A 57,671-nucleotide genomic window follows, 5' to 3' on the forward strand; every position below is an offset into this window, starting at 1 on the left:
GGCTCAGGAGCAGCCGCTACCTGTGCCGCCTCTTCCGGCGGAATCAGGTCGTGCTCGTTCGTTTCCTGAAGTTTTCTCTTGCTAGTTGTCATTGTTCAAATAGCTCGTAAAAGCAGGATGACGCAGGTTGCTGCGCTAATACCGGCCACGTTGGCCGCCAGATCGCGCCAGCTGAAATTGCGGCCAGGCACCAGCTTTTGCAAGACTTCGATCATCCAACCGCCAGCCGCCAGACCAAGCAGCCAATATTGCAATTGTCCCCATGTCGGCGCCAGGGGCGCTGCCAGTACGGTCAGGCCGGCAAAAGCCAGGAAGTGCAGCAGCTTGTCGTTCGGCAGGGGCGGCAGCCAGCCTGCCGGCAGCAGGCAGCCGACAGACACAGCGGCCAGCGCCAATAAAAAGACAAACAGTTCCCAACCCATGATGCTCAACTTCGAAAAATAATGCAGAACCGCGAGGTCAGAAATTGTCCCAGCGCATACTCAGCTGAAGCGCATGGCTATTGTATTGGAACAACGAGATATTTTCGCGGTCGCGCACGACACGGCCTTCGAGATGAAGACTCACATTGGGACGGAAATACCACTGTACGGCAGCGCGGGCGCTTGTCGTATTTTGACGACGCGCCACTTCGATCAGGCCCGGTGAGTAGATATTGTCGCTTTGCCAGTGCTGGTGCGTCAGTCCGGCCTCTGCATACCAGCCGGAACCAAGCAGAGTATACCATTGCACGCTGCCGAACCAGCCCTTGCGGTCGCCACCCGGTCGTTCTTCGGCGCCATGATCGTGCAGTCCGCTGCCGGTAATTTGCACCTGATCGTGCTTCCCGCGGTAGGTGAACAGGGTGCTCAGTTCCAGCGTGGTGGCGTTGTAGGCGGTACGCGTTGGATAAGTCACGTGGCTGATATTGCCGGCAAATGCGAAGTCCCAGCCTGGCGGCATCGACATCGGCGGCGAGGCGCGCACCTGCAGCTGCTCCTGGCGCTGGTATAGCTTCTTATCCAGTTCGGCGGCGCCGAATGCGGCGGTGGCGCGCGTGCGCCAGCGGCCGATGTTCATCGAATGCTCGACACCCATCAGCATGGTGGCGGTATCCTGCTCGTGTATGTGATCGTTACGGCGCACATAGCCTTGCACAATGCCCAGCGTGCCGTAGCTATTCAATGGGCGCACGTAGGAGCCGGTGAGCACGCTGTAGCTGTCCGCCTTGGGCAGGAATTCCGGCGACAGTTCCAGGTCGGTCTGATTACTGCCGGTGCCGATCGTGAAATTCGAATCGCTGGCGCCCTGATTGACGTTCGAGTCGCGGCCGCGGCCTGCGCTCACTAGCCAGGACGCGGGGCGAATCGTGCGCACCTTGCAGCCCGCGGCGCGGTGCGAGGCAATTACCTCCGTGATGCCTGGTGGAGGATCGAAGCGTTCCTCCACGGTCTTGAACAGGCGCTCGGCTTCGGTGGCGTTGCCCAGCTCGCAGTATGTGATGGCGAGTTCCAGGAAGGCGCCGGCGTGGCGCGGCTCCTGTTCGATAAAACGCTCCAGCAAAACGGCTGCATCTTCCAGGCGTCCCTCGGCGACGGCTTGCAGGCCAGCGCGATACAGCTCCTCCTGTTTAACGGGGGCGTATGTGGGCGCTGCCGGGGCAGGGTCGGCTGCAACCGCTTCAAGCGCTGCGTCGGGTGGCGACGCGTGGACCGAGCTTGCCAGCAGCAGCGCGGTGAGCCAGGGCAAGTGGCGCTTCATCATGCCTGCGGCTCCAATGTATAGACGCGAATCGTTTTTTCCTTCCCGCGCAGATGGCGTTCGCCCAGAGGCAGAAAGCGATGGCGGCGCGAGTTCGCAACCGTTCCTTCGCCAATGATGACATCATAGGGATAGTCGCGCGCGGCCTGTTCCAGACGGGAAGCGGTGTTAACACTGTCGCCCACAGCAGTATAGATGCTGCGGAAGCTGGTGCCATAGTCGCCCGCCATGGCGGCGCCGCTCTCGATGCCGATGCGTACACGCAGTGGCGGCAAGCCCTTCTCGCCGCGGCGGCGGCTAAATTCCGCTACCTCCTTCAGGATCATGTGTGCTGCATCCAGTGCCAGGTCGGCGTGTTCTTCGTTGGGCAGCGGCGCGCCCCAGAATGCCACCAGGCCATCGCCGGTGAACTTGTCCAGCGTACCTTGTTTTTCCAGCACGGGACGAGTCAGGCAATCGAGGAAATCGGTGGTTAGGCGCGCGGCTTCATCCAGCGAGAGCGATTCGACTTGCGAGGTGTAGCCTTGCATGTCCGCAATCAGGGTAGTGACTTGCAGCAGGCGTGGCGCCAACGGGTCTTTCATGTCGCTGCGCAGCAGTTCGTCCACCACGGCTTTTGCCACGTATTGGCGCAAGGTGCCGAGCAGCTGGCGTGATCGCTGCTGGGCCTGCTGCCAGTGGAAGGGCACGGCTACGGCCAGCAGGAATAGGTTCGACAGCAGTGGCGCGGCGGGCGCAAACATGGGATCATGCGGCGCCAAAACGTAGGCCAATGCCAGCCAGGCCAGCGATGTACCTGCCAGCAGCAGCGCATTGATGGCGGCAGAAAGGCGCGGCAAGGTGTAGCTGGCGAACAGCACCACGCTTAACGTAAACAGGATAGCCATCAGGCGTCCTGGCCAGGGCTTGGGGGCTAAGCCCGCCTGTTCGTCCAACTGGCCTTCGAGCATGGCGGCGTGCACCAGCAGTCCGGCGGTTGATTCATTCAACGGCGTTGCGACACGATCGCCAATGCTCAGCGAGGAGGAGCCGATCAGCACCAGACGTCCCGCCACATCCTCCGGCCGTACGCGGCCCGCCAGCACATCGCCTGCCTTGGCGACCACAAAGGAATTCAAGGTGCGCGAGTAAGGGACCCGCACCAGTCCTCCGGACAGCTCTTGCGGTTTGGGGCCGCTGCAGCAATCAAGCAGCGCACGCGACAGGGTAGGGTAGAGCTGGCCGCCGAACCAGGTAGCCATGGGCACGCGGCGCAGTACGCCGTCAGGGTCAGGGATGAAGCCGATGTTGCCGAAGTGGTGGGACCCAGCCAGTCCGGCATGGTTGGCAATATAACCGCTTGCGGGTACGGCGCCAGCCTGGGTGGTGGTCGGCACGCCGCCGCCAAGCTGTCCGGTCATCAATGGCGTGCTGCGCGGTGCATAATCGAACATCTGGGCAAGCACAACGGGGCCGTGCTTGGCGAGCATTTCAATGCGTGTGTCGCCACCGGCATCGACGGGCTTCTCCATCATGATGTCGAGCGCGACACCCTTGGCGCCGTCCTCCAGCAATTGCTCGATCAAGTCGGCTATGTGTGACCGTGGCCATGGCCAGGGCTGGTCCGCCAGACTTGATTCGTCGATATCCACAACGAGGATGCGGTCCTCGTCTTTCTCCTGGGCCTGCATCCGGATAAATTGATCGCGCAGCCATTCGTCGCCCACGTGCATCCAGTTTGGCGCAGCCTGCCACTGCGGCAAAACGCACAGCGCTACAGCGGCGGTGGCGATCAGACTTCGCAATAGTACGGCGGGAGCAAGGGTGGCGCGGAGATTAACCGGAATCGTCATGGAGGTGTCAGCCGGCGCGCCGGTATGCAGTGTTGCAGGCGGAATACAGTAGTGAATAAATTGCTAGTATAACCGCATGACTCCCCATGCAGTAAAATGTAGGGCTTTGTCAGTAACGATCTGTAACAGATGTAAGATGTGATGGCAGTCACAGACTTTTCATCGTTAGAGCGGACAATACAGCATAAGGAGAAATTTATGCTACGCAACCATATCATCGGCGCAGGCTTGTTGCTGACCGCTTCCCTGGCCTGGGGCGGCGAGGCCGGCCGCGTCATATTCGTGACCGGTCAAGTCCAGCTTGCCAATCACGCTGCCGTGGTTGATGCCGCTGTGCAAGAGGGCGATGAGGTCACGACCGGCGCCGATGGTTATGTTTATATGAAGACCACGGATGAGGGCTTCCTGATTCTGCGCCCGAACAGCAAAGCGCGCGTGGTAACTTATCGGGTCGATAAGGCCAACCCGTCCAATACGCATGTGAAGCTGGAGTTGAGCCAGGGTGTGGCCCGTGCCATTTCCGGCAAGGCCGTCAAGCAGGCACGTCAGAACTTCCGCTTCAATACACCTGTCGCCGCCATCGGCGTGCGCGGTACCGACTTTATTGTATACACCGACCAGCAGACTTCGCGTGTGGTGGTGGTTTCTGGTGGTGTCGTGATGAGCCCGTTCGCCGCTGGCTGCTCCAGTGAGGGCGTCGGTCCTTGCGAGGGCAATGCGAGCCGCGAATTGTTTGCCGGCCAAGCGGGGATGCTGTTGCAGGTACGCCGCGGCCAGACGGCGCCGCAATTGCTGAATAATCCATCTTTGTCGCCTGATCAGAACGAGAAACCTCGTTCCGACGAGCCGGTTGGCAAAGTGACCCAAGGCAGCGCGCTAGGGCCGGCGCAAGTAAACCTTGATCCAGAGCGCACCGCACTGTCGCTGAATGCAGTGCGCCCTGTGGGTGCCGGAACGCCGCCTTCTTCCGGGGCGGATAATGGAACGCCTACACCACCGCCGATCGTGACGCCTCCTCCTGTGGTCATTACCGATCCAACACCGGCGCCGCCGAAGCCACAGGAAGTGTTTTGGGGGCGCTGGAGTATCGTCGCTGGCCAAGGCGTGATGCCCGCGTCAATCAAGAACAACAATACTGATACGCCGCAGTTTGTCGGTGACTATGCCGTGGCACGCATGAAGGGGGCAACGCTCGTCATGCCTACGGAAGGTATCGTTGGATTTGCGCTGGCTAACAGTGAGGCGTATGTCCAGAAATCAAACGGCAGCGAGGCCCGCGCCAATGTGGATTCGGGACAGTTGAATATTAACTTTGTTGATAGGACATTTACGACGGGTTTGTCAGTTTCGTCCGGCAAAGATAAGTACGATATTTCAGGAAAGGGCGTAGTCGATTATCAGGGTCTTATGACCAACAGCGCCAGCTCAGCTACCCAGATCCGCGGCTATCTGTCCGGACCTAACGCTGAAGAGGCCGGATATGTCTTCAAAAACACCGCTTATCCAGGGGTGACTGTGGTCGGCGGGACGACCTGGAAGAGATAATCCGATTAAATCGGAATTAAAAACGCAGGCAAATTGCCTGCGTTTTTTTATAAGAATTGCTTGTCTTTTGGCAGTATCAAATTCTCACCAAAAATATCAAATTGGCTGAGTTTGCCCGCTTATTAAGCAAACCTCCTGCAACATTGTGTAAAAAACCGTGGTTTCCGCCACAAAAAGATGAGTTTTGTGATGGCCGTCACAACATCACATCCCTAGTGTGGCAATATACTTCGCACTTCTGCAAAAAAGTGTCCAAGTTGCAGACAGCGCTGTTTGTACTAGGACGGCAGAACTTTGGTTTAAACCACCTTTATAAGGAAATATCATGGCAGCACAAGACTACGTAGCAATTGTTGAACAACTGTACGTATCGTATTTCGGCCGTCCTGCTGACTACTTCGGTCTGCAGAATTTCACCGCTCAACTGAACTCCATCGGCGCACCGAAGGACATCACCGCCCTGAACGCTGCTGTTCAAGCTGACAAAGCTGGCACCACGGCCCTGAGCAAACTGGTTAACAGCTTCGCTTCCTCGGACGAGTCCAAAGCCCTGTACGGCTCCGACAACTCCCCAATCGGTATCTCCAAGTTCCTGGTTTCCGTATTCCAGAACGTTATCGGCCGCACCCCTGACCTGGGCCCAGGCTGGGACTTCTGGTACAACGCCCTGTCTTCGGGTGCTCTGAGCCGCGCTGACGCCGCTCTGGCTATCGCTGAAGGTGCTCTGAGCAACACCACCCCGCAAGGTCTGCTGGACGCACAAGCTGTGCTGAACAAGCAGAAAGTTGCTTCCGCTTTCACCGCTGCTCTGGATACTCCAGAAAAGATCAACGCTTACTCCACCGCTGCTGCCGTTGCAACCGCAACCGGCCTGCTGAAGGACGTAACCGCAACCACCGACGTAGCCGCTTACCAGGCTAACGTGCTGGCTGCTGTGGACACCGTGGTGAGTGGCTCGATCCCTAGCACCACCTCGAACCTGACCACCGGCGTTGACACCCTGACCGGCACCAACGGCAACGATACCTACAATGCTGTTATCGGCAACGCTACCGCAACCGACGATTCCCTGAATGCTCTGGACTCCGTCGACGGCGGCGCAGGTTCCGACACCCTGGTTCTGCTGGACAAGAAGACCACTGGTAGCACTCTGCCTTCCGGCATCGTGATCAAGAATGTTGAAAATATCGTGATCCGTGGCGCTGGTGTAGTGAACTTTGACCAGACCGCTGCTACCGGCATCACCGGCGTGACCAAGATCTCCGTTGCTCAAGCGACCACTGCAACTGTTAAAGCTGCCGGCACCACTGCTGTTGACGTGGCTGGCGCAACCGATGACGTAACCGTTGACGGTGGCTCCAACGTGTCCGTGTCCCTGAACGGCGGCACCGGCGTTGACACCGTGATTGGTGCAACCACTGTTGCCAAGGGCGCTGTTTCCGTAACCAACACCAACCTGGCTGATGCAAACATCGCTGTAGACGGCGGCACTTCCGTGACCGTAACCGCACAAGGCGTGACCGCAGCAGCTGGTGCTGCTGGCACCATCACCGTTGGCAATGGCGGTGCTGCTACTGACCTGCCATCGGGCGCTATCGCTGTGACCTCCATCGGCGCTGCTGCAAACGGTACCGCTCCAGCAGACATGGCTGCTATCACCGTTAAGGGCGGCACCAAAGTAACCGTGGTGCAAACCGCTACTGCGGACGACACTGCTGCTGCTGACGACGCTGCTGCAACCGCCAACGTTATCACCCAAGGTGACATCGCCATTACCGGCGGCAAAGCCACCACCGAAGTTGTTGTTCAGCAGACCGCTACTTCCGCTGGCGAAGATGCTTCTGCAGCAACCGCCGGCGTCAAGACTGTTGACGTTGTGACCTTCGTTAAGATGGCCGCAGGCGAAACCGTCACCGTTGACGGCTTGGTCTTCACTGCCAACAAGGCGCTGACCGCTGCTGAAGTTGCAGCTGCATTCGCTAACCTGTCCGCTGGCGCAACCCAAGGTTCCGCTCCTGCGTCGAACGGCGTGTACTCCGGCGCTCTGTCGACTCACTTTGTCTCCGCAGGTGTGGTGGCTTCCGGCACCAGCCAGACTGTGACCTTCACTTCTGCTAAAGCTGACGGTACCGCAACTATCGTTGTTGCTGACACTGCTGCTGCTGGCAACGTGGCTGCAAGCGAAACCACCGCAGGCGTGGCCAACGTCGACGCAACCGTAGGTTCGCTGGCTGTAGCAGCAGGTAAAGTGACCATCGCTGACGGCGGCACCAAGACCATCGCTACCGTGACCGTTGACGGCTACGGTGCTGGTTCGACCATCAACTCCGGCGCTCTGACCACTCTGAATCTGGCTCACAGCGGCGCTGCTGACATTGCAGTTACCAACGCCACTGCCAACGCCACTCTGAACCTGAAAGTGGACGGCCTGGGTGATACCGACACTCCAACTGCTGCCAAGATCGATCTGAGCGCTGCTAGCTACACCACTCTGAACGTCACGACCGCTAACGCGGACTCTCTGGCTGCTCTGATTGCTGCTGGCGCAACCGCCATGACCGTTGCTGGTACTAACGCGATCGACCTGACCGACGCTGCTACCGACCTGAGCGGCCTGAAGACTCTGACCGTGACCGGCGCTGCTGGCGTTGCTGTGGACCTGAGCGGTTCCGCAAACCTGACCACCGTTGACACCACCGGCACCACCGGCACCAACACCGTTGGCATCGATGCTACCGTTGCAACCTACAAGGGCGGTGCAGGCGTTGATAAAGTCACCGTTGCAGGCAACGTGACCAAAGCGATCACCCTGGGCGCTGGCGACGACGTCGTAACCCTGGCAACCGCTTCCCTGGGTGCTAACATCTCCGGCGGCGACGGCACCGACACCCTGTCGATGACCGCAGCTGACGCGGAATCTGCATCGGGCAGCAGCGCTTTCGCAGCCAAGATCGACGGCTTCGAAAAACTGCAACTGGCTGCTGCCGCTGCTGACACCACCGTTGACCTGTCCAATCTGGACAACATCAACTACGTGGTAACCGCTGGTGCAGCTAACACCTTCACCCTGACCCTGGACAAGCTGGCTGCTGCTAGCACCGTAGAACTGAGCGGCGCCCAGGCTGGTGGTACCGTTGAAGCCGTGCTGGCTGATGCTACTGGTTCTTCTGACGTGCTGAACGTTGTTCTGAAGACCGCTGCAGCTGCTGCTGTTGACTTCGGTGCTGTAGTTGCTGCTGATGTTGAAACCGTCAACCTGACCGTGACCGACACCAAGACCAAGACTATCGATACCTTCACCCTGGACCTGGCAGCTGATTCGGCTACCAATGTCGTGGTGACCGGTAACGCCAACCTGGTCCTGAACGACGCTGGCCATGTAAGCACCAAGGTAACCACTCTGGACGCTTCCGCGCTGACCGGCAAGCTGACTGCTTCGACCAACGGCACTGTTGCTGAAACCATTAAAGGTGGTTCCGGCAACGACACCCTGACTGCAGCTGGCAATCACGACGTTCTGAATGGCGGCGCAGGTAACGACACCCTGATCGTGACCGGCAACCTGGCTACCCTGACCGGTGGCGCTGGTGCTGACACCTTCAACGTTGCCCACGCAACCAGCAACGTGAATAGCTACGCGACCATCACCGACCTGACCGCCGGCGATATCATCAAGTTTGCTAACACTGCTGCTACCGAGACCTTCAATGCATCGAAGGTTACCCTGGCTGACACCGCTGTGTTCCAGGACTACGCTAACGCGGCAATCGCTCAAACCAACCAGGGTGACATCTCCTGGTTCCAGAGCGGCGGCAACACCTACGTGATCGAACACGTCTCTGGCGCCGTGACCAGCTTCGTGAACGGCACCGACGTGATCGTGAAGATCACCGGCACCGTGGACCTGAGCCACTCCTCGTTCAGCACCGCGAACCAGACCCTGGTCTTCGTCTCTTAATCGAGATCGTATCCTGTCCTCCCGCACAAGCGGGAGGTTGGAACAAAAACCCCCGGTGCCTCGGTGCTGGGGGTTTTTCTTTTGTTTGCACAAAAAAACAGCACGCAAGTAAATATATGTGATGCAGATCACATTTCTTTGCGGTTTTGATGGATAATGTCTCGTCTTTGAAAAAAGAAGAGCCATGCGTTGCCGCCTAAACGCTTAATCCTTCGAGATCATGAAAAAACTCCTGAACCCCAAGAGCGAGATCCAATCGATCTTGTCTACTTTTAAACGGACCTTCTACACAGTAGGAGTGTTCAGTGCCATCATCAACATGCTGGCGCTGGTGCCGTCCCTCTACATGCTGCAGGTCTACGATCGCGTGCTGCAAAGCCGCAACGAGATCACATTGCTGATGCTGACTCTGATCATGCTGGGCGGCTATGCCTTCATGGGCACGCTTGAAATGGTGCGAAGCTTCGTCTTGGTTCGCGTGGGCGCCAAATTCGACATGGAGTTGAATAAGCGTGTGTATACGGCGGCGTTCGAGCAAAACCTGAAAACTGCCGGATTCAATGCAGGTCAGGCGCTGACGGACTTGACCAACATTCGTCAATTCCTGACGGGTAACGCGCTATTCGCTTTCTTCGATGCTCCTTGGTTTCCGATTTACCTAGGGGTCATCTTTATTTTTGAGCCGAGCCTTGGTGTGTTCTCGGTATGCGGCACGCTTGTTCTGATCGCACTGGCTTACATTAACGAGCGATCGACAAAAGAACCATTGTCCGAGGCGAACACGATGGCCATTACGGCCAACACGTTGGCGACGAACAATCTGCGAAATGCGGAAGTCATCGAATCGATGGGCATGCTGCCGAATCTGATGAACCGCTGGTTCAAACTGCACTCGCGTTTCCTGCACCTGCAGGCGAAGGCTAGCGAGAAGGCTGGCGTTATCAATGCCATAACCAAGTTTGTGCAGGCATCGCAACAATCGCTGGTGCTGGGCTTTGGTGCTTTACTGGTACTTGAAGGTAAATTGAGCCCGGGCATGATGATTGCCGCGTCCATCTTGGTGGGTAAAGCCTTAGCGCCGGTGCAGCAAGTGATCGCCACTTGGAAGAGCTGGGCTACGACGCGCAGCGCCTATGAGCGTCTGACTGCGGTCCTCGAACGCAACCCAGCCCGCAGCGCTGGCATGGAGTTGCCTAAACCGGAGGGTCATCTGTCGGTAGAGGGGGTAAGCGCCTCTCCGCCTGGTATCACTGTACCGATTTTACGCGGCGTCACCTTTGCCATTCAGGCCGGCGATGTGCTGGGCGTGATTGGCCCGAGTGGCTCCGGTAAGTCGACGCTGGCACGACTAATGGTCGGGGTATGGCCGGCACTGATGGGCAAGGTGCGTCTGGACGGCGCTGATATGTATCAGTGGAATAAGGCTGAACTTGGTCCGTACATTGGCTATCTGCCGCAGGATATTGAGCTCTTCAGCGGTACCGTTTCGGAAAACATTGCGCGCTTCGGCGAAGTTGATGCCGAAAAGGTCGTTGAAGCGGCCAAACGCGCTGGCGTGCACGACATGATCCTGCATTTTCCTAAGGGCTACGACACGGTTTTGGGCGACGGCGGCGCGGGCTTGTCTGGTGGACAGAAACAACGTCTTGGCCTTGCTCGTGCCATGTACGGCGATCCGTCGCTGCTGGTATTGGATGAGCCTAACTCCAACTTGGATGATGCGGGTGAGCAGGCCCTGGTGGCCGCTGTGCAAGATCTGCGTCAGCGCGGCAAGACGATTGTTCTGATTACGCATCGCACAAGCATTATTGGCGCCACGACTAAATTGCTGTTGCTGCGTGATGGCACGGTCGGTAGCTTTGGTCCGACGCGCGAGGTGTTGCTCGCGCTGCAAGAGCAGCAACAAAAGCAGATCGCAGCGCAGCAAGCGGCACAACAGGCAGCTGCTCAACAAGCGGCAGCACAGCAAGCAGCTATGGCAGCTCAGCAGGCCGCACAGCAAGCGGCCCAGCAAGCTGTGCATCCCGGCGCGAACGACGCGAAAGCTGGCGCCGCGACGGAACAGGAGTAATCAATGTCGAACAATATCATCAAGAAGCCGGCCGAGCCGGCGACCGAGGTCATTTCGCATGACGTCACCCCGCTGACCGTCAATACCGATGCTGGTGCCTACTCCAAAATTGGCTGGACCGTAGTCTTGGGGGGATTCGTTGGATTCCTGTTGTGGGCTAGCTTTGCACCACTCGACAAGGGGGTTCCGCTGTCAGGCTTCGTTGCCAAGGAGACTAACCGGAAGACTGTGCAGTACCTGCAAGCCGGTACGGTACAAGATATCTTGGTGCACGATGGTGACGTTGTGAAAGCAGGGCAGGTAGTTGTGCGAATGAACGATGTTCAAGCTAGCTCCGCGATGCAGTCGACGCTGGCACAGTACATCATCGCACGTGCGGTGGAGGCTCGACTGACTGCTGAACTGACGGGAGGGAAGTCGGTGCCATTCCCGAAAGAGTTAGAGCAGTACAAAGAAGATCCGCGCGTTAAGGAAAATATGGATTTGCAGCGCCAACTGCTGGCCTCGCGTCAGATGGCGCTTGAAAGCGAGTTGGCGGCATTTACCGAAAATGCTGCCGGTCTGACGGCGCAGATCCAAGGGTTGGACGAGTCGCGCGAAAGTAAAAAAGCGCAGCTCAGTTTCTTGAAAGAGCAACTGGACAACAGTCGTGACCTTGCGAAGGAAGGCTATATTCCTCGTGCCCGCTTGCTTGAACTAGAACGTACTTATGCTCAAATCAATGGACAGATTTCTGAAGACGTCGGCAATTTGGCGCGTGCGCGCCGGCAGGTAGCGGAGACTAATCTGCGTCGTTCGCTGCGCCTGCAGGAGTATCAAAAAGACGCGCGCGCCCAGCTGTCGGATGTACACAAAGAAGCTGAATCGCTGGCAAGCCGACTGCAGGGCCAGCAGTATGAAGTGGCGAGCGTGGATGTCAAGGCGCCAGTAGATGGCGTGGTTGTGGGCAGCAACGTGTTTACCAAAGGCGGTGTTGTAGCGCCTGGCGCTAAGCTGATGGAGATTGTGCCGTCGCAGGACGCTTTGGTGGTAGAGGGGCAGTTGCCAGTGAACTTGATCGACCGTGTGCATGACGGCTTGCCAGCTGAACTGATCTTCGCAGCATTCAACACCAACAAGACGCCGCATATCCCTGGCGAAGTGATCAATGTCGCAGCTGACCGCACTGTGGACGAACGCAACGGCCAACCATACTACAAGGTGCGTGCCCGCGTAACCCCGGAAGGTGCGAAATTGATCGCACAGCACAAGCTGAATGTCGTGCCTGGTATGCCGGTCGAACTATTCGTGAAGACTGGCGAGCGCACGATGATGAGCTATCTGCTGAAGCCGATCTTTGACCGCGCCAAGACTTCGATGTCGGAGGATTAATTGCCGCATAAACTGATCAAGCGCAAGCTGCTGCCGTTGGCGATGGTCACGGCAGGACTGCTGGCTGCAGCCGACGCTTCTGCCCTGGGCCTGATGCAAGCGTATGAGGCCGCCTTGAAGAATGATCCGACTTACCGCTCCGCCTACTATCAGGCGGAGGCAGGTAAAGAAAATCGTATTCTGGGCCGTTCCGGCTTGTTGCCTAGTGTTTCCGGGAACCACAGCCTGAGCCAGAACCGCGATACGCTGACATATCGTGGTCAAACAGACCCACAAGACTATCTGGCTCGAAACACTACGCTGCAGGTGCGCCAGACCGTGTTCAGTCTGGATGCTTGGGCGCGCTACAAACAGGGCGCAGCACAAAGTGAACAGGCCGAAGCCCAGTTCATGTCGCAGTCGCAGGAAGTGATTGTGCGTGTGGTGAGTGCCTACCTGGAGACGCTGCTGAAGGAAGACCAGGTGGTGTTAGCCCGTTCTGAGCGCGACATGTATGCCGAGCAGATGAAGGTCAACGAGCTGCTGTACAAAAAAGGTGAAGGTACGCGCACCGATGTGCTGGAAACCCGTTCGCGCCTGGATCTGGCTGAAGCGCAGTTAATCGAAGCGCAGGACGCGCTGTTGACCGCCAAGGATACCCTGGCGGGAGTGGTTGGGACCGATGTCGATTCGCTGGATCATTTGCGCGCGGGTTTCCACGTGTCGAATGACGACAAGCGTTCCTACGAAGAATGGAAGAAGACGGCGCTCGAACAGAATCCGGATATCCTCTCTTTGACCAAAGCGGTCGACGTCGCCACACAGGAGGTAAACAAACAGCGCGCAGGCCATACGCCGCGCGTGGATATTACCGGCACGTATGGCAAGACGGCCTCCGAAAGCCAGAGCACGATCGGCCAGGAAACCAAAGTGCGTAGCATTGGTTTCCAGGTGAGTGTGCCAATTTTCCAGGGGTTCGCCGTCAGTGCGGCAACGCGTCAAGCTGCCGCCAATCGCGAAAAGGCACGTTCTGATGTTGAGGCGCAAACCGACAAGACTCTGGTGGAATTGCGCCGCAATTACAATCAGGTCGCCAGCAGCGTACCGCATATCGAAGCGTTGGAAAAAGCCGTGGAATCGGCCAAGCTGCTGATTACGGCAACGGAGCAAAGTATCAAAGGCGGCGTGCGCATTAATCTGGACTTGCTGACCGCTCAGCGCCAGTTGTACACAGCGCAGCGTGATCTGGCTCAGTCGCGTTATACCTATATGCTTGCCGCTCTGCGTTTGCGGGCTGCGGCCGGCACTCTGTCAGGCGACGACGTGCGTATGCTGGCGGCGCACTTCGAATAATAAGTGCCTTCTCCTGCGGACATTTTGCTGCGTGCAAGCGTAGTAAAATGTCCGTTTTCTTTTAGTCTTAATCTACCGGTCCGATGGCGTCGTCTGCATTGCAAGGAAACAATAGCAAATTATTAGGGCTTGAAGTCTTGCGCTTCATTTCCGCGATGGCTGTGTTGTTCTGGCATTACCAGCATTTCTCGTTTGTTGCGGATAAGGCGGTTGATTTTGCTCAGAATCAGCAACCGCTCTACGGCGTGTTTGCGCTGTTCTACAACTACGGCTTTTACGGCGTGCAGGTGTTTTGGTGCATCAGCGGCTTCATCTTCTTTTGGAAGTACCGTACCGCGTTGGCGGACGGCGCGATCGGCGCACGCAAATTCTTCGTGCTGCGCTTTTCTCGCCTGTATCCGCTGCACTTCGTGACGATGGTGCTGGTCGGTCTGCTGCAGCTGGTCTATTTTGCGCAGAGAGGTTATTACTTCGTCTACCAGCATAACGACCTCAAGCATCTGATCCTGAACCTGTTCCTGGCAAGTCATTGGGGTCTGCAGGATGGCTACAGCTTTAATGCACCGATCTGGTCGATCTCGGTGGAAGTACTGGTTTATCTGATCTTTTTCCTGACGCTGCGCTCGGTTGGTCGTAGCGCGTGGGTGAATGGCGCGGTGCTGCTGATCTGCGCAGCTGCGAAATGGGCGGGGGCAACTTCGCCGGTAGTGGACGCTGCAGCCTACTTTTATGCCGGGGGATTAGCGGCGATTGCCTTCCGATATCTTGAGGGATCAAAATACCTGGCGCATGCAAAGCTCGTGATGCTGGCCTTTGTCGCGCTCACACCGGTTGCCGCTTACGCCGGCAACTACTCGCGGGAACAATTTATCCCCTTATTCCTGCTGGCTTACTTGCCAGTGCTGCTGTTTGTCGCTGCGCGTGATTTCCCGATGCCTACGAAGATCCAGCGTTTGGTTGAGGCGGCGGGGAATATGACCTACTCCAGCTATCTGGTGCATTTTCCAATCCAGCTCAGCCTTGCGATCTTTTGCGATTGGCTGAATCGTCCTATTCCTTACTACAGCGTCAAGTTCTTCGGCATGTTCATGGGCTTGACGCTGGTGGCAGCGTATTTTGTGTACCGGTGGTTTGAGTTGCCAGCGCAGGACGCGATTCGCCGCAAGTTCGCCTGAGCATTGCGGGCTTGCCATCTCCGGACTTACAATCGCTGGCTAACCAAAATCAACCGGGGAAAAAATGAATCTTCCGCAATACATCACAATCAACGGTACTTCTTACGCATCTGAAAAACTGAGCGACGTGGCCAAACAGCAGGCCGCTAACATTCAAGTCGTCGACGCCGAATTGGCGCGCCTACAGCAGCAAACTGCAATCGCGCAAACCGCACGCAATGCCTACGTCAGTGCGTTGGTAGAGGCCGTGAAGGGCAAGGTCGACACTGCTACCGTAGAGAAGCCGAAGAAGCCGCGCGCACCACGTAAGCCAAAGGCTAAAGCGGAATAATAGAATTGCCTCTGTCAGACCAATGACCCCGGTATTAAAGCGCGTGACAACTGAGTTCATTCCGGCGGAGGATCGCGTGCGGCTGTCTGGCGAGATGGAGGACGGTCAAGTTGCGATCTGGCTCACGCGACGGCTCCTGGGCTTCCTGCTGCCGGTTTTACTGCAGCGACTGGATGACCTGTTCAGTTCTATGATTCCTGCGCACCGCGATGCCTTGCAGGAATTTGCGCAGCAGGCAGCAAGCAGTTCGCTCGAGGCGTCTGCGCCAGTGGTAACTGGCGATCAAGGATTGGCGATCGTGGCAACAGAGGTGGATGTGGGGCGCACCGATGAGGGCGTCTTGCTGACGATCCGCAATGACGCTCATGGTTTTCATCTGCCGCTTAGCAGCCAGGCCTTGCGTCAGTGGCTGCACATTCTCTATCGCGCCGACCGCCAGGCGGAGTGGAATCTGCCGCAATGGCCGGCCTGGCTGACCGGCGAGAACAAGCTTGCGCTGGAACCGACGGTCGCACTTCATTAGGTCTTACTCTTTGCCGTAACAGGCCGGGCAAGATTTGCCCGGTACGTATTCCGGCGCCAGCTGCTGGCGTGGCGTGACCACGGCGCGGCAAGCGAAGCATTGCTTGGTTTCGGTCGGTTCCAGCTGCGGATTCAGCGCGGTGCGGTAGTCGAACACGAAGCAGTCGCCGGTGTAGTGCGCGCCGCCGACTTCCTCGAAATACTTCAGGATGCCGCCTTCCAGCTGGTACACGTTGTCGTAGCCGATGTTTTGCATGTGGATCGCGGCTTTTTCACAGCGGATGCCGCCGGTGCAGAAGGTGACCACGGTCTTGCCGTCGAAGTCGGCCTTGTGCTTCTCGATCACTTCCGGGAACTCGGTGAACTTGGTCAGGCGGTAGTCGACCGTGTTGTTGAAGGTGCCGACGTCCACTTCGTAGTCGTTGCGGGTTTCGACCATGACGACCGGCTTGCCGTTGTCGTCGTGGCCCTGGTCGAGCCAGCGCTTCAGGGTTTTCGCTTCGACGAACGGGGCGCGGCCTTCTTCCGGCTTGATCAGCGGCATACGCATGGTGATGATCTCTTTCTTGATTCTCACCAGCATACGGCGGTGCGATTGCTCCTCCGACAAGCTTTCTTTCGTTTCAAGATCCGCCAGGCGGGCGTCGCTGCGCACCCAGGCCAGGTATTCATCGATGTGCTCGCGCGTGCCGGACAGGAACATATTGATGCCTTCCGGGGTCAGCAGAATGGTGCCTTTCAGGCCCAGGCGGGCGGTGATGTCCTGATATTGCGGACGCAGGTCCTCGAGATTGTCGAGGGTGATGAATTTGTAGGCGGCAATGTTGACGTAAACGGGCAGTGCCGCGCCGGCGCTCGCGGGCGCGCTCAGAGTCGATGCTTGCATGTTGCGTTGGGAATTAGAAACCGGAACAGCCAACATTATACCTTCTTCGGCCATTGCTTAAAAAGTGGGCAGGAACTTATCGGAGGCGGCTTTGTCTCATTCTGGTGAAGAGGAGACTCGATTGGGGAGTGCGCCATGGAACAGCCGCCAGAAGATGGATTGTCGTCGCAGGAAAGGCAGGCAAAAGCGATTGCCGATTTGTCATGCGAAGTGAAGCTGTTGTCGCAGCGGGTGGTGGCAGGATTCGCGGAATGCAGCGAGGCCAACCAGCATCTGGAAGAGCGGATTACTGAGGTGAAGACTGGACTGGATGCGAGAATTTCCGAACTCAGGTCTGATTTCGGAGAGCGCCTAGGTGCGATTGAGCGGAGATTGGATTTCTACGGGCGAGTTTTTACCAGCGTATTTGTCGCGCTCGTGGCGGGAATTTTCGGGAAGGCGATGCAGTGGTGGTGAAATGGCCGCCGGGCTTGTTGCCGGCGGCCGGGAAAATCATTTCTGCGACAGGACCCATTTCACCAGGGTGTGCGCTTCGGCGTCGGTTACCTGGTTAGGAGGCATCGGCACGGAGCCCCATACGCCGGAGCCGCCTTTCATCACTTTTTGCACCAGCTTGTCCTCGGCATCTTTCTGGCCTTTGTACTTGGCGGCGACGTCCTTGTAGGCTGGACCAACCAGCTTGGTGGCGACGGCGTGGCAAGCCAGGCAGTTCTTGGACTTGGCCAGATCTTCCGGGCTGGCTGCCTGGGCGGATACGGCCAGCATCATGAGCGCTGCAGCTGCGTAATATTTCATTGCGTTCTCCTCCTGGGTGGGCGTGTAAAAACCTTATTCTAGTAGATTCTTTAACACGCTATGTAAAGTTGCAGAGGGGTTAGCGGCACATTTGATGTCTCTTATGGAACCTTGGCATTCGGGCGATGATCCAACCAGCTCAAAACATGATACGCGCATAAGCAAACTGGAGAGAGCTGTGGATACTCAATCTGAGATCAACAAGGGCTTGGCCACGCTCGGCACAAAGGTCGAGCATGTGGACAATAAGATTGACGTAGTACGTGATCAACTCGACAAGAAGGTCGATACCGTGCGTGACCAACTGGATAAGAAGATCGATGCCGTACGAGACTAACTGGACAGGAAGATTGAGTCAGTGCGCGATCAGTTGGACAGGAAAATTGAATCAGTACGCGACCAGTTGGACCGGAAAATTGATGCGCTGCGGGCTGAGATGGACAGGAAATTCTTTTGGGTATATGGCGGAATCATTTCGATTGTTGCCGGCCAGGTCGCATTGTATTTCAAATGAGATCGAGCGTTGGCGATGTCGCCACGCCAGCGTACTTCAGGGGCGTCCGGACTGTTAAAATAGCGGCTCTTCTGCACAAGGATTGAGCACCGCGAATGAGCATTGACACCATCGAACAGGCAGGCGGCGTGGAAGCCGCGGCAGCGCCGGCTGGACCGGGATTCGTGCACCTGCGCGTGCACACGGAATATTCGATTGTGGATGGCCTGGTCCGTATCGACGACCTGGTCAAACAAGCCGTCAAGGACAAGCAGGGCGCGCTGGCGGTCACCGATCTGGCCAACCTGTTCTGCATGGTGCGCTTCTACAAGGCCGCGCGCGGCAAGGGCATCAAGCCCGTCGTCGGCGTCGACGCCTGGATCACCAATGACGAAAACCGCGACAAGCCAAGCCGCATCATGCTGTACGCGAAGAACCGCATGGGCTATCTTCAGCTGTGCGAGCTGCTGTCGCAAGCCTGGCTGACCAACACCTACAAGGGACGCGCCGAAATCCGCACCGAGTGGCTGGAAGCGCTGGCTACGCAGGAATATGCGCTGCTGCCCGGTGAGTCCGGCGCCAATGGCCTGATCGCCTTGTCCGGCGCCCATCACGGCGACATCGGCCAGGCAATTGAAAACGGCAACCTGGAACTGGCCGAGCAAAATGCCGAGAAGTGGGCCAGGATTTTCCCCGGCCATTTCTACATCGAGATCCAGCGCGCCGGCCAGCCGAACCAGGAACAGCAAGTGCGCCATTCGGTGGCGCTGGCATCCAAACTGGGTCTGCCGGTAGTGGCGACGCATCCGGTGCAGTTCATGACCCAGGAAGAATTCATCGCCCACGAAGCGCGCGTGTGTATCGCGGAAGGCGAGATGCTGGCCAACGCCAAGCGCGTGAAGCGCTTCAACGAGCAGATGCGCTTCCTGACGCAAGCCGAGATGGCGGAGCTGTTCCACGATCTGCCGGCCGCGCTGCAGAACTCCGTCGAAATCGCCAAGCGCTGCAACCTTACGCTCACGCTGGGCAAGCCGCAGCTGCCGAACTTCCCGACGCCGGGCATGACCATCGACGAATTCCTGGTGGCCGAAACCAAGAAGGGCCTGGAAGAGCGCCTGGAGCAGCTGTTCCCCGATCCGGTCAAGCGCGAGCAGGAACGTCCGCGCTACGAAGACCGCCTGAAGTTCGAGAACGACACCATCATCAAGATGAAGTTCCCGGGCTACTTCCTGATCGTTGCGGAGTTTATCCAGTGGGGCAAGAACAATGGCGTGCCGATTGGTCCGGGCCGTGGTTCCGGTGCAGGCTCGCTGGTGGCGTACGCGCTGAAGATTACCGATCTGGACCCGCTGAAATACAACCTGCTGTTCGAACGTTTCCTGAACCCGGAACGTGTCTCGATGCCCGACTTCGACATCGACTTCTGCCAGGAAAAGCGCGAACTGGTGATCCAGCACGTGAAGGATCTGTATGGCCGCGATGCGGTGTCGCAGATCGCCACCTTCGGTACCATGGCCGCGAAAGGCGCGATCCGCGACGTGGGCCGCGTGATGGACTTCGGCTACAACTTCTGCGATGGCGTGTCCAAGCTGATTCCGTTCAAGCCGGGCAAGCCGGTATCGATTGCCGAGGCGATCGAAGAAGAACCGCTGCTGAAGGAACGCCAGCAGAATGAAGAGGAAGTGAGCCAGCTGCTCGATCTGGCGCAGCAGGTGGAAGGCATCACCCGTAACATCGGCATGCACGCCGGTGGCGTTCTGATCGCGCCGGGCAAGCTGACCGACTTCTGCCCGCTGTACACCCAGTCCGGCGATACCGGCGTGGTGTCGCAGTACGATAAGGACGACGTGGAAGCCGTCGGCCTGGTGAAGTTCGACTTCCTGGGGCTGACCACGCTGACCATCCTCGACCGCGCCGTCAACTACATCAAGGATCTCGATCCGGCGATGGCGGACTTCGATCTCGCCAAGCTGCCGCTGAATGACCGCCCATCGTATGAGCTGCTGACCAAGGCGAAAACCGTCGCCGTGTTCCAGCTTGAGTCGCGCGGCATGCAGGGCATGCTGAAAGACGCGCGTCCCGACCGCTTCGAAGACATTATCGCGCTGGTGGCGCTGTACCGTCCCGGCCCGATGGACCTGATTCCGGACTTCTGTAAGCGTAAGCACGGCGAGAAGTTCGACTATCCCGATCCGCGTACCGAGGGCATCCTGTCCGAAACCTACGGCATCATGGTTTATCAGGAACAGGTTATGCAGATGGCCCAGATCATCGGCGGCTACTCGCTGGGCGGCGCGGACATGCTGCGCCGTGCAATGGGTAAGAAGAAGGCCGAAGAGATGGCCGAGCACCGCGAGATCTTCCGCAAGGGCGCGGGCGAGCGTGGCCTGACCGAAGAAAAGGCCGACGAGATCTTCGACTTGATGGAGAAGTTCGCTGGCTACGGCTTCAACAAGTCGCACGCGGCGGCGTATGCGCTGCTGTCGTATCACACCGCCTATCTGAAGCATCACCACACCGCCGCGTTCATGGCAGCCAATATGTCGCTGGCCATGGACGATACGGACAAGGTGAAGATCCTGGTCGAGGACTCCATCGAGGTCTGCGGCCTGACCATGCTGCCGCCGGATATCAACAAGTCCGACTACCGCTTCCGCCCTGACGGCGAAGCGCCTTCGGTCACCGGCAAGCCGGTCAAGAACATCCGTTACGGCCTGGGCGGCGTGAAGGGCGCGGGCGAGAATGCGATCATGGCGATCATTGCGGCACGCCAGTCCGGCGGTCCGTTCACCAGCCTGTTCGACTTCTGCAAGCGCGTCGACAAGAAGCAGATCAATCGCCGCACCATCGAAGCGCTGATCCGCTCCGGCGCCTTCGATTCCTTCGGCGTGGACCGCGCGGTGCAGTTTGCCTCCGTCGGATTCGCGATGGAGTATGCGGACCAGGAAGCCAAGTCGGCCAACCAGGTCAGCCTGTTCGGCGGCGACGATTCCGATCTGGTGGCGCCTCCGGATTATGTGCAGGCCACGGCCTGGACCGACCGCGAGAAACTGGCGGAAGAAAAAATCGCGCTGGGCTTCTACCTGTCCGGTCACATGTTCGACTCGTATTCCGGCGAAGCGCGCCGCTTCGCGCGCACCAAGCTGTCCGAACTCGAACCGTCGCGCGAGCCGCGCATGATGGCGGGCGTGATCACCGGCGTGCGTACCCAGATGACCCAGCGCGGCAAGCTGCTGATCATCACCCTGGACGACAAGACTGCCGTGGTGGAAGTCACCGTGTACAACGAGCTGTTCGAACCGAACAAGCATATGTTCAAGGAAGACGAATTCCTGTGCGTGACGGGCAAGGTTTCCGAAGACCGCTTCTCGGGCGGCCTGCGCATCACGGCGGAAAAGGTCTACGACATCACCGCCGCGCGCGTGCAGTTCGGCCGCCAGATGGGCTGGTCGCTGCCGAATGCCGTGCCGTCTGCCAAGCTGCAGGAAGTGCTGGCGGCGCATCGCGACGAGTATGGTCTGCCGATCGCCATGCGCATCAAACCGCAGGGCATCGATTGCGTGCTGCAACTGGGTGATGAATGGCGCGTGGCGCCTTCCGATGCACTGAAAATTGCACTGGAGCAGGGCCTTGGCGCACAGGAAGTTGCTGTCGAATATTAAACCTTTATGCAGGGCTAGACTCTGCGGTTAGAACCGGGTTTTCTACGGTCGCAAGTGACATAAAAGCAACCAAGTTGCCGAGGTGTTTAGGTAAGATATTTTCACCAACAACAACTGCGGCGGCTTGCCATGCTGTTCAATTCGTTCAGCTTCCTGCTGTGCTTCTTGCCGGTGACGCTGATCGTTTATTTTCTGGCGGCGCGGCGGGCACCTGATCTGGCTATCGCCTGGCTGGCGCTGGCCTCCCTGTTCTTTTATGGCTGGTGGGACGTGCGCTACGTTCCGCTGCTGCTGGCGTCGGTGCTGGTGAACTATGGCAGTTCGCTGTGCATACGCCACCGGCAGGGTAGGGCGCGCCAGCTTTGGCTGACGGCGGCGGTGACCTTCAATCTGCTGCTGCTTGGCTATTACAAGTACGCGGACTTTTTCCTATCCTCCTATGCCGGTCTGACTGGCCAGCCGCTGGCCGCCCTGCACGTCGTGCTGCCGATCGGGATTTCCTTCTTCACCTTTACCCAGATTGCCTTCCTGGTCGATACCGCGCGCGGGCTGGTGAGCGAGAGCCGCTTCCTGCACTTCCTGCTGTTCGTGACTTATTTCCCGCATCTGATTGCAGGACCGGTGCTGCATCACAAGGAAATGATGCCGCAGTTTGCCGACGCGCGGAACGGTATTCCCTGCGCGGCAAATTTCTCTGTGGGCCTGAGTATTTTCTTCATCGGCCTCGCCAAGAAGGTGCTGATCGCCGACAGCCTGGCGCCGCACGCCAATGCGCTGTTCACCCAGTTGGATGCGCCGACTTTCCTGGTCGCCTGGGGCGGCGTACTGGCCTACGCCTTCCAGCTCTACTTCGATTTCTCCGGTTATTCGGATATGGCGATTGGACTTTCCCGTCTGTTCGGCGTGCGGCTGCCGCTGAATTTCAATTCGCCATACAAGGCCACGAACATCATCGACTTCTGGCGCCGCTGGCATATGACGCTGTCGCGCTTCCTGCGCGATTATCTCTATCTGCCGCTGGGCGGTAACCGCCGAGGGCCGATTCGCCGTTTCGCCAATCTGATGATCACCATGCTGCTGGGCGGCTTATGGCACGGCGCCGGCTGGACCTTTGTGCTGTGGGGCGCACTGCATGGCGTCTACCTCGTCATCAATCACGCCTGGCTGGCGCTGGCCACGCGCATAGGCTGGCCGCTGCGCAGTACCTGGTGGCGCTACAGCGCGGGCGTGCTGACCTTTGCCGCCGTGTGCGTGGCATGGGTGTTCTTCCGCGCGCCGGACCTGAATGGTGCGCTGCGCATTGTGTCCGGCATGGCGGGGTTGCAGGGCGTGTCGCTGCCGGATGCGATTGGCGTGCGCATCGGCGCACTGAAAACTGTGCTGGATGGCTTGTCCATTCGCTGGGAACTGGGCGGAGCGACGCGCTTTGTCCTGACCTGGGGATGGGTCACCATAGCGGCTGCCATCGCCTTCCTGATGCCGAATACGCAGCAGATCGTGCGCGGTTTCGAACCGGCCCTGGATTATGAAGACGAAGCGCCGAAGACTGCCATTGCACGCGCGGTCGAATGGCGTCCCTTGCCATCGCGCGCAGTGGTGATTGGCGTGCTGGCGGTGCTGGGCGTGCTGTCGCTGCACCGCCCCAGCGACTTCCTTTACTTCCAGTTCTGAGATCATGCCCGCCGCCTCGCACAAACAATTCCTGTTCTGGCTGCTGTGTACGGCACTATGCGGCTTCGCGCTGGCGGGCGGCTTCGTGCTGCTGGTCGACCCATATGGCCAGTACCACCTGCTGCAGCGTGAAGGCATCAATGCCGTCAAGCCAGCGCCTGAGCGTTACCAGTACGAACTCAAGCTGGTGAATGCGCGCCGCTTGGCGCCATCCGTTCTCCTGGTCGGCAACTCGCGCGTCGAAGTGGGCATGAATCCCGAGAATGCGGCGCTGGGCGGCAACGCTTATAACCTGGGCCTGGCCGGGACGGGGGCCACAACAGCGATCTCGCAGCTGAATGCCTTGAGCCTGCAGGGCATCAAGCCGAAGCGCGTCATCATTGGCCTGGAATTCATGGACGCCTTGCTGCTTCCAGGTGAAGCGCCCGGCGTGCCGCTCCAGCTGCCGCGGGAGAAACTGGGACTGACCTGGCGCTTCGATACGCTGTTCTCCCTGACCTCACTTAAGGATGCCTTGCTGACCCTGTTCATCCAGCATGACGGCGAAGCCGGCACCCAGACCGAGCGCGGTTTCAATCCTCTGCACGAATACGAGCGCTTTGCGCGCGTGGATGGTTACCACAAGATCTTTCGCCAGCGTGCGGAGGAAAACGTCCTCATAGCGCTGCGCAAGGCGCCCGGTGACCTGGACGTGGCTGGAACGCGCGCCGAGATTGCCGGCATGCTGGATACGGCCACGCGCCGCAATCCCGGCGTCGATATTTACCTGCTGGTCTACCCGTACCACGCGCAACTGATGGCGCTGATCGAAGAAACGGGCCTGGGCCCGCACTTCGAAGCGTGGAAGGACATCGTGGCCGATGAAGTGGCGCTCGCCGCCAAACGCCATCTCGATACGCATATCGCGCTGTACGACTTCAGTGGCTACGGCTTCTTCAATTGCGAAGCGATTCCGGCGGCAGGCACCCACGATGCCACGCGCTGGTATTGGGAGGCGGGACACTTCAAGCAGGCATTGGGCGAGCTGGTGGTGCAGCGCATGCTGGCGCCGGCGCAGATGCCATCCGGACTGGATGCGGAGGAGCAGACGGCCTGGCGCGATTTCGGCCAGCCGCTGACAACGCGCACGCTCGCAGCGAATCGCCTGCGCATCGCGAACGAACGCAAGGCATGCGCGGAAAGGAATCCCGACACTTTCAGCAGTGTCGGGCAACTGGTGGCGCAGGCGCGCGCCAAAGCCGGCGCGCTGGCCAGCAAGGGCCAGCAACGCAAGGGCGCCGCAACGGCGCAGGTAATTACATATGCCTCAGGCCAGTGATGGCGTAGCCCTTGGAGCCCATTTGCTGGACCAGGGCTTCGATGTGGAAGTCGGGTAGGGATTGGGTATCGTCATCCACTTCCAGGGCTTGGGCGGCGGGCGTCCAGTCGGTGTTGATGGCTTCCTGCGGGATAGGCTTGCCTTCGGGGACGGCAAGGTAGGAGAAGATGCCGTCGTGCTCGGCTCGTCGGTAGATATCCAGGCGCATTTCGCTTCCTCCACAAAGGGTTGATCCGCTCAAAGTCGCCAGCCTGGCAGTACCGGACTATTGCGTCAGTTCGCTACCGCACACGCCGCCGTAACTAGTTCGATTCTACTCCGCTCGCGCGGCTGTGGAGCATCGGTGGCCGGGATTGATACGATCGCGCAATCCGGCGCCAGGCGCGCCAGCACGGCGGCGTTGACGGCTTCCAACAATTCATGGCGCTTGCGCACCTCGGAGCGCTTTTTGGACGGCACATCTTCCATCGATGGCGGCAGCAGCGGTTCGCAATCGAGTTCGTAGTCGCCGTCCTGGCGCTGGCGGGCGCCCATTTCCTGCCACAAGCCGTCGTAGTCGGCCTTGACCTTGCCCAGACGGATCGACTTGCGAGCCACCGTGCGGTTGCCGTTACCGACCAGCACCAGGCTGTTGCAGCCGTAGGCATGGCCGAGCTGGCGTACCAGGCGCACCAGCAGGTTCTTGGGACGCAGGCCGAACAGGTCGCGCGTCGCTTCGCGCGCCAGTTCCAGGCCGGCGCCATGCTGCGGACCCTGGATGCAGCCGATGCCGACTTCGCGGCCGGCGCCAAGGAAGGAAAACGCCACCGAATACACCAGGGCCTCGCCGCAGCGCAGCTGCAGCACCAGTTCGCCTTCGCGCTCCATGGGCACGATGGCGCACAGCGCGATGTTGTATAGTGCGCCGGACTTGCCGGCAAAGCGCGCCAGTTCGACCGGGCGCCGCGCCGCGTCGGCCACCAGCTCGCCCAGGCCCTGCTGCAGGATGAAGTGGTAGTGCGACATCAGCGCCGACAAGCGCTGGCGCTGGCACATGCGATGGCTCAGCCAGGGACGGTAAATCTTGTGGATCAGGCGCGGCTGGGCGATGGCCAGGTCGCGCAGCACGCTGTGCGAATTGAGAAGGTGCAGCCAGCTGCTCGTCATGCGGGGACAGGCGAGGGCACGCAACTGCAGTTTCAACGCGGCAAAGGTTCGCGAGAGGTGAGACTTCCGTTCCAGCCCGGATCGGAGGGTGATGGACTGCATGTTGCGATGTCTCCTATTTTGTTTCCATTGGCAGAAACATATGGAAACAATACGTTACAATTCTGGCGATAGTATCTATAGGCATTTCTCGTTGCAATTGGTGAACGAACTTAGGGTCTTCCCTTATAACGTGCTCTGCGGCAACCCCTGTTTCTGCTGTAGCCGATGTGGATTGTTACAATACGATACGTAATACACTTAGTTGCGCTTTTTTCCTTATGCGTTTTTCGTTCCTGCTTCCGGCAAGCGTTTATGTGGCCGTTTATGTGATGTTCGACTGGCTCAGCTATGTCGAGCCGCTATTCGGCCTGAACATCACGCCCTGGAATCCCGATCCGGCCCTGGGCCTGCTGTTCTGGATGCACTACGGGCGCCGTGCGGCGCTGCCGTGGTTTATTGCGCTGATTGCGGGCGAGTTGTTCGTGCGCGGCATGCCGGCCGGTCCGGTGGTCACTGTGATCACGTCGGCCTGGCTGACGGCGGGCTATGGCCTGATCGGTGAAATGCTGCGCCGGCGCTTCAGTACCACCGAGCTGTTTGAGGACCGCGAGGACCTGTTCCGCTGGCTGACCATCATCGTGCTGGGCACCGCCCTGAATGGCGCGGTGTATATCGGTTTGCTGAAGATCGCCGGTCTGATCCCCTCCGGTAACTGGCCCACCGCCACACTGCGCTTTGCCATTGGCGATATGGTCGGTGTGCTGGTGACCATGCCCCTGCTATGGATGCTGGCGGCCCCGGGCCCGCGCGCACGCCTGCGCGCGGCGGTATGGCAGGTTGAGACCATCGGCTATCTGGCGCTGGCCATCTTCGTGCTGTGGGGGGTGTTCGGCTATATCCTGACGGCCGAATTCAAGCACTTCTATTTCCTCTTCCTGCCCGTGATCTGGGCTGCGACACGCCAGGGCGTGTACGGCGCAGCGCTGATCGTGTTCGTGCTGCAGCTGGCCATCGTTACGCTGGTGAAGGGCAACCGCGCACCGGACATCACGGTGCACGAGCTGCAGATGCTGGATGCGGCGCTGGCGCTGGTCGGCTTCTTTATCGGCATCGTGGTCGATGAGCACCGCAAAACCGAAGCGGAATTGCAGCAGACCTTGCGCCTGGCCGCCGCCGGCGAAATGGCGGCCGCGCTGGCGCATGAACTGAATCAGCCGATGACGGCGCTGGGCGCTTACGGCAAGGCCTGCGAGCACTTGCTGGAGCGGGGCGAGACGGGCGATATGCTGAAGAATGCCATCGGCCAGATGATTGCCGAGTCGGCGCGTGCGGCCGAGGTTGTGCGCCGCCTGCGCGACTTCTTCCGCACCGGCGCCATGCAGCTGGAAACGGTCAGCGTGGGCGCGCTGCTGGGCAGTATCGTGCAACAGTTCCGGGTGCTATTCCACGAACATGGGGTAGTGCTGGAGCTGGCCGAAGGTCCGCCGCAATCGGTGTTGGTGGACCGGCTGCAAATGGAGCTGGTGCTGCGTAATTTGCTGGCCAATGCGCTGGATGCCGTGCGCGCCCAGCCGGCCGGTGTGCGCCGCATCCAGGTGCGCGCCGAAGCCCTGGACGGCAAGCTGCGCCTGACCGTGGAAGATAGCGGCACAGGCGTCAGCCGCGACGTGGCGGCGCGCCTGTTCGAGCCATTCGTCTCGTCCAAGGCCAGCGGCATGGGACTGGGGCTGGTGCTGAGCCGGGCCATCGTGGAAGCCCATGGCGGTACTTTGTGGGCAGAAGTTGGCGATCACGGGGTATTCCGTTTTATACTTCCGGCGCTGGAGACTGGAGAACCAATTGTCAAATAACCTGACCGTCTTTATCGTGGACGATGACCCGTCGGTGCGTGACGCGCTTGGCCTGCTGCTGGGCGTGCGCGGCTATCGCACCGCTGTTTTCGCCAGTGGTGAAGCCTTCCTCAAAGCGTGGCAACCTGAATGGACCGGCTGCCTGGTGGCCGATATCCGCATGTCCGGCATGGACGGGCTGTCGCTGCAGCGTACCCTGATCGACAAGGGCTGCACCCTGCCGGTGATTATCGTAACGGGCCACGGTGACGTGAGCCTGGCGCGGGAAGCCTTCAAGGCGCGTGCCGTCGATTTCCTGGAAAAGCCGTTCGACGACGCCAAGCTGATTACAGCCATCGAAGAAGCCTTCTCGCTGGAGCGCAGCTCGCGCCAGGCGCTGGACCGCAAATCGCAATCGCGCCAGCTGGTCGATGAGCTGACCCCGCGCGAACGCGAAGTGATGGAGCTGGTGGTGATGGGGCGGCACAATCGCGAGATCGCACCGCAGCTGGGCATCAGCGTGCGCACCGTGGAAGTCCACAAGGCGCGCCTGATGGCTAAGCTAGGGGTTGATAATGTGGCTGACCTGGTGCGGATTGCAATGGCGCGCTGACCTTCTCGCTGCGCCATTTCATTACCACTTCAAATAGCCATTCCGGCTTCAGCGCGGCCATGCAGCTGCAGGTGGCCGCATCAGCGCAGCCTTCGCAGGGCTTGGGCATCACCAGGCTGATGGCGCGCTCGCCGAGGGCGCCCCAGCGCGCCGGATCGATCGGCTTCACCGGCGGGAACAGGCCCGCGGTCGGTCGGCCCAGCGCCGCCGCCATATGCAGCGGACCGGTGCCGCTGGCGATCAAGCCATCGCAGCCGCCGATCAGGGACGTGAACCCTGTCAGATCAAGCTTTCCACACACATTCACCACATTCGGCAGGGCCAGCAGCTCGGGTGCCTGTTCGGCCAGCAGCTTGCCTTCGGCAGCGCTGCCGGTCACCAGCACCCGCACGTCCGGCACGGTGCGCAGCAGGCGCGCCAGGGTGGTGAAATGCCCCAGCGGCCATTCGCGGCCGTTGCCGTTCGACTTGGGGTGCAGGATCAGGTTGAATTTGTTCTTGTCCAGCAGGGCGTCGGCATCGGGGTGGTGCGGGACGCTCAGGCCGTAGTAGCGCCAGGCCTGGCCGAGCGGCGGCACATAGTCCATGCCCAATGGCTTGAGCAGCTTGAAGTTCAGCTGCGCCTCATGCAGATTCGACTTCACGCGGCTGAAGTGGGCCAGCAGGTTGCAGAAGATCCAGTTGTAGTGGCGGCCGCTGGTGCCGACCCGGCGCCACACGCGGGCGCGCGCCGCCGTACCAGCCAGCTTGCGGGTCGGGAAGGCGAAGATGACGGTGTCGTATTCGTTTGCGCGCATATGGCTGGTGAGATCGCCCGCAGCTTCCACGGTGACGACTTTGTCTACATGCTCGCACTGGTTGACGATGGCGGAGGCGTAGGACCGGCACAGCAAGCTGATTTCGGCGCCCGGATACTGTTGCTTCAGGTAGCCGATCATGGGCAACGTCAGCACCACGTCGCCAATATTGTCGGTGCGGGTGATCAGCACCTTGCGCAGCGGCGGCTCCTGTTCCTGCGCGCGCAGGCAGAGGGCGGCGATGGCGCCGATCATGGTGATGTAGAAAATCTTCGGCGCCATCAGCCAGAACATCACGTCCGTCAGACCGAAGCCGATGAAGCTCAGAACCAGCACCAGGCCTGCCAGCGCGAGCGGACGCTGGCCACGGTCCGGCGCCCGCAGCTGGCGGGCGAACAGCGCGAGCGGGGCGCCATACATCGCCAGCAGCAGACCGAAATCCAGCAGGCCGCCGGTAGCCAGGCAGTGCAGCACGTCGTTGTGGGCGCTGGCGTATTCCAGCGCAGGCGATTGCTGCAGGCGGCCCTGGGCGGCCAGCGCACGCAGTACGACATCGAATTCATCGCGTCCCACGCCGATCCATGGATGCTCGCTGAACATCATCCAGGCGGCCTTCCACAATTCCAGGCGGATGCCGACCGAGGTCGTGGCATCGTTCAGCGTGAAGTAGCGGTGCACTTCCGTGGCGGCGATTTCGATGCGCATGGCCACGCCGGTGTGGGGAAGCGCGAGCGCGAGCAGGAACAGGGCCACAGCCACACCGCCTGCCACCAGAACGCGCTTGCCGTATATGTCGTAGCCAAAGCGCATCAGCGGCGCCAGCACCAGCAGCAATGCGAGCCAGCCGCCGCGCGAAGCGGACAAGATGGAGGCCACCATGCCCGCCAGTAGTGCAACGACTGGCAGGAAGGAGTAGCGGGTGTGGCGGAATTCGGAAAGGCCGCATAAGGCCATCACGCCCAGCGCCATGGCGAGGTCGCCGAAAGTAATGGCGTGATGCGTGAAGCCGACGGCGCGATCCAGCCCTTCCACGCCAAACTGCAGGGCGGCAATGACGGCGGAGGCGATGGCGCCAACGCACAGGCCCAGCCAGAACCAGCGTGCTTTGGGACGCAGATAATAGACCGCGCCAATGCAGCTCAGGCCAAGCATCAGGCGCGAGGGGCCGTCCAGGGTGTACAGTCCCTGATGGAACACGAGCATGCGTGCCAGCGAAACGAGGAAGTAGGCGAAGAACGCGAATACCACGGGACCGACCAGCGGCCAATGTTCGCGATAGGGGGCAAGGGCGCCGCGCCGGGCGTTCCAGAAGAACAGCAGCAGCAGCACGCCAAGCGTCGCGCCTAGTCCATGGCTGGTGCTCAGCGCAAGCGCCGGCAAGGCAAAAATCAGGATGGAGGAAAACAGACCGCCGCCAGTCTTCGGTAGCGGGGCGTGGCTGGCCATATCCATATGACGCGTGCAGAAAAGCCCCATTATAGCAGCGCTGGCGCGGCGTCCGGCACGTATATAATGCGGCCACCAGCCCGCCCTGAGGAACAACGTGTCACCGGATAATCGCATTCTTGTCATCTCTCCCAACTGGATCGGCGACGCCGTGATGGCGCAGCCCTTGCTGCAGCTGCTGCGCGCGCAGTACCCGGATGCGCCGATCGACGTGCTGGCGCCGCCGGCCGTGTCGCCGGTCTGGCGCCAGATGGTGGAAGTGGACGAAGTGCTGGAAACGCCGTTCCGCCACGGTCCCCTGCAGTTGAAGGAGCGCTGGAAGTATTCGCGCGTGCTGGCAAAGCGCGGCTATTTTGCTGCGTATGTGCTGCCAAATACCCTGAAATATGCGCTGATTCCGCTGCTGGCCGGGATTCCGCGCCGCGTGGGCTACAAGGGCGAGAGCCGTTATGGCCTGATCAATGTGATGCACCACGATTCGACTCCGCCGCGGCCGATGGTGCCGTTCTACGCCGCGCTGGCGTCGGCGCCTGCCGCGCCGCTGCGTTCCGATGTGCCCAAACCGAAGCTTGTTGTACGCGACGAGCAGATTGCCGCGGCTTGCGCCAAGGCCGGACTGGATGTCGCGCGTCCGCTGGTCGTATTCGCCCCTGGCGCCGAATTCGGCTCCGCCAAACGCTGGCCTGCCGAACACTTCGGCGACCTGGCGCGCGAGATCGAGGCGCATGTGCCGGGCGCCCAGATCGCTTTGCTGGGCGGGCCGAAGGATGCTGCCGTGTGCGAGGCCGTTTGCGCAGCGGCGCCCGCCTGCGTCAACCTGGCGGGCAAAACCTCTCTGGGCGAGGCGGTGGCCCTGATTGGCCGCGCGGATGCCGTAGTCAGCAACGATTCCGGCCTGCTGCACGTGGCATCGGCGCTGAATCGTCCGGTGATCGCGATCTACGGTCCGACCGATCCGGATCACGCGCCGCCGTTTTCCGACATCGCCGCCTCGATCTCTCTGCGCCTGGATTGTTCTCCATGCCGCCAGCGCGAATGCCCGCTCGGCCACCACAACTGCATGCGCGGCATCAGCGGCGGGCAAGTGTGGCAAACCCTCCAGCCGATGCTGGCACGCGCATGACAGACCTGACCCCGGATTTTGCTACATCAGGATAACGTCGTACTGTTCCTGGTGATAGGTGTTTTCGACCTGTAGCGAGATCTTCTTGCCGATAAAGTCGCCGAGCATCGCCAGATGCTGGGATTCTTCTTCGAGGAACATGTCCACCACCTCCTGCGAGGCGAGGATGCGGAATTCGCGCGGGTTGAACTGCTTGGCTTCGCGCAGCAGTTCGCGCAGGATTTCGTAGCAGATGGTGCGCGACGTTTTGACCTGGCCTTTGCCGCCGCAAGCGGGGCAGGGCTCGCACAGGATGTGGGCCAGCGATTCGCGGGTACGTTTGCGCGTCATCTCCACCAGGCCCAGCGCCGAGAAGCCGGATACCGACACCTTGGTGCGGTCGCGCGACAATGCCTTCTTCAGTTCCGCCAGCACGGCATTGCGGTGTTCCGTGTTCTCCATGTCGATGAAGTCCAGGATGATGATGCCGCCCAGATTACGCAGGCGCAGCTGGCGCGCGATGGCGTGGGCCGCTTCCAGATTGGTCTTGAAGATGGTGTCCGCGAAATTGCGGCCGCCGACGAAGCCGCCGGTGTTGACGTCGATGGTCGTCATGGCCTCGGTCTGGTCCACGATCAGGTAGCCGCCGGATTTCAGATCCACGCGGCGGCCCAGCGCGCGCTGGATTTCTTCTTCCACGCCGTACAGGTCAAACAGCGGCCGCTCGCCCGTGTAGTGCGCCAGCCGTGGCAGCACGGACGGCGTGTAGATGCGGCCAAACTCCGTCAGCGACAGGAAGTTTTCGCGGGAATCGACCTGGATAGTTGCCGTCTCGTCGTGCACGAAGTCGCGCAGTACGCGCTGGGCCAGGCTCAAGTCCTGATGCAGCAGCGAGGTCGGTGGACGGGTGCGTGCGCCGTGGCAGATGGCGCCCCAGGTCTTGCGCAGGTATTCGATATCGGCCTGCAGGTCGGAGTCGGAGGCATCCTCGGCCTGGGTGCGCACGATGTAGCCGCCTTTTTCCTCCGGCGGCAGCAGGCTTTGCATCCTTGTGCGCAGGGCTTCGCGGTCAGTCTCTTTTTCGATCTTCTGCGAGATGCCGATGTGGGCATCCTGCGGCAGATAGACCAGCATGCGGCCGGCGATGGAAATCTGGGTCGACAGGCGCGCGCCCTTGGTGCCGATCGGGTCCTTGATGACCTGCACGGTCAGCACCTGGCCGTCGAACAGCAGCTTCTCGATCGGCGTCGGCGTGGCGTTCTGGCCGTCGTGGGGACGGGCTTCCCAGATGTCGGCCACGTGCAGGAAGGCTGCACGTTCCAGGCCGATGTCGATGAAGGCCGACTGCATGCCGGGCAGCACACGTACCACTTTGCCGGAATAGACATTGCCCGCCAGGCCGCGCGTCAGCGTGCGCTCGATGTGCAGTTCCTGCACGGCGCCTTGTACCACCAGGGCGACGCGGGTTTCCTGCGGGGTGATGTTGATGAGGATATCTTCGTTCATTAGGGCAGCTTATGGCAGCTTGAGGCCGGCCTGGCGCAGCAGCTGCGCCGTTTCAAACAGTGGCAGGCCCATGATGCCCGAGTGGCTGCCGTCAATGTGCTCGACGAACAGCGCGGCCAGGCCCTGGATGCCGTAGCCGCCGGCTTTGTCGTATGGTTCGGTGGTGGCGCAATAGGCCTTGATCTCGGCGTCGGTCAGCTTGCCGAAGCGGACATCGGAGACTTGCGTGATATGGCCGGAAAAGTCGGCGGAGTGCACGGCCACGGAGGTCAGGACCTGGTGGGTGCGGCCCGACAGCTTGCGCAGCATGGCCGACGCTTCGTTGATGTTGGCCGGTTTTCCGAGGATTTCGCCGTCGATGGTGACGGTGGTATCGGCCGCCAGCACGGGGCGCAGAATCAGGCGGCGCTTCTGGATCATGTCCCAGGCGAAGTCCGCTTTTTCCTGTGCTACGCGGCCGACATAGGCCATCGGCTCCTCGCCGGCGTTGACGTCTTCGGTGACATCCGCGCCGCGCGGGCCGTCGCTGCGCAGCATCAGCAGTTCGAAGTCGACGCCGATTTGCCGCAGCAGCTCACGCCGCCGCGGGCTCTTTGAAGCGAGGTAAATCTTCTTTTCGACCAGTTTCATTGTCCCCACCCTGTGTTTTATACACGATGATAAGGGTGGTTCTGTGTAATTGTCCACGCCCGATATAACTGTTCGGCCAGCATCACGCGCACCATGCCATGCGGGAGGGTCAGGCTGGACAGCCGGAGCATGCCTTCCGCCCTGGCTTTCAGGCCGGGATCGAGCCCGTCGGCGCCGCCGATCAGGAAGGCCGTATCGCGGCCATCCTGCTGCCAGGCTTCCAGTTGCTGGGATAAACCGACGCTGGTGAGGTCCTTGCCCCGCTCATCGAGAGCAATGATGCGCACCGATTTGGGCAGAACCGCTTCGATGCGCTCCCGTTCCAGCGCCATGGCGGTGGCAGCGGTCTTGCTGCCGGAGCGCTCGACCGGCTTCACTTCCTTGAGAACGATGCGCAGCTCGGGCGGCATGCGCTTGACGTATTCCGCGAAGCCGTTTTCGATCCAGGCCGGCATTTTGTGGCCGACCGCAACGATGAGCAGCTGCACTTACTCGGCCGCAGCCTTCTTCAGGCGCTTGATGACGGTCTTGACCGGGGTGGCGGCGGCGTCGGCGGCTTTCTTGGCCTTGGCGGCTTTGGCGGATGCCTCGGCGGTCTTGGTGGCGGCAACCTTCACCTTCTTGCCTTCCGGCGCTTCGATCTTCGGTGCGGCCTTCTTGGCAGCAGCTTTCTTGGCGACGGCGCCCGCAGCGGCGGCAGCCTTCACGGTGCCTGGCTTGCGTGCGGCAGGTTTTTTCTCGACCACAGCTTCGGCTTCCTTGGCCTTCTTGGTCGCAGCCAGGTGGCCGGACTTCTTCGGCTTGGCTTCTGCGTCGGCGGCGGCCTTGCCTTCGGCGGTGGACTTGCGCTTGGCGGCGCCCAGCTTGACCGGCTTCTCGCCCCAGATCTCTTCCAGGCGGTAGTAAGCGCGGATCGGCGCCTGCATGATGTGGACGATCATATCGCCCAGGTCGACCAGCACCCATTCGCCGGTGTCTTCGCCTTCGATGCCGACCACGTCGCCGCCTGCTGCCTTGACCTTGTCGCGCACGGATGCGGCCAGTGCCTTGGTCTGGCGGTTGGAAGTACCGGAAGCGATGCAGATGCGGTCGAACAGGCTGGTGAGCCCAGTGGTGTCGAACAGGACGATTTCCTGGCCCTTAACATCTTCCAGGGCGTCCACGACGAGGGTTTGCAGTTTTTTGATATCCATTTAATTCTTATACAGATTATGTTGTTCAATATAGTCTAGCACTACGCCGGGGATAAGCGAGCCAGCGCTCTGGCCCCGTTGTAATGCAGCACGAATGCCTGTGGCCGATACATCGACGTCCAGATCGGCGGCGATGCAGGTCAGGCCGGACGGCTGCGCATGCAGCTCGGCCGGGCCGGCGAGGCGGCGCGTAAACTCCTGCGCCACCGCGTCCGGCAGTTGCGACGCTTCCAGTTCGAAGCCGGGCCTGGCCGCCACACAGAAGTGGGCCAGGTCGAACAGGGAACGCCAGTTATGCCAGGTGTCCAGCCGCTGCAGCTGGTCCGCGCCCATCAGGAAGGCCAGCGATACATCCGGGCCTACCTCGGCGCGGATCGCGCGCAGCGTTTCGATCGTAAAGGTGCGCGTGCCGCGCTCCAGTTCCTGGCGGTCGACCGTGACCGGGCAGGGCAGGCCCGCGAAGGCCAGCTTCAGCATGTCCACGCGCTGTTCGGGCGTGGCCACCAGGGATGTCTTTTGCCACGGCAGGGCCGGGATCACACGCAGCTCGTCCGCCTGCAGCAGTGCTGCGAAATGAGCGCCAAGCGCGACGTGGCCGTTGTGTACAGGATCGAAACTGCCTCCCAGCAGTGCGATACAGCGGGTCACGTGGCCAGCCAGTCGCGGTGCGGAAGGAAGTCGGTGTACAGCGCCGCTTCCGGGCTGCCCGGTGCCGGATGCCAGTCGTAGCGCCATTTCACGATCGGCGGCATCGACATCAGGATCGCCTCCGTGCGGCCGCCGGACTGCAGGCCGAACAGAGTGCCGCGGTCGAACACGAGATTGAACTCGACGTAGCGTCCGCGGCGATAAGCCTGGAAATCGCGCTCGCGCTCACCGTATGGGGTGTCCTTGCGGCCTTCCAGGATGGGCAGGTAGGCGCTCAGGAAGGAGTCGCCCACGCTGCGGGTCATTGCATAGCTTTGCTCGAAACCGAGCGCATTGAAGTCATCGAAGAAGATGCCGCCAACGCCGCGCGCTTCCTTGCGGTGCTTCAGGTAGAAGTAGTCGTCGCACCAGGACTTGAACTTCGCATGCAGCTCGGAGCCAAACGGCGCCAGCGCGTCGTGGCAGGTCTGGTGGAAGTGCTGCGCGTCTGCTTTGTTGCCGTAGTACGGCGTCAGGTCCATACCGCCGCCGAACCACCACACCGACGTGCCGTCGGCTGTGCTGGTGCTGAAGAAGCGCACGTTCATATGCACGGTCGGCGCATACGGATTGCGCGGGTGGATCACGAGGGACACGCCCATCGCTTCCCACGCCTGTCCGCCCAGCTCCGGACGGTGCGCCGATGCCGATGGCGGCAGCTTGGCGCCCATCACGTGGCTGAAGTTGCAGCCGCCGCGCTCGATCACATTGCCTTCTTCGATCAGGCGCGAGATGCCGCCACCGCCTTCAGGACGCTCCCAGCCGTCGCGCAGGAAAGGCTTGCCGTCCACGCCTTCCAGCGCGGTGACGATGCGGTCCTGCAGGCTTAGCAGCCAGGCTTTGACGTCTTGTGGATCAGGTGCGGACATATTGTGCCGTTATATTCGTTAAAACCAACTGCATAAAGCTGGTGGCTGCCACGCCGTGGCAGCCACCTTGTCAGGAGCCAGCGGCGTCAACTGGTGGCTGCCACATCGTGGCAGCCACCAGTTGACGGTTTCAGTGCTTCAGGCCGCGCCAGCCGATGTCGCGGCGGAACTGCATGCCGTCGAAGGCGATCTTGTCGACAGCTTCGTAAGCCTGCTTCTGCGCCATCTTCACGCTGTCGCCCAGACCGACCACGCACAGCACGCGGCCACCGGAGGTGAGCAGCTTGCCGTCGACGTCGGTGGTGCCGGCGTGGAAGGTGACGGATTCCGGCGTTTCAGCCGGGATGCCGTGGATGGCGTCGCCCTTGCGCGGGCTGTCCGGATATCCGGCAGCGGCCATCACCACGCCAACGGCGGTGCGGCGGTCCCATTCCAGTTCCACCTGGTCCAGCGTGCCGTTGACGGCATGTTCCATCACGCCCAGCAGATCGGTCTTCAGGCGCGCCATGATCGGCTGGGTTTCCGGGTCGCCCATGCGGCAGTTGAATTCCAGCGTCTTCGGATTGCCGGCGGCGTCGATCATCAGGCCCGCGTACAGGAAGCCGGTGAACTGGATGCCGTCCTTCGCCATGCCCTGAATCGTAGGCATGATGATCTCGCGCATCACGCGCGCATGCATGGCCGGGGTCACGATCGGCGCAGGGGAGTAAGCGCCCATGCCGCCCGTGTTCGGGCCCTGGTCATTGTCCTGCAGGCGCTTGTGGTCCTGGCTGGTGGCCAGCGGCAGCACGTTCTTGCCGTCGCACATGACGATGAAGGAAGCTTCTTCGCCGGACAGGAATTCTTCGATCACGATGCGCGCGCCGGCGTCGCCAAAGGCGTTATCGGACAGCATGTGGTCCACGGCGGCATGCGCTTCTTCCAGCGTCATGGCCACCACTACGCCTTTGCCCGCAGCCAGGCCATCGGCCTTGATCACGATCGGCGCGCCTTTCGCGTCCACCAAGGCGTGGGCGGCCTTGGCATCGGCGAAGGTCTCGTAGTCGGCGGTCGGAATGCCGTGGCGCTTCATGAAGGCCTTGGCGAAATCCTTGGAGGACTCCAGCTGCGCCGCTTCCCTGGTCGGGCCAAAGACTTTCAGGCCGCGCGCGCGGAACAGGTTGACGATGCCCGCTGCCAGCGGCACCTCAGGGCCGACTACCGTCAGGCCGATGTGGTTCTGCTCAACGAAATCCGCCAGTGCGTTCAGGTCCGTGATGGCCACGTTCTGCAGGCGCGCATCGCGCGCGGTGCCGCCGTTGCCAGGTGCTACATACACCATCTGCACGCGTTCGGATTGCGCCAGTTTCCATGCTAAAGCGTGTTCACGGCCGCCCGAGCCGACTACCAGGATCTTCATTGGGGATTATTCCTCGATGACTGCGTTGGTATAGACTTCCTGGACATCATCCAGGTTTTCCAGCGCGTCCAGAATTTTCTGCATTTTGGCCGCATCTTCGCCGGTGAAGACGGTTTCGGTGGCCGGCTTCATGATGACTTCCGCGACTTCGGCCTTGAAGCCCGCCGCTTCCAGCGCGTCTTTCACGGCCGGGAAATCGTTCGGGGCGCACAGCACTTCGAAGCCGCCTTCGTCGTCGGCGACCACGTCTTCGGCGCCCGCTTCCAGGGCCGCGTCCATCAGCGTGGCTTCGTCGGTGCCGGGAGCGAACAGGAACTGGCCGCAGTGCTTGAACATGAAGGCCACAGAACCTTCGGTGCCCATATTGCCGCCGTATTTGTTGAAGGCGTGGCGTACTTCAGCCACGGTACGCACGCGGTTGTCCGTCATGCAGTCGACGATGATGGCCGCGCCGCCAATGCCATAGCCTTCGTAGCGTACTTCTTCGTAGTTGGCGCCGTCGCCGCCGCCGGTACCGCGGGTGATTGCACGCTGGACGTTATCCTTCGGCATATTGGCGTCGGCCGCTTTGTCCATGGCCAGACGCAGGCGCGGGTTGGAGGCGACGTCGCCGCCGCCCATACGGGCAGCCACGGTAATTTCCTTGATCAGGCGCGTCCAGATTTTGCCGCGTTTCGCGTCCGTTGCAGCCTTTTTATGCTTGATGTTGGCCCATTTGCTGTGTCCAGCCATGTTCAATCTTCCTTAGACGGTGTGCAATCGAGGGCGATATTCTAGCATACCGCCCCCTGTGAATTGCCGCCGCCCAAGGCCATCAGCTGCCACTGTAGGGAATGTATTCGATGCCGTGCTGGATGCTGCCAATCACCTGGGCACGGTTCTCGGTGCTTTCCGAAAAACCGAACATCACTTGCTCGCGCGACGTGCCTGTAGCCAGGCGGTTCATCCAGTCGTTGAAGCCCGCTGCCTCCGGTTCTCGGTGCAGGGCGTTGTGATAGAGGGCGGTGACGAAGGTGGCATTGTCCGAGTTGACACCGTACAGGCGCTGGAATTCCACGCTATTGGTAAAGCCGGAGGCGATGTCCGTGAAAGATCGGCCGGTGTCGGCGAAGTGAATCCAGTAACCGAGGCCGGGCAGGTCGGGCTGGCGGTCCAGTGCCGCCTGGTAGAAGCGGTAGATGATACCTGCCGTGCCGTCGAGATCGAAGGCCATGTTGTGGTCTGCGAACTGCAGGCGTTCGACGCCATTCAAGGTATCGGTTCCTTCCGGGCCGGTGACTGTCAGCGTGCCGTTGTTCTCCTGTACGGCGTAGGCGTTCAGGTTGCCGCTGTATTGGGCAGTGTCCAGGCCATTGCCGCCAATCAGATGGTCGTTGCCGGCCCCGCCAATCAAGATGTCGTTACCATCGCCACCGGTCAAAGTATCGTTGCCGTTGCCGCCGTCGAGAATGTCGCCCACCGTGTCGGGCTTGTAGGTGCCCGATGCCGCGTCGTATATCTGACCGCTGGACAGGTTGTCGTCGCCATCCAGACCGATCAATTGGTCGTGCCCACCATTGCCGTAGATGTTGTCGTTGCCATTGGTCCCGCGCAGCACGTCGTCAGCGGTCGTACCTCCTAGGATTATTCCGTCACTCATGATCCGTACCCTCCTTCACATTAAGAAAGAATGTCTTTTTTGTAACGAAAGGCTACGCCGAATCGGTTGAGTTGTCGCGTCGTTGATTTCAATTGTGCGAGGCACGCACTCTTGAAATTAGACATCTCCCTCGGATTTTCTTCATCGTTTGGAAACAAAGTTCATCTACACTCATTCGATTATTTTTTTATTAATTGGGAGCGGAGATGGATCGTCGTCAGTTTCTGAAACTGGGTGGCTTTGTTACGGTATCGGTAGCCAGCGCCGGCCTGGCCGGTTGCGGCGGCGGCAGCGGCACGGCGGGCACGGTCAATGGCCTGTCGCCGGCGACCGRCAGCGGCTGGAAGTTCCCGCAGAGCGTGGCTTCCGGCGATCCGCGTCCGGACAGCATCATGCTGTGGACCCGTGTCGTACCAAGCTCGGTGGACGATACTGCCCAGCCTTCCGGCAAGGCCGAAGTGGCGGTGCAGATCATGGTGACGGCGAGCGACAACAGCGCGCGCCTCGGCAGCAATGCCGCGCTGGATGGCACGCTGGTGCTGAACACCCTGGTGCCGCTCGATCCCGCGTTCGACAACACCATCCGCAACAAGGTCACCGGACTGTCGCCGAGCACCACTTACTATTACCAGTTCGTCGCAGGCGATGTGCGCTCCAATGTGGGCCGCTTCAAGACCGCGCCGGCGGCCGGCACCGATGTGTCGCAGCTGCAGTTTGCCTGTCTGACCTGCCAGGACTGGAGCATCAATCACTGGGGCGCGCTGTCGAATATCGCCGCCAGCGAGCAGCTCGACTTCATCGTCCATCTGGGCGACTACATCTACGAGACGGTAGGTGAAGGCTTCCAGAGCGGTTCCGTGGAAAGCCGCCACACCGCGCTGTCCCTGCCGGACGGCGTGTTCAAGAACGGCAGCAGCGGCGCCAAGTATGCGAACTCGCTGGCCGACTACCGCTACCTCTACAAAAAATACCGCACCGATACCCGCCTGCAGGCCGTGCACGAGCGCTTCGCCTTCATCGCCATCTGGGACGACCACGAATTCACTGACGATGCATGGCAGGATGCCGAAACGTATGAATCGGCCGACGGCGTGAATCTGCATCAGCCGCAGCGCCGCCGCAATGCCAACCAGGCCTGGTTCGAATACATGCCGGCGGACGTGACGTTCGACAGCACCGCCACCAGCTTCCAGAACATCAAGATCTACCGCGATTTCAGCTTCGGCAAACTGGCCCAGATCGTGATGACCGACGAGCGCCTGTACCGCACCGATCACGTGATTCCGGAGTCCTCGCCGAATCCGGCCACCGGCACCGCCATCGGCAGCATTGGCGCACGTTACCTGGTGCCGCAAGATCTGTACAACGCTGTCGAAGCGCAGAAGCTGGCCGCCAGTCCGGACGCCGTCAGCATGCTGGGCGCCACCCAGCGCGATTACTGGAAGAGCACCATGAAGGCATCCACCGCAACGTGGAAGCTGTGGGGCAATGAAGTGTCGCTGCTGCGCATGGGTCTGAACGGCACCGACGCCATCGCAACCCTGCTGGCGCTGCAAGCCATTCCGACCGTGGCAACGTCGGTTGGCACCACGGCAGCAGCAGCGGGCGGCAATGTGCCGGTGGCCGGCGCCATCGTGGCTGCCGTCACTGCCGGTGCCTCGCAAGCCAGCGCGCAGGCGGCAGCGGGCGCCATCGCGGCATCGGCGGCAGCCGGTGGCGATACCAGCGCACGTCTTCAGGCCGCTGCCGGTGCAGGCCTGACTTCGGCGCAGGCGTCGGTAGCGGTGCTGGCCTTCACCCAGGCGGCCAGCGTGGCAGCGGGCGGCGCGACGGCGCAAGCGACGGCCGCGGCCCAAGCCATCGCGATCGGCTTCATCAAACCGGACGTGCAAGCCAACAAGGCCAACTCCGCCTTCGTGGTGGCGTCCGGCCAGCAGGCTGCGTTGACGCCGTACTTCCGCCGCTTCCTGATCAACTGCGACCAGTGGGACGGCTACAACGCCGAACGCAAGGCGCTGATGTCGCACCTGAAGACCAACAATATCGGTAACGTGGTGGCGGTGACAGGCGATATCCACTCCTTCTTCGCCGGCACCGTGAGCGACGATTACGATGCGGCCAACGGCGGCACGCCGGTGATGACCGACCTGGTGACCGCAGGCGTCAGCTCGGACTCCTTCTTTACTTATCTGAAGCAGGCCGCGGCGTCGCTGGGCAGTCTGGGCGCGCTGGTGTCCTACCCGCTGTCCATCCCGGTGCCGAACCTGGGCACCGTGACGCTGGAATTCAATCTGCTGGACTACACGATGGGCAAGGCCGCGCCGACCGTCGAAACGCTGGCTGCGCAAATCTCCGTGCAACTGCGCGGCGCGCTGGCATCGAAGGGCGTGCCGGAAGCGGCGCTGGATGCGACCGTGGCGCAAGTGCTGACCGGCCTGAAAGCCAGCAGCGATTTCAGCGCGACCCTGTTTGGCCTGGCGCAGCAGCTGTCCGGCCTGAACAGCAATCCATGGATCAAGCACCTGAACACGGACGCCCAAGGTTATATGGTGGTGACGGTAACGCCGTCCAAGCTGACGGCACAGTTCAAACAGGTGAACAAGCTGGTGGGCGGCAATGCACCGGCCACGGTGATCGCGCGCACCACCACCGCGACCGTCGCGGCAGGCAATCCCGCCGTCGCAGTCAGCTGATCAGGTGCCAGTGTAAAGCTGGTACTCGAAGCCGTCCTTGACCACGCCGACCAGTGCGGCGTGGTTTTCATCACTCTCGCTAAAGCCCAACAGCAGCGCTTCACGCGAGAAACCATGCTCAAGGCGGCTGGTCCAGTCGGCAAAGCCGGCAGCGTCGGGCGCACGGTGCAGCACATTCTTGTACAGGCTGGTCACCAGGTCCGCATTGCTGACGTTCTTGCCATACAGGCGCTGGAATTCGTCTGAATACAGGAAGCCGGATGCCACCTGCTCCAGCTTCATGCCGTTGTCCAATTTGCTGATCCAATAGCCCAGGCCCGGCAAGTCCGGCGCACGGTCGAAGGATGCACGGTAGAGGCGGTAAGCTTGGCCTGCAGTACCGTCGAAGTCCAGCGCCACCATGGTGTCGCTGAATTGCAGGCGCTCCACGCCGGTCAGTATGTCACTGCCTTCAGAGTAATAATTGAATATCTGCGCCACGCCGGCGGTGATGCGGATATCGTAATCGGCATGTTTGCCGCTGTAGACGGCGGTGTCGATGCCGGCTCCGCCGTTTAGTGAGTTATAGCCTCCCAGGCCGCGCAGGTGGTCATTGCCGTTGCCGCCTTCGATGAGATTATCGGCGTCGTTGCCGGTGAGGTTGTCGTTGCCGCCCCCGCCCAGCAGGTTTTCGATGGTGGTGCCGAAGTTGATCGTGATCTGGCCCTTGTCCGTGATCAGCTCGGCCTTCTTGCCGATATAACTCCAGTAGCCGGGACGCAGGTCGACGACCATGTCCTGTCCGACCAGGCTGCCGTCAAGCGTGTCGTTGCCGGCGCCATCGTAAATCATGCTGGGCTGGCCCGCGTCGAGGCGATAGCTGGTATCGCCGGCATTGGCTGCCGATGAGGCGCCCCAGATATACTGCAGCGCGGCGATATCCAGGCCAGACAGCGACAGCGAGAAGATGCGCTCGTCTGCGGTATAGCTCATCACGGTGTGCGAGTGCACGTCTTCCGCCTTTGGCAGGTAAGGCCCATCGCCCACATTGCCCCGCGAGTCCGGATCGGAGAAAGGATGCTTCAGGCCTAGCGCATGGGACAGTTCATGAATCAACACACGGTTGATCTCGGAGTAGTCGTCGAGGCGGGGGGGGATCACGTCTGAAGTGGCGTTCAGCATGACCTTGGAGCCGCCGGCCCAGCTCAATTCGGTTGCGTAGCCGCCCGAGTCTGTCTGGGCATTGTTGGCCAAGGCAATGGTAAAGGGCTCGGCCGGATCGCTCGTTTCCACGAAGGTCACGCCGATCACGCTGCTGAAATAGTCCATGATCTTGCGAGCGTAGGCTTTTTCCTCATCAGAGAAAGCCTGGAAGCCCTTCTTGTCCGTATCGTCGAAGTAGCCCGGCGCGGTGGTCACAAAGCTGTACTTGATCACATGGTCCTGGGGTGCCGTGACTTCGAGTGCCGTGATGTTCGAATAGGTCAGGGCGTCGATCCAGTAGGGCAGCTTTTGTACGCCGGGTGCGAACTCCCAATGTGCCAGATCGCTGTTCGTCTTGAACCAGTCGGCCTGCACGATGGCGCGGTCGCCGTCCGAATTCTTGTGGGCAATGACGGTATAACGGTCTTCGATGATGTAGGTATCGTCGCCGCCGCCGCCGTCCAGGTAGGCGCCGTCGGCACCGCTGTGCAGGGTGTCGTTGCCAGCCGAACCGTAAATTTCATCGAAACCGCCATCGCCAAACAACTGGTCGTCGCCGTCGCCGCCTTGCAGCGTGTCGTCGCCGTAGCCGCCTATGATGGTGTCATTGCCTTCATACCCCATCAGGCTGTTTGCCAGACCGTTGCCGATAATGGAGTCGTTGCCGTATCCGCCCTTGGCTACCTCGATATCGGTGCCGAAGTTGATGGTTAGTTGTCCAGGCGAGTTAAACAGCTCGGTCTTATGGCCGACATAGCTTTGGTAGCCGGAGCGCAGGTCCAGCATGACGTTCTGGGTCGCGTCGCTCCAGTCGATGGTGTCGAAGCCGGCGCCGTCATACACCATGGTGGCTTTCGTGGTGTCGAGGCTATAAGTCGTGTCGCCCGCGTTGGCCTTGCTCGAAACTCCCCAGATGTACTGCAGCGCCGCCAGGTCGTACGGGCTATACGACATTGGCACCTTGCCGGAAAAATTGTCGTTGTAGCTCATCATGGTGAGCGTGCGCATGTCTTCGCTATCAGGCAGATAGGGGCCGTCGCCGGAGTTGCCAACCGTGTCTTCATGGCTGAACGGATGCTTCAAGCCCAGGGCGTGGCCCAGTTCGTGGATCAGGACATAGTTAAGTTCCGAACCGCCGTCACGCGACGGATTCAGCACGCGCGGGTCGGCGTTGAGGAGGATGCGGGAGCCGCCGCTCCAGATCTCGTTGGCATATCCGCCGGAATTTGCGGGCTGCTTATTGTTAGCCAGGGAAATGGTGTAGGGCGAGTCAGTCTCTGTGGTTTCCACAAACTGCACGTCGAGCACGCTGCTGATGTAGGCGAAGATCTGGCGCGCTTGCGCCTTTTCAGCCTCGGTGAAGGGTGTGAAGCCAGCCTTGTCCGTCGCGTCGAAGCCGGCGGGCGGCGTCGTGACGAAGTTGTACTTGACCACATGATTGGCGCTCTCGGCGAGATTCTGGATATTGTCGAAGGTCAGGGCGTCAATCCAGTAGGGCAGCTTTTGCACGTTTGGGGCCCAAGTCCAATCGGTAATGCTCTGGTTGGTCTTATACCAGTCGACCTGGATGTAGCCGTGGTCACCCGCTTGATTGGTCGATGAAATGGCGGTGTGGCGATTATTGATAAGATAAAAATCGTTGCCGTTGCCGCCCGACAGGTAACCGCCATCTTCGCCGCCCTGGAGAACATCGTCACCGTCCAGACCGTACAGTTCGTCGTAGCCGGCACCGCCAGTCAGCACGTCGTCGCCTGCGCCACCTTCCAGCGTATCGTTGCCGCGGCCTCCAAACAGGTAGTCGCCCACTGTGTCAGGGTGCCAGGCGCCATTGCTCCAGACTTCGCCGGCACGCAGGTAATCGTTGCCATCCCCGCCGTCGAGATAGTCTTTGCCCCCGGCGCCATAGAAAAAGTCATCGGCTGCGGTACCGGTCATGGTGTCGTCGCCGCTGGTGCCCATGATCGGACGCTCGAGGGTTCCATTCTGCAAGTTCATGTAATCAAATGTAAGTTAGTTATTTTGCAACCATAACGGATTCGGGGCGTTTCTGCAATGCACCAATTTTCCTAATACAATGTTGCAATGGATACCGCTACACAACCCGCGCCGCGCGCCGCCTATCTGGGCGGGCTGGCGATTGCCGTTGGCGGGGCAGTCCTGTTTTCCACCAAGGCGGTGGTTGCCAAGCTGCTCTACCGTTACCACATCGACGCGGTCACCCTGATCGCCTTCCGCATGCTGTTTTCGCTGCCTGTTTTTGCGGCAGTGGCGCTGTGGAAGATGCGCAGCGAGCCGCCGCTGACCAGGGCGGACCGCTGGCGGCTGATCGGACTGGGCCTGGTCGGCTATTACCTCTCCAGTTTTCTCGACTTTCTCGGCCTGCAGTACATCAGCGTGGGCCTGGAGCGGCTGATCCTGTTCCTGACGCCGACTTTCGTGCTGCTGATTTCCTCGACCATGCTGAAGCAGCACATCAGCCGCCGGCAGTGGGCGGCGCTGCTGCTGTCCTATGCGGGCATCGTGCTGGTGTTCGTGCATGACCTGCAGGGCGGCGGCAATGTGGCGCTGGGGTCGACGCTGGTGCTGGGTTCTGCGATCGCGTATGGCATTTATCTGCTGGCTTCCGGCGAGATGGTGAAGCGGCTTGGTTCACTGCGTCTGGTGGCGTATGCGATGTGCGTGTCCAGCGTGGCCTGCATTGGCCAGTTCTTCGTGCTGCGTCCCGTTGCCCTGCTGATCCAGCCGGCGCCGGTATATTGGCTGTCGCTGGTGAACGGTATCCTGTGCACCGTGATGCCGGTGTTCATGACCATGATTGCCGTGCAGCGCGTCGGCGCGGGCGTGGCGTCGCAAGCGGGTATGATCGGACCGGTGTCCACGCTCTTCCTCGGCGCGGTGATCCTGGCCGAACCCATTACAGCCTGGCAGCTGGCGGGGACGACGCTGGTGCTGGCCGGGATTTATACGCTGTCCAAAGTGAAAGGTGAGAAGAAATGAAGCCGCGCATTGCCCTGATTGCCCACGATAAGAAAAAGGACGACATGATTGCGCTGGCGCGCGAATACGTCGATTTCCTGCGCCAGTGCGAGCTGTGCGCCACTGGCACCACCGGCGGCCGGCTGATTAATGAGCTGGGACTGTCGGTGGAGCGCAAGCATTCCGGTCCGCTGGGCGGCGATCTGCAAATCGGTTCCCTGCTGGTCGATGGCCTGATCGACGCCATCATCTTCCTGCGCGATCCGATGACGCCGCAGCCGCACGAACCGGACATCAACGCGCTGGTGCGCGCCTGCGACGTGCACAATGTGTCCTGCGCGACCAATCTGGCGACGGCCCATCTGGTGCTGTCCCAACTGGCGCAACAGATGGGAGAGGGCAAATGAGCAAAGCAATCCGCATGTTCCGCACCGGCGGACCTGAAGTGATGGAATACGTCGACGTCGATGTTGGCGCGCCCGGTCCGGGCGAAGCGACCGTCCGCCACGAAGCGATTGGCCTGAATTTCATTGACGTGTATTTCCGCACCGGCCTGTATCCTCAGCCGCTGCCTTCGGGTCTGGGCCAGGAAGGCGCGGGCGTGGTGGAAGCAGTGGGCGAGGGCGTAACCCATGTGAAGCCGGGCGACCGCGTGGCGTATGCGGGCCGTCCCAACGGGGCGTATTCGCAGAAGCGCAATATGCCTGCGGCCATCCTGCTCAAGCTGCCGGACAATATCGGCTTCGACACCGCTGCCGCCATGATGCTGCAGGGGATGACGGTGGAGTATCTGTTCCATCGCACCAGGCAGCTGAAGACGGGCGACACGATTCTGTTCCATGCGGCCGCTGGCGGCGTGGGCCTGATCGCCTGCCAGTGGGCGAAGGCTCTGGGTGTGAACGTGATCGGCACCGTGGGGTCGGACGAGAAAGCGGCGCTGGCGCTGAAACACGGCGCGTCGCATGTCATCAACTACAACACCGAGAACTTCACCGAGCGCGTGAAAGAGATTACGGGCGGGCAGGGCGTGTCCGTGGTCTATGACTCGATCGGCAAGGACACGTTTACCGGTTCGCTGGACTGTTTGCAGCCGATGGGCATGATGGTCAGCTTCGGTAATGCTTCCGGGCCGGTGGCGCCGTTTGCGCTGTCAGAACTGGCTTCGCGCGGTTCGCTGTTCGTGACGCGTCCGACGCTGTTCACCTATGTGGCCAAACGGGAGGATCTGGAATCCTGCGCGGCGTCGCTGTTCGATGTGGTGGGCAGCGGCAAGGTGAAGATCGATATCAACCAGCGCTATAATCTCGCCGATGTGGCGCAGGCGCATATCGATCTCGAAGCGCGCAAGACCACCGGTTCCACCATTATTCTTCCTTAATTGCCATGACCGATCAGGACCACGTAGACCAAGATGATGATGAAGGCCAGTCGCCCAAGTTTGGACGCCTGCTGGTGATTCTGCTGCTGGTTGTGGCGCTGATCGGCGTGCTGACTTTTGCCACTGAGGCGTACTACACCTGAGCGGCGGATCGATGATCCGCCCTACGCCTCAGCCGCGCCATCGTGGGGCGGATCATCGATCCGCCGCAAGCCGCGGCGTCAGCATCTTTCGATACACGATAAAGCCGGACCGCTCGGCGACCTTGTCATACAGGGCCTGGGCGGTGTGGTTGCTTTCGTGCGTCTGCCAGTAGACGCGCGCTGCGCCGTCCGCCTGCGCTGCCGCATACACCGCTTCGATCAATTGCCGCGCCACGCCTTGTCCGCGCGCGGCTTCGGCTGTGAAGAGGTCTTGCATGTAGCAGCTTTGGCCAATTGCCGTCGTACTGCGGTGATAGAGGTAGTGGGCAAGGCCGACCAGTTGGCCGTTCAATTCCGCCACCAGCGCGTGCACGGGCTCGTGCGCGTCGTGAAAGCGCGACCAGGTCGTGCGTGTAATGTCGTCGGATAGCGCGGTGGCGCCGGCGCGTCCGTAGAAGGCGTTGTAGCCGAGCCAGAGCGGGTGCCATCGCGCGAAATCGTCCGGCACGGCGGGACGAATGCGCAGCCCCGCGTTCATCGCGCGCTCCCGGACGTCGCCACGCGGGCGGGCGGGCGCGGTTGCGCCAGTGCGGACGGCGTCGCGGCGTTGGATGGCTGCGCGGCGACCGCCAGGGCGGCGAGGGGCGCGCGGATGGCGGGGCCGAAGGAAATTTGCGGGTTGGAGTAGCCGTCCGACTTGCCGGCTTCCTGCTCGCGCTTGAGGATCACTTTGCGCGCTGCGGCGTGGGCCTGTTCAAAGTCCAGGGTGACATTGCGTAGCTGTTCGTCGTACATGGCTTGTCCAAAGAAGGTAAGTTCGGATTTGCTGCCGCAGCCATAGGACGTGTGGTCGGCATCGGCCGCCGTCATCACCAGCGTGCTGTCGCCGGACAGCGGCTTGATCCAGCTGCCGGAATAGCAGGCGGACACGGAAATCACGCGATTGCGTACCCCCGCCTCGTCCAGCCAATCCTTGAGCAGTGCCGGCGTCAGTTCCTGCACGGTGAGCGGGTAGAAGCGTGCCGCCATCTCGCCGTTGGCGGCGCCGTGCGACGTCAAATGGATGAAGAGCACATCCTCGTCCGGGTCCATCAGCTGCGCCACGCGCGCGATGGCGCGGTGCAGGTTGAGCGGCGTGGCCCAGGGCAGGGTGCTGGCCGTTTCAGGGTGATTCACCAGCTGCAGTACACGGCCTTCCGCATCGAAGCGCTGCGCCATCACTTGCGCGACGACGCCGCTTTCACGCTTGAACACGTCCTGGTTGTAGGGGGCAAAGGTCAGCACATACATATCGACATGGCCAGGCCGTTGCGGTTTGAGTGCGGACAGTTGATCGGCCAGACGGCGCGACTGGGCCTCGATCGCTTCCTGCGTCAGCTCGAAACGGCGGACTTCTTCGCCGCTTTGCACCGGATACCAGAAATCCGCCGGACGGGCTGCCATCACCAGCGCCTGTCCCGCAATCAGCGCCATGATCGCAGTTGTCGACGGCAGTACCTCATGGTTGCCGCCTCGCCACAACAGCATCAGCTGCGGCAGCATTGCCAGCACGGGCGGCGCACTCCACAGCGCCCAGCCGGCCAGGGCGCCATAGCGCGCCGGGGCTTCGACGCGGGCGTGGATCATGGCCAGGTAGACCAGGCCCACGAGCAGGGACAGCGCCAGATTTTGCGCCTGCAGCATGGTGAACAGGCGGGCCGTGTCCGGTGCGGTGGCCGTGAGCACGCTGCCCGTGCTGCCGCGCACCAGCCAGGCGCACCACGGCAGCAGGGCCAGCATCAGCCAACCGCCGGCCAGGGCTTGCCAATAAAAGCTGGCGGGACCTTCGATGTAGAGACGCTGGAGCAGCACATCCACGCCGAGATTCAGCAAGAAGAGGGCGGCCATCATGCCCGGCCCGGTCGACAGGCCGGTCCAGCGCGGATGCATGCCGACAGCAGTGCGGGCGCCGGCGCGCAGCCATGCGACCAGACGAAGGAGGGCGGGAGCGTCAGTCATTGGCGCAATAAAAAAGCCGCCCAGCGGGAGCTGGACGGCAATGGTGGACGTTTATTTTACTGGATTTCGAGATCAACGCGGCGGGCCTTGCCGTTCTCACCTGGGAAGCCGGTGAAGGCGCTCTGCACCAGGGCAGGCATTACGGCGGGCGTGGACTGTTTGCGGCTGGTGTTCTGCACCGTCACTTCAAACAGCTTTTTGCCGGCCAGGCTGTTGATGCTCACGTTCAGCTGGCGCTCGTAGTTATGCCGGATCACTTCGCGGTATTCCATCGGGCCGCCCCAGAACCACGGGTCGTAATAGCCGCGGTAGAAGCCGTAGTAGCGATAACGATACGGCCAGCCAAAGCGCGGCCCCCAGGGACCGTAGCCGCCATAGTACGGCGACATGAACGGGTCGGCCTGCAACTCGCGGGTCGGGCGATCGATGGTCGAGAAGTGCATTGCCACTTTCAGCTTGGCGTCGGCAGGATTGGCGGCCTGGGTGAAGCCCAGCTTGGCGAGTTCATTGCTGACCATGCCCAGATAAGTACGGTGTTCCAGCGTATCCTCGGCCGGTGGCGGCGTTTCGAAGACGTAGCTTTTGTCCTGCAGGTCGGCAGGCCACTGGTGGAATACCGTCACGTCGTTATGCAGGGTCGTGGCGCATCCGCTCAGCAGCAGACCGGCGGCCGCTACGAGAAGTGTGGCTAGCGCTTTCATGGTCTTGCTCCCAAAATTCATGGTTTTCTACTTATTTGTCAGTTTATTACTGCAACAAGCGTTTCGCTTAATTATTACAGAATGTTACCGGGCACGGGAGAACAGAAAAGAAACGGACCTTGGCCCGCAGTTGGTAAAATAACCTTTCTTTGTCTTTGCTAGCCGAATCCCATGCGTACCGACAGCCCCCAGACGATCTACCGTAAAGACTACACCCCGCCCAGCTACCTCGTTGACACCGTCGAACTGGGCTTCGACCTAGACCCGGCCCAGACCGTGGTCGCCAACCGTGTGAAACTGCGCCACAACCCGGACAGTAAGAGCCGCGAGCTGGTGCTGCACGGCGAGGACATCGAACTGGTGGCCATCCGCATGAACGGCGTTGCATTGAAAGCGGACCAGTACATCCTCGGGAATAACACCCTGACCATCCGCAAGGCGCCGACGGAAGTCCTGCTGGAGATCGAGACTATTTGCGCGCCGGAGCAGAACACCACGCTGTCCGGCCTGTACACCTCGAACGGCAGCTTCTACACGCAATGCGAGGCGGAGGGCTTCCGCCGCATCACCTTCTTCCCCGACCGTCCGGACGTGATGGCCAGGTACACCGTGATGCTGCGCGCCGACAAGGACAAGTATCCGGTACTGCTGTCGAACGGTAACCTGATCGAAGAGGGCGATCTGGGTGATGGCCGCCACTACGCCAAATGGGAAGACCCGTTCAAGAAGCCATCCTATCTGTTCGCCCTGGTCGCCGCGCGCCTGGTGTGCCAGGAAGAGAGCTTCACGCTGGCCTCCGGCCGCGAAGTGCTGCTACAGGTGTGGGTGGAAGAGGGCAACCTCGATAAGACCGACTACGCCATGCAATCGCTGAAGAATTCCATCCGCTGGGACGAAGAGCGCTGGGGCCTGGAGCTGGACCTGGACCGCTTCATGATCGTGGCGGTGGGCGACTTCAATATGGGCGCCATGGAAAACAAGGGCCTCAACATCTTCAATACCAAGTTCGTGCTGGCCAACCCGCGCGTGGCGACCGACGTCGATTACGCCGGCATTGAAGCCGTGGTGGGCCACGAATACTTCCACAACTGGACCGGCAACCGCGTGACTTGCCGCGACTGGTTCCAGCTGTCGCTGAAGGAAGGCCTGACCGTGTTCCGCGACCAGGAATTCAGCGCCGACATGATCGGCAACGACACCGGCCGCGCCACCACGCGCATCGACCAGGTGCGCACCTTGCGCCAGGCGCAGTTCCCGGAAGATGCAGGGCCGATGGCGCATCCGGTGCGTCCCGACTCCTTCGTCGAGATCAACAACTTCTACACGGTCACCGTGTATGAAAAAGGCGCGGAAGTAGTGCGCATGTACCAGACCTTGCTGGGCCGCGAAGGCTTCCGCAAGGGCATGGACCTGTACTTCGAGCGCCACGACGGCCAGGCCGTGCAGTGCGACGATTTCCGCGCTGCGATGGCCGATGCCAATGACCGCGACCTGGCCCAGTTCGAACGCTGGTACAGCCAGGCCGGTACGCCGGTGGTGTCGGCGAAGGGCCATTACGATCCGGCTTCGCGCAGCTTCACCTTGACGCTGGCGCAGCACTGCCCGCCAACCCCGGGCCAGGATAAAAAGCAGCCTTTCCACATTCCGGTCGCCGTGGGTCTGCTGGGCAATAGCGGCAAGGATATGGCGCTGATTATCGATGGCCGCGAGCGCGGCACGACGGTGGTGCTGGAGCTGACCAAGGCCGAGCAGACCTTCACCTTCAGCAATGTGGTGGAGCGCCCGGTGCCGTCGATCCTGCGCGATTTTTCGGCGCCGGTGGTGCTGGAATATGCCTACACTGATGACGAGCTGCTGCATCTGTTCCGCTACGACAGCGATCCGGTGAACCGCTGGGAAGCCGGCCAGCGCCTGGCGATGGAGCGCCTGCTGTCGCTGACGGGCGCCGTGTCTTCGGGCCGCAAGCTGGAACTGGACGACACCTATCTGGAAGCCCTGCGCGCGCTGCTGACGGACGATAAACTCGATCCGGCCTTCCGCGAGCTGGCGCTGATCCTGCCGTCGGAAACCATCATTGCCGAAGCGATGGAAGTGGTGCATCCGCAAGCCATCCACACCGCGCGCCAGTTCATGCGCCATGCCATCGGCAACGCGCTGAAGGATGATCTGCTGGATGCATATCACGACAATGCCACGCCCGGCCCATACAGCCCGGATGCGGCATCGGCCGGCAAGCGCGGGTTGAAGAATCTGTCGCTGGCCTATCTGCTGGTGCAGCCGAACAAGGACGCCATGAAGCTGGCGGAGGAGCAGTTCGACAAGGCCACCAATATGACGGACCGCGCGTCGGCCATGGTGTCCATGATCCACACCGGCGCCGACGTCAGCCAGCGCCTGGACACCTTCTATTCCGAGTTCACCGGCGAAGCACTGGTGGTGGACAAGTGGTTCACCATGCAGGCCACCGCACCCCATACCGACGTGGCGCGCGTGCGCGAACTGATGAAGCATCCGGCCTTCACGCTGAAAAATCCGAACCGCGCGCGCAGCCTGCTGTTCGCCTTCTGCAATGCCAATCCGCCGCAGTTCCACGCGGCCGACGGCAGTGCTTACGAGTTCTGGGCCGAACACGTGATCAAGCTGGATGCGCTAAATCCCCAGGTCGCCGCGCGCCTGGCGCGCTCGATGGACCGCTGGCGCCGTTACGCGCCGGAGCTACAGATCCACATGCGCACCGCGCTGGAGAAAGTCGCCGCTGCGCCGAAGCTGTCCAACGACGTGATGGAAGTCGTGAGCAAGGCGCTGGCAAACTAATTCAACACAACTAGGGAAAACATGAAACGCATCAGCCTTACCCAACATCTGGTGGAAGAACAACGCCAGCACAACACGATCCCTGCCGAGCTGCGTCTGCTGATCGAAGTGGTCGCGCGCGCGTGCAAGACGATTTCGCACAGCGTGGGCAAGGGCGCACTGGGCGACGTGCTGGGCGCGCTGGAAACCGAGAACGTGCAGGGCGAAGTCCAAAAGAAGCTGGACGTGATTTCCAACGAAATCCTGCTGGAAGCGAACGAATGGGGCGGCCATCTGGCAGCCATGGCGTCGGAAGAGATGGAATCGATCCACCTGATCCCGAACCGCTATCCGAAGGGCGAATACATGCTGGTGTTCGATCCGCTGGACGGCTCCTCCAACATCGACGTGAACGTCTCCATCGGCACCATCTTCTCCGTGCTGAAGGCGCCGGACGGCATGACCACGCCGACCGAAAAAGACTTCCTGCAGCCGGGCACCAAGCAGGTCGCCGCCGGCTACGCTGTGTACGGCCCGCAGACCATGCTGGTGCTCACCACCGGCAATGGCGTGAACTGCTTCACGCTGGACCGCGAGATGGGTTCCTGGGTGCTCACCCAGCGCAATATGCAGATCCCGGCCAAGACCAAGGAATTCGCGATCAATATGTCGAACCAGCGCCACTGGTATCCGCCGGTGCAGCGCTATGTGTCCGAACTGCTGGCCGGTTCCACCGGTCCGCGCGGCACCGACTTCAATATGCGCTGGATCGCGTCCATGGTGGCCGATGTGCACCGCATCCTGAACCGCGGCGGCATCTTCATGTATCCGGCCGACGTGCGCGACCCGTCCAAGCCGGGCAAACTGCGCCTGATGTACGAAGCTAATCCGATGGCCTTCATCGTCGAGCAGGCAGGCGGCATGGCGACCGACGGCAAGCACCGCATCCTCGACATCCAGCCGGAAAAACTGCACCAGCGCGTGCCGGTGGTCCTGGGTTCGCGCGATGAAGTGGCCGTCGTAACGGGCTACCACCACGCATAAATACACGCTTCAGGGCCGGGTACTAGCAAACTTGCAAAGTTGTTTGCTATAATCCGGGCTCTTTAGCCGCTGTAGCTCAGTCGGTAGAGCAGCGCATTCGTAATGCGAAGGTCACCAGTTCGATTCCGGTCAGCGGCACCAGAATAAGCAGTAAAAACAAAGGGTTACATACTCCGGTATGTAGCCCTTTTGTTTTGTCGGCCGACTAACCCGAAGGGGTGATTGAGGCGGCGAAACCGGAGGTCTACACTCGTACGTTCCAAAGTGGAGTTTTTTATTCAAGACTTAGGGAGCGTAAAGATGAAAAAGTTGACGACCGCCGCCGGTGCACCCGTTGTAGATAACCAGAATTCGCAGTCTGTCGGCCTGCGCGGCCCTCTGCTGTTGCAGGACGTTTGGCTGCTGGAAAAGCAGGCCCAGTTCAATCGCGAAGTGATCCCCGAGCGCCGCATGCACGCCAAAGGCTCGGGCGCCTACGGCACGTTCACCGTCACTAATGACGTCAGCCGCTACAGCAAAGCGGCGCTGTTCTCGCAAGTGGGCAAAAAGACCGACTTGTTCATGCGCTTTTCCACGGTCGCTGGTGAGCGCGGCGCGGCGGACGCCGAGCGCGATATCCGCGGCTTCGCCGTGAAGTTCTATACCGAGCAAGGCAACTGGGACATCGTCGGTAACAACACGCCAGTGTTCTTCTTCCGCGATCCCCTGCGTTTCCCGGACTTGAACCACGTGGTCAAGCGCGACCCCCGCACCAATATGCACAACGCCGAAAGCAACTGGGACTTCTGGACCTTGCTGCCGGAAGCGCTGCACCAGGTCACCATTGTGATGAGCGATCGCGGTATTCCGAAATCCTACCGTCACATGCATGGTTTCGGCAGCCATACCTATAGCCTGATCAACGCGGCCAACGAGCGTTTCTGGGTCAAGTTCCACTTTATTACGCAGCAGGGCATCGAGAATCTGACCGATGCGGAAGCGGTGGCCCTGATCGGCCAGGACCGCGAAAGCCATCAGCGCGATTTGTTCGGGTCGATTGAAAAAGGCGACTTCCCGCGCTGGAAGATGATGATCCAGGTGATGCCGGAAGCGGACGCCAATAAGGTGCCGTACAACCCCTTCGACCTGACCAAAGTCTGGCCGAAGAAAGACTATCCGCTGATTGAAGTCGGCATGCTGGAGCTGAACCGCAATCCGGACAACTACTTTGCCGAAGTCGAGCAGTCGGCCTTTACGCCGGCAGCCGTGGTGCCCGGCATCGGCTTCTCGCCGGACCGCATGCTGCAGGCGCGCCTGTTCTCGTATGGCGATGCGGCGCGCTACCGCCTCGGCTCGAACCACCACCAGATTCCGGTGAATGCGCCGAAGTGCCCCTTCCACAGTTTCCATCGCGACGGCGCCATGCGCGTGGACGGCAATCTGGGCGGCACCATCGCCTACCAGCCAAACAGCAAGGAAGAATGGATCGAACAGCCGGAGTACAAGGAGCCGCCGCTGGCCGTGGAAGGCGCTGCAGGCTACTGGGATCACCGCGTCGATACCGACAACTTCTCGCAGGCCGGCGCGCTGTTCCGCCTGATGACCGGCGAACAGCGCCAGGCCCTGTTCGACAATACGGCGCGCGCGATGAAGGGCGTTTCGCAAGCTGTGTGTGCACGCCATATCGACCACTGTAACCAGGCCGATCCTGAATACGGCGCCGGCGTGGCAGCTGCGATGGCCAAGCTGGCCGGCTAAGGTTTTATCCGCCCAGCCAGCCCATCACCGCATCCATATAGGCAGCCGGCTGCTCGACGTTCGATAGATGCACGCCGGGCAGCATCACCAGCCGCGCGCCAGGAATGGCCGCGGCGAGTTCCTCACCATGCTTTGCGCTGGTCACGGTGTCGTCGATGCCGGCAATGACCAGCGTCGGCGCTTCAATCAAGCGCACCGTGCGGCGCTGATCGGCGTCGCGCACCGCGGCAAAGGCGCCCGCCACGCCACGCGGATCGATCGCATGCAGCATGGCGCGGAAGCGCTGGATTTCTGCACCATTCTCCGCAACCATCTTCGCGGGGAACCAATTATTCAGGAACATCTCGGCTGATTCGCGCATGCCGTGATCGGCCAGCACGCCGGCAATGCGCTCGCTCCATCCGTCCGTGCCGAGCGAGGCGGCGGTGTTGCTGAGGATAAGTCTGTCGATGCGCTCGGGCCGGTGAATCGCCAGCCATTGGCCAATGAAGCCACCCAGCGACAGGCCGAGGAAGTGTGCCCTGGCGATGCCGAGTGCGTCCATCAAATCCAGTACGTCGTGGCCCAGACGGTCCATCGAGTAAGGTCCCAGCGGCACGTCCGATTTACCGTGGCCGCGCGTGTCGAAACGCAGCACGCGGAAGCGCTGCGACAGTTCCGCGATCTGGCCGTCCCACATCGCGTAGTCGGTGGCGATGGAGTTGGACAGGATAAGTGTTGGCAGCTGCTGCGCCCCGTCGAAGCGGTAGGCGATGCGCACGCCATCGTTGGCAGTGATGAATGATTCCATGGTAGATCTCCTTTCCGGAAACCATCGTAGCCGCGCAGCGTTCCGAAAAATATTATAAAGTTCAGTCATTCTTTGTAAGGAATACTGACAATGAGCGCTTTCACCTTGCACGACCTGCAGTGCTTTGATGCGGTGGCTCGCACGGGCGGATTCCAGTCGGCGGCGGATGCGCTGCATCGCACGCATCCGGCCGTGCATGCGGCGGTGGCGAGGCTGGAGCGGCAACTGGATCTCGCGCTGCTGGACCGCAGCGGCTATCGTGTAGCGCTGACCGAGGCGGGCGCCTCGTTTCACCATAAGGCGCAGGGCATGCTGCGCGAGCTGGCGCAGCTGGAAGTGCACGCACGCCAGCTGGCGATGGGCGAAGAAAGCGAGTTGCGCGTGGTGGTGGGCGACTTCTGTCCGCGCCGCGCCGTACTGGCAGTGCTGAGCGGGTTCTTTGCGCAGCATTGCGGCACCAGGCTGCACCTGCATGTCGAGTCGGTATCGGGGCCGGAGGAGCGCTTGCATGATGGCGACGCGGACCTCATCGTGCATGGCGTGGACAAGAACGATCCGCGCGTTGAATGGATCGATCTGGCCAGCGTTCCCTTCGTGCCCGTTGTGGCGCCGGGCTTCCTGCGCTTCGCGCCGGGCC

General features: G+C 60.8%; 48 protein-coding genes and 1 tRNA gene (2 of these 49 cut by a window edge). 26 read left to right on the forward strand and 23 right to left on the reverse strand.

The features are described 5' to 3' along the window. The 4 genes in view from AB4Z19_RS20525 to AB4Z19_RS20540 are tightly spaced (at most 37 nt apart) and all read right to left on the reverse strand, a layout consistent with a single transcriptional unit that may run on beyond the window. Positions 1–92, reverse strand: partial view of a Crp/Fnr family transcriptional regulator gene (locus AB4Z19_RS20525; RefSeq protein ID WP_442025135.1) — the 5' portion only. The gene continues 682 nt to the left of window position 1, outside the view; 92 of the gene's 774 nt are visible here — the first part of the coding sequence; its start codon is at positions 90–92; the stop codon falls past the left edge of the window. Between the two features lie 3 nt (positions 93–95). Then, on the reverse strand, positions 96–422 hold the full coding sequence (locus AB4Z19_RS20530; RefSeq protein WP_442025137.1) for a hypothetical protein: 327 nt from the start codon (positions 420–422) through the stop codon (positions 96–98). A gap of 37 nt (positions 423–459) precedes the next feature. Continuing rightward, positions 460–1,743 carry a tetratricopeptide repeat protein gene (locus AB4Z19_RS20535; RefSeq protein ID WP_442035884.1) on the reverse strand — a complete coding sequence of 428 codons (1,284 nt, stop codon included), beginning with the start codon at positions 1,741–1,743 and terminating at the stop codon, positions 460–462. Continuing rightward, positions 1,740–3,572, reverse strand: coding sequence for a CHASE2 domain-containing protein (locus AB4Z19_RS20540; protein ID WP_442027802.1), 1,833 nt, complete (start codon positions 3,570–3,572; stop codon positions 1,740–1,742). Before AB4Z19_RS20540 ends, AB4Z19_RS20535 begins: the two co-directional genes overlap by 4 nt. A 198-nt stretch (positions 3,573–3,770) precedes the next feature. Here AB4Z19_RS20540 and AB4Z19_RS20545 point away from each other — a divergent pair, with 198 nt between their 5' ends. The 8 genes from AB4Z19_RS20545 (at position 3,771) to AB4Z19_RS20580 (ending at position 15,878) form a co-directional block, all read left to right on the forward strand. Then, the gene (locus AB4Z19_RS20545) at positions 3,771–5,117 is read left to right on the forward strand and encodes a FecR family protein (RefSeq protein WP_442027801.1); all 1,347 of its coding nucleotides are present in this window, start codon (positions 3,771–3,773) and stop codon (positions 5,115–5,117) included. 325 nt (positions 5,118–5,442) lie between these two features. Beyond that, positions 5,443–9,075, forward strand: coding sequence for a beta strand repeat-containing protein (locus AB4Z19_RS20550; RefSeq protein WP_442035885.1), 3,633 nt, complete (start codon positions 5,443–5,445; stop codon positions 9,073–9,075). A gap of 220 nt (positions 9,076–9,295) precedes the next feature. Further along, the gene (locus AB4Z19_RS20555) at positions 9,296–11,146 is read left to right on the forward strand and encodes a type I secretion system permease/ATPase (RefSeq protein WP_442035886.1); all 1,851 of its coding nucleotides are present in this window, start codon (positions 9,296–9,298) and stop codon (positions 11,144–11,146) included. A 3-nt stretch (positions 11,147–11,149) separates the two neighbouring features. Next, entirely contained in the window at positions 11,150–12,517 is a 1,368-nt protein-coding gene (locus tag AB4Z19_RS20560) for an HlyD family type I secretion periplasmic adaptor subunit (protein ID WP_442035887.1), read from the forward strand. Beyond that, the gene (locus tag AB4Z19_RS20565) at positions 12,518–13,849 is read left to right on the forward strand and encodes a TolC family outer membrane protein (protein ID WP_442035888.1); all 1,332 of its coding nucleotides are present in this window, start codon (positions 12,518–12,520) and stop codon (positions 13,847–13,849) included. A gap of 83 nt (positions 13,850–13,932) precedes the next feature. Next, positions 13,933–15,024, forward strand: coding sequence for an acyltransferase family protein (locus AB4Z19_RS20570; RefSeq protein WP_442035889.1), 1,092 nt, complete (start codon positions 13,933–13,935; stop codon positions 15,022–15,024). A 64-nt stretch (positions 15,025–15,088) separates the two neighbouring features. Further along, positions 15,089–15,355, forward strand: coding sequence for a DUF6447 family protein (locus AB4Z19_RS20575; RefSeq protein WP_442026088.1), 267 nt, complete (start codon positions 15,089–15,091; stop codon positions 15,353–15,355). A gap of 22 nt (positions 15,356–15,377) precedes the next feature. Then, on the forward strand, positions 15,378–15,878 hold the full coding sequence (locus tag AB4Z19_RS20580; protein ID WP_442026089.1) for a hypothetical protein: 501 nt from the start codon (positions 15,378–15,380) through the stop codon (positions 15,876–15,878). A gap of 3 nt (positions 15,879–15,881) precedes the next feature. Here the strand turns inward: AB4Z19_RS20580 and AB4Z19_RS20585 are convergent, their stop codons facing one another. Next, positions 15,882–16,763 carry a sulfurtransferase gene (locus AB4Z19_RS20585; RefSeq protein WP_442026090.1) on the reverse strand — a complete coding sequence of 294 codons (882 nt, stop codon included), beginning with the start codon at positions 16,761–16,763 and terminating at the stop codon, positions 15,882–15,884. A 135-nt stretch (positions 16,764–16,898) separates the two neighbouring features. On the opposite strand from AB4Z19_RS20585, the gene AB4Z19_RS20590 reads away from it, so the two are divergent. After that, on the forward strand, positions 16,899–17,219 hold the full coding sequence (locus AB4Z19_RS20590; protein ID WP_442026091.1) for a hypothetical protein: 321 nt from the start codon (positions 16,899–16,901) through the stop codon (positions 17,217–17,219). Positions 17,220–17,255: 36 nt separating this feature from the next. On the opposite strand, the gene AB4Z19_RS20595 is transcribed toward AB4Z19_RS20590, so the two are convergent. Then, positions 17,256–17,558, reverse strand: coding sequence for a c-type cytochrome (locus AB4Z19_RS20595; RefSeq protein ID WP_442026092.1), 303 nt, complete (start codon positions 17,556–17,558; stop codon positions 17,256–17,258). Between the two features lie 178 nt (positions 17,559–17,736). Between AB4Z19_RS20595 and AB4Z19_RS20600 the strand changes: the two genes are divergently transcribed. From AB4Z19_RS20600 to AB4Z19_RS20615, 4 genes are all read left to right on the forward strand, one after another. Beyond that, positions 17,737–17,895, forward strand: a complete 159-nt coding sequence (locus AB4Z19_RS20600) for a hypothetical protein (RefSeq protein ID WP_442026093.1) — start codon at positions 17,737–17,739, stop codon at positions 17,893–17,895. A 272-nt stretch (positions 17,896–18,167) separates the two neighbouring features. Next, entirely contained in the window at positions 18,168–21,713 is a 3,546-nt protein-coding gene (gene dnaE, locus AB4Z19_RS20605; RefSeq protein ID WP_442026094.1) for a DNA polymerase III subunit alpha, read from the forward strand. A 129-nt stretch (positions 21,714–21,842) separates the two neighbouring features. Next, complete coding sequence (locus tag AB4Z19_RS20610) at positions 21,843–23,384, forward strand: MBOAT family O-acyltransferase (RefSeq protein WP_442035890.1); 1,542 nt, start codon at positions 21,843–21,845, stop codon at positions 23,382–23,384. Between the two features lie 4 nt (positions 23,385–23,388). Beyond that, a complete protein-coding gene (locus AB4Z19_RS20615) occupies positions 23,389–24,702 on the forward strand; it encodes a hypothetical protein (protein WP_442029211.1) in 1,314 nt (437 codons plus the stop codon). Here the strand turns inward: AB4Z19_RS20615 and AB4Z19_RS20620 are convergent. Next, positions 24,680–24,910, reverse strand: a complete 231-nt coding sequence (locus tag AB4Z19_RS20620; protein WP_442035891.1) for a DUF6139 family protein — start codon at positions 24,908–24,910, stop codon at positions 24,680–24,682. The two genes, AB4Z19_RS20615 and AB4Z19_RS20620, sit on opposite strands and share 23 nt — an antisense overlap. 65 nt (positions 24,911–24,975) lie before the next feature. Beyond that, positions 24,976–25,950, reverse strand: coding sequence for a DUF535 family protein (locus AB4Z19_RS20625; protein ID WP_442035892.1), 975 nt, complete (start codon positions 25,948–25,950; stop codon positions 24,976–24,978). 218 nt (positions 25,951–26,168) lie between these two features. Here AB4Z19_RS20625 and AB4Z19_RS20630 point away from each other — a divergent pair, with 218 nt between their 5' ends. Further along, a complete protein-coding gene (locus tag AB4Z19_RS20630) occupies positions 26,169–27,740 on the forward strand; it encodes an ATP-binding protein (protein ID WP_442027845.1) in 1,572 nt (523 codons plus the stop codon). Continuing rightward, positions 27,730–28,332: a response regulator transcription factor gene (locus AB4Z19_RS20635; RefSeq protein WP_442027846.1), complete on the forward strand. Its 603-nt coding sequence runs from the start codon at positions 27,730–27,732 to the stop codon at positions 28,330–28,332. The genes AB4Z19_RS20630 and AB4Z19_RS20635 overlap by 11 nt, the downstream gene beginning before the upstream one ends. On the opposite strand, the gene AB4Z19_RS20640 is transcribed toward AB4Z19_RS20635, so the two are convergent. Then, positions 28,277–30,580, reverse strand: coding sequence for a glycosyltransferase family 9 protein (locus AB4Z19_RS20640; protein ID WP_442035893.1), 2,304 nt, complete (start codon positions 30,578–30,580; stop codon positions 28,277–28,279). The genes AB4Z19_RS20635 and AB4Z19_RS20640 overlap by 56 nt on opposite strands. Before the next feature lie 91 nt (positions 30,581–30,671). Between AB4Z19_RS20640 and waaF the strand changes: the two genes are divergently transcribed. Beyond that, complete coding sequence (gene waaF, locus AB4Z19_RS20645) at positions 30,672–31,697, forward strand: lipopolysaccharide heptosyltransferase II (RefSeq protein WP_442026408.1); 1,026 nt, start codon at positions 30,672–30,674, stop codon at positions 31,695–31,697. A 21-nt stretch (positions 31,698–31,718) separates the two neighbouring features. Here the strand turns inward: waaF and rng are convergent, their stop codons facing one another. From rng to AB4Z19_RS20690, 9 genes are all read right to left on the reverse strand, one after another. Further along, positions 31,719–33,182 (reverse strand): ribonuclease G, encoded by a 1,464-nt coding sequence (gene rng, locus AB4Z19_RS20650; protein WP_442026407.1) that lies wholly within the window; start codon positions 33,180–33,182, stop codon positions 31,719–31,721. Positions 33,183–33,191: 9 nt separating this feature from the next. Continuing rightward, positions 33,192–33,812 carry a Maf family protein gene (locus AB4Z19_RS20655; RefSeq protein WP_442035894.1) on the reverse strand — a complete coding sequence of 207 codons (621 nt, stop codon included), beginning with the start codon at positions 33,810–33,812 and terminating at the stop codon, positions 33,192–33,194. A gap of 17 nt (positions 33,813–33,829) precedes the next feature. After that, on the reverse strand, positions 33,830–34,300 hold the full coding sequence (rlmH, locus tag AB4Z19_RS20660) for a 23S rRNA (pseudouridine(1915)-N(3))-methyltransferase RlmH (RefSeq protein ID WP_442026405.1): 471 nt from the start codon (positions 34,298–34,300) through the stop codon (positions 33,830–33,832). After that, positions 34,301–35,005 (reverse strand): ribosome silencing factor, encoded by a 705-nt coding sequence (gene rsfS / locus AB4Z19_RS20665; protein WP_442026404.1) that lies wholly within the window; start codon positions 35,003–35,005, stop codon positions 34,301–34,303. Further along, positions 35,006–35,653, reverse strand: coding sequence for a nicotinate-nucleotide adenylyltransferase (nadD, locus tag AB4Z19_RS20670; protein ID WP_442026403.1), 648 nt, complete (start codon positions 35,651–35,653; stop codon positions 35,006–35,008). Then, complete coding sequence (gene hemF / locus AB4Z19_RS20675) at positions 35,650–36,561, reverse strand: oxygen-dependent coproporphyrinogen oxidase (protein WP_442026402.1); 912 nt, start codon at positions 36,559–36,561, stop codon at positions 35,650–35,652. Before hemF ends, nadD begins: the two co-directional genes overlap by 4 nt. A gap of 130 nt (positions 36,562–36,691) precedes the next feature. Beyond that, entirely contained in the window at positions 36,692–37,960 is a 1,269-nt protein-coding gene (purD, locus tag AB4Z19_RS20680) for a phosphoribosylamine--glycine ligase (protein ID WP_442026401.1), read from the reverse strand. Between the two features lie 6 nt (positions 37,961–37,966). After that, positions 37,967–38,692 (reverse strand): YebC/PmpR family DNA-binding transcriptional regulator, encoded by a 726-nt coding sequence (locus AB4Z19_RS20685; protein WP_442035895.1) that lies wholly within the window; start codon positions 38,690–38,692, stop codon positions 37,967–37,969. An 82-nt stretch (positions 38,693–38,774) separates the two neighbouring features. Continuing rightward, on the reverse strand, positions 38,775–39,599 hold the full coding sequence (locus AB4Z19_RS20690) for a DUF4214 domain-containing protein (RefSeq protein WP_442029915.1): 825 nt from the start codon (positions 39,597–39,599) through the stop codon (positions 38,775–38,777). A 206-nt stretch (positions 39,600–39,805) separates the two neighbouring features. Here AB4Z19_RS20690 and AB4Z19_RS20695 point away from each other — a divergent pair, with 206 nt between their 5' ends. Further along, the gene (locus tag AB4Z19_RS20695) at positions 39,806–42,292 is read left to right on the forward strand and encodes an alkaline phosphatase D family protein (protein ID WP_442035896.1); all 2,487 of its coding nucleotides are present in this window, start codon (positions 39,806–39,808) and stop codon (positions 42,290–42,292) included. Here the strand turns inward: AB4Z19_RS20695 and AB4Z19_RS20700 are convergent, their stop codons facing one another. Next, a complete protein-coding gene (locus tag AB4Z19_RS20700; RefSeq protein WP_442035897.1) occupies positions 42,293–45,469 on the reverse strand; it encodes a DUF4214 domain-containing protein in 3,177 nt (1,058 codons plus the stop codon). It lies immediately after the preceding gene. A gap of 87 nt (positions 45,470–45,556) precedes the next feature. Here AB4Z19_RS20700 and AB4Z19_RS20705 point away from each other — a divergent pair, with 87 nt between their 5' ends. Genes AB4Z19_RS20705 through AB4Z19_RS20720 form a run of 4 tightly spaced genes read left to right on the forward strand, consistent with a single transcriptional unit; the run spans position 45,557 to position 47,971 of the window. Continuing rightward, positions 45,557–46,471: a DMT family transporter gene (locus AB4Z19_RS20705; protein ID WP_442025709.1), complete on the forward strand. Its 915-nt coding sequence runs from the start codon at positions 45,557–45,559 to the stop codon at positions 46,469–46,471. Then, positions 46,468–46,857 carry a methylglyoxal synthase gene (locus AB4Z19_RS20710; protein WP_442025710.1) on the forward strand — a complete coding sequence of 130 codons (390 nt, stop codon included), beginning with the start codon at positions 46,468–46,470 and terminating at the stop codon, positions 46,855–46,857. Before AB4Z19_RS20705 ends, AB4Z19_RS20710 begins: the two co-directional genes overlap by 4 nt. Continuing rightward, on the forward strand, positions 46,854–47,828 hold the full coding sequence (locus tag AB4Z19_RS20715; protein WP_442025711.1) for a quinone oxidoreductase family protein: 975 nt from the start codon (positions 46,854–46,856) through the stop codon (positions 47,826–47,828). Before AB4Z19_RS20710 ends, AB4Z19_RS20715 begins: the two co-directional genes overlap by 4 nt. A gap of 5 nt (positions 47,829–47,833) precedes the next feature. Continuing rightward, a complete protein-coding gene (locus AB4Z19_RS20720) occupies positions 47,834–47,971 on the forward strand; it encodes a hypothetical protein (protein WP_442025712.1) in 138 nt (45 codons plus the stop codon). Between the two features lie 52 nt (positions 47,972–48,023). Here the strand turns inward: AB4Z19_RS20720 and AB4Z19_RS20725 are convergent, their stop codons facing one another. From AB4Z19_RS20725 to AB4Z19_RS20735, 3 genes are read right to left on the reverse strand one after another with little or no spacing between them, the layout of a single operon-like run. Beyond that, positions 48,024–48,509 (reverse strand): GNAT family N-acetyltransferase, encoded by a 486-nt coding sequence (locus tag AB4Z19_RS20725; RefSeq protein ID WP_442025713.1) that lies wholly within the window; start codon positions 48,507–48,509, stop codon positions 48,024–48,026. Beyond that, positions 48,506–49,969, reverse strand: coding sequence for a C13 family peptidase (locus tag AB4Z19_RS20730; protein WP_442025714.1), 1,464 nt, complete (start codon positions 49,967–49,969; stop codon positions 48,506–48,508). The genes AB4Z19_RS20725 and AB4Z19_RS20730 overlap by 4 nt, the downstream gene beginning before the upstream one ends. A gap of 56 nt (positions 49,970–50,025) precedes the next feature. Next, positions 50,026–50,670 carry a DUF4136 domain-containing protein gene (locus AB4Z19_RS20735; protein ID WP_442025715.1) on the reverse strand — a complete coding sequence of 215 codons (645 nt, stop codon included), beginning with the start codon at positions 50,668–50,670 and terminating at the stop codon, positions 50,026–50,028. Between the two features lie 171 nt (positions 50,671–50,841). Here AB4Z19_RS20735 and pepN point away from each other — a divergent pair, with 171 nt between their 5' ends. The 4 genes from pepN to AB4Z19_RS20755 all read left to right on the forward strand — a co-directional run bounded on the left by pepN (position 50,842) and on the right by AB4Z19_RS20755 (position 56,244). Next, the gene (pepN, locus tag AB4Z19_RS20740; RefSeq protein ID WP_442025716.1) at positions 50,842–53,484 is read left to right on the forward strand and encodes an aminopeptidase N; all 2,643 of its coding nucleotides are present in this window, start codon (positions 50,842–50,844) and stop codon (positions 53,482–53,484) included. Positions 53,485–53,505: 21 nt separating this feature from the next. Next, positions 53,506–54,507: a class 1 fructose-bisphosphatase gene (locus AB4Z19_RS20745; RefSeq protein WP_442035898.1), complete on the forward strand. Its 1,002-nt coding sequence runs from the start codon at positions 53,506–53,508 to the stop codon at positions 54,505–54,507. A 65-nt stretch (positions 54,508–54,572) separates the two neighbouring features. After that, positions 54,573–54,648: transfer RNA gene (locus tag AB4Z19_RS20750), tRNA-Thr, on the forward strand. A 159-nt stretch (positions 54,649–54,807) separates the two neighbouring features. Beyond that, positions 54,808–56,244 carry a catalase gene (locus AB4Z19_RS20755; RefSeq protein ID WP_442026135.1) on the forward strand — a complete coding sequence of 479 codons (1,437 nt, stop codon included), beginning with the start codon at positions 54,808–54,810 and terminating at the stop codon, positions 56,242–56,244. A gap of 4 nt (positions 56,245–56,248) precedes the next feature. Here the strand turns inward: AB4Z19_RS20755 and pcaD are convergent, their stop codons facing one another. Next, the gene (pcaD, locus tag AB4Z19_RS20760) at positions 56,249–57,034 is read right to left on the reverse strand and encodes a 3-oxoadipate enol-lactonase (protein WP_442026134.1); all 786 of its coding nucleotides are present in this window, start codon (positions 57,032–57,034) and stop codon (positions 56,249–56,251) included. A gap of 90 nt (positions 57,035–57,124) precedes the next feature. Between pcaD and AB4Z19_RS20765 the strand changes: the two genes are divergently transcribed. Next, positions 57,125–57,671, forward strand: partial view of a LysR family transcriptional regulator gene (locus tag AB4Z19_RS20765; protein WP_442026133.1) — the 5' portion only. It continues 395 nt past the right edge of the window; the window shows 547 of its 942 coding nt (coding positions 1–547); it begins with the start codon at positions 57,125–57,127; its stop codon lies beyond the right edge, outside the window.

Origin of the sequence: Pseudoduganella sp. RAF19, assembly GCF_052114165.1 — a bacterium.
Taxonomy (GTDB): Bacteria; Pseudomonadota; Gammaproteobacteria; order Burkholderiales; family Burkholderiaceae_D; genus Rugamonas.

Excerpts from the sequence above, each read along its gene's own strand:
- AB4Z19_RS20575 (WP_442026088.1), top strand. The coding sequence starts at position 15,089 with ATGAATCTTCCGCAATACATCACAATCAACGGTACTTCTTACGCATCT.
- AB4Z19_RS20550 (WP_442035885.1), top strand. The coding sequence starts at position 5,443 with ATGGCAGCACAAGACTACGTAGCAATTGTTGAACAACTGTACGTATCG.
- AB4Z19_RS20630 (WP_442027845.1), top strand. The coding sequence starts at position 26,169 with ATGCGTTTTTCGTTCCTGCTTCCGGCAAGCGTTTATGTGGCCGTTTAT.
- AB4Z19_RS20615 (WP_442029211.1), top strand. The coding sequence starts at position 23,389 with ATGCCCGCCGCCTCGCACAAACAATTCCTGTTCTGGCTGCTGTGTACG.
- AB4Z19_RS20705 (WP_442025709.1), top strand. The coding sequence starts at position 45,557 with ATGGATACCGCTACACAACCCGCGCCGCGCGCCGCCTATCTGGGCGGG.
- AB4Z19_RS20555 (WP_442035886.1), top strand. The coding sequence starts at position 9,296 with ATGAAAAAACTCCTGAACCCCAAGAGCGAGATCCAATCGATCTTGTCT.
- AB4Z19_RS20655 (WP_442035894.1), bottom strand. The coding sequence starts at position 33,812 with ATGAAACTGGTCGAAAAGAAGATTTACCTCGCTTCAAAGAGCCCGCGG.
- AB4Z19_RS20700 (WP_442035897.1), bottom strand. The coding sequence starts at position 45,469 with ATGAACTTGCAGAATGGAACCCTCGAGCGTCCGATCATGGGCACCAGC.
- pcaD (WP_442026134.1), bottom strand. The coding sequence starts at position 57,034 with ATGGAATCATTCATCACTGCCAACGATGGCGTGCGCATCGCCTACCGC.
- purD (WP_442026401.1), bottom strand. The coding sequence starts at position 37,960 with ATGAAGATCCTGGTAGTCGGCTCGGGCGGCCGTGAACACGCTTTAGCA.
- AB4Z19_RS20640 (WP_442035893.1), bottom strand. The coding sequence starts at position 30,580 with ATGGATATGGCCAGCCACGCCCCGCTACCGAAGACTGGCGGCGGTCTG.
- AB4Z19_RS20620 (WP_442035891.1), bottom strand. The coding sequence starts at position 24,910 with ATGCGCCTGGATATCTACCGACGAGCCGAGCACGACGGCATCTTCTCC.
- AB4Z19_RS20535 (WP_442035884.1), bottom strand. The coding sequence starts at position 1,743 with ATGATGAAGCGCCACTTGCCCTGGCTCACCGCGCTGCTGCTGGCAAGC.
- AB4Z19_RS20685 (WP_442035895.1), bottom strand. The coding sequence starts at position 38,692 with ATGGCTGGACACAGCAAATGGGCCAACATCAAGCATAAAAAGGCTGCA.
- AB4Z19_RS20710 (WP_442025710.1), top strand. The coding sequence starts at position 46,468 with ATGAAGCCGCGCATTGCCCTGATTGCCCACGATAAGAAAAAGGACGAC.
- AB4Z19_RS20715 (WP_442025711.1), top strand. The coding sequence starts at position 46,854 with ATGAGCAAAGCAATCCGCATGTTCCGCACCGGCGGACCTGAAGTGATG.
- dnaE (WP_442026094.1), top strand. The coding sequence starts at position 18,168 with ATGAGCATTGACACCATCGAACAGGCAGGCGGCGTGGAAGCCGCGGCA.
- rsfS (WP_442026404.1), bottom strand. The coding sequence starts at position 35,005 with ATGGATATCAAAAAACTGCAAACCCTCGTCGTGGACGCCCTGGAAGAT.
- AB4Z19_RS20595 (WP_442026092.1), bottom strand. The coding sequence starts at position 17,558 with ATGAAATATTACGCAGCTGCAGCGCTCATGATGCTGGCCGTATCCGCC.
- hemF (WP_442026402.1), bottom strand. The coding sequence starts at position 36,561 with ATGTCCGCACCTGATCCACAAGACGTCAAAGCCTGGCTGCTAAGCCTG.
- AB4Z19_RS20530 (WP_442025137.1), bottom strand. The coding sequence starts at position 422 with ATGGGTTGGGAACTGTTTGTCTTTTTATTGGCGCTGGCCGCTGTGTCT.
- AB4Z19_RS20580 (WP_442026089.1), top strand. The coding sequence starts at position 15,378 with ATGACCCCGGTATTAAAGCGCGTGACAACTGAGTTCATTCCGGCGGAG.
- rng (WP_442026407.1), bottom strand. The coding sequence starts at position 33,182 with ATGAACGAAGATATCCTCATCAACATCACCCCGCAGGAAACCCGCGTC.
- pepN (WP_442025716.1), top strand. The coding sequence starts at position 50,842 with ATGCGTACCGACAGCCCCCAGACGATCTACCGTAAAGACTACACCCCG.
- AB4Z19_RS20730 (WP_442025714.1), bottom strand. The coding sequence starts at position 49,969 with ATGACTGACGCTCCCGCCCTCCTTCGTCTGGTCGCATGGCTGCGCGCC.
- AB4Z19_RS20690 (WP_442029915.1), bottom strand. The coding sequence starts at position 39,599 with ATGAGTGACGGAATAATCCTAGGAGGTACGACCGCTGACGACGTGCTG.
- AB4Z19_RS20610 (WP_442035890.1), top strand. The coding sequence starts at position 21,843 with ATGCTGTTCAATTCGTTCAGCTTCCTGCTGTGCTTCTTGCCGGTGACG.
- AB4Z19_RS20585 (WP_442026090.1), bottom strand. The coding sequence starts at position 16,763 with ATGCAAGCATCGACTCTGAGCGCGCCCGCGAGCGCCGGCGCGGCACTG.
- AB4Z19_RS20590 (WP_442026091.1), top strand. The coding sequence starts at position 16,899 with ATGGAACAGCCGCCAGAAGATGGATTGTCGTCGCAGGAAAGGCAGGCA.
- AB4Z19_RS20745 (WP_442035898.1), top strand. The coding sequence starts at position 53,506 with ATGAAACGCATCAGCCTTACCCAACATCTGGTGGAAGAACAACGCCAG.
- AB4Z19_RS20560 (WP_442035887.1), top strand. The coding sequence starts at position 11,150 with ATGTCGAACAATATCATCAAGAAGCCGGCCGAGCCGGCGACCGAGGTC.
- AB4Z19_RS20625 (WP_442035892.1), bottom strand. The coding sequence starts at position 25,950 with ATGCAGTCCATCACCCTCCGATCCGGGCTGGAACGGAAGTCTCACCTC.
- AB4Z19_RS20720 (WP_442025712.1), top strand. The coding sequence starts at position 47,834 with ATGACCGATCAGGACCACGTAGACCAAGATGATGATGAAGGCCAGTCG.
- AB4Z19_RS20540 (WP_442027802.1), bottom strand. The coding sequence starts at position 3,572 with ATGACGATTCCGGTTAATCTCCGCGCCACCCTTGCTCCCGCCGTACTA.
- AB4Z19_RS20755 (WP_442026135.1), top strand. The coding sequence starts at position 54,808 with ATGAAAAAGTTGACGACCGCCGCCGGTGCACCCGTTGTAGATAACCAG.
- AB4Z19_RS20725 (WP_442025713.1), bottom strand. The coding sequence starts at position 48,509 with ATGAACGCGGGGCTGCGCATTCGTCCCGCCGTGCCGGACGATTTCGCG.
- AB4Z19_RS20735 (WP_442025715.1), bottom strand. The coding sequence starts at position 50,670 with ATGAAAGCGCTAGCCACACTTCTCGTAGCGGCCGCCGGTCTGCTGCTG.
- AB4Z19_RS20545 (WP_442027801.1), top strand. The coding sequence starts at position 3,771 with ATGCTACGCAACCATATCATCGGCGCAGGCTTGTTGCTGACCGCTTCC.
- AB4Z19_RS20570 (WP_442035889.1), top strand. The coding sequence starts at position 13,933 with ATGGCGTCGTCTGCATTGCAAGGAAACAATAGCAAATTATTAGGGCTT.